At 72.0% G+C, this 57,671-nt stretch carries 47 protein-coding genes and 1 tRNA gene (2 of these 48 running past the window's edge); 19 read left to right on the forward strand and 29 right to left on the reverse strand.

Features of this window, described 5'->3' with window-relative positions; all coding sequences use genetic code 11:
• Window positions 1–2,173, reverse strand: partial view of a PKD domain-containing protein gene (locus C4U03_RS14940; RefSeq protein ID WP_235017872.1) — the 5' portion only. It extends 581 nt beyond the left edge of the window; 2,173 of the gene's 2,754 nt are visible here — the first part of the coding sequence; it begins with the start codon at window positions 2,171–2,173; the stop codon falls past the left edge of the window.
• A gap of 376 nt (window positions 2,174–2,549) precedes the next feature.
• On the opposite strand from C4U03_RS14940, the gene C4U03_RS14945 reads away from it, so the two are divergent.
• From C4U03_RS14945 to C4U03_RS14980, 8 genes are all read left to right on the forward strand, one after another.
• The gene (locus C4U03_RS14945; RefSeq protein WP_200827243.1) at window positions 2,550–4,094 is read left to right on the forward strand and encodes an O-antigen ligase family protein; all 1,545 of its coding nucleotides are present in this window, start codon (window positions 2,550–2,552) and stop codon (window positions 4,092–4,094) included.
• Window positions 4,091–5,281 carry a phosphotransferase gene (locus C4U03_RS14950; protein ID WP_103938537.1) on the forward strand — a complete coding sequence of 397 codons (1,191 nt, stop codon included), beginning with the start codon at window positions 4,091–4,093 and terminating at the stop codon, window positions 5,279–5,281. Before C4U03_RS14945 ends, C4U03_RS14950 begins: the two co-directional genes overlap by 4 nt.
• Window positions 5,278–6,147, forward strand: coding sequence for a sulfotransferase domain-containing protein (locus C4U03_RS14955; protein WP_103938339.1), 870 nt, complete (start codon window positions 5,278–5,280; stop codon window positions 6,145–6,147). Before C4U03_RS14950 ends, C4U03_RS14955 begins: the two co-directional genes overlap by 4 nt.
• A gap of 1 nt (window position 6,148) precedes the next feature.
• Window positions 6,149–7,672, forward strand: coding sequence for a Wzz/FepE/Etk N-terminal domain-containing protein (locus C4U03_RS14960; RefSeq protein WP_160146990.1), 1,524 nt, complete (start codon window positions 6,149–6,151; stop codon window positions 7,670–7,672).
• Window positions 7,673–7,777: 105 nt separating this feature from the next.
• On the forward strand, window positions 7,778–9,727 hold the full coding sequence (locus C4U03_RS14965) for a Wzz/FepE/Etk N-terminal domain-containing protein (protein WP_103938341.1): 1,950 nt from the start codon (window positions 7,778–7,780) through the stop codon (window positions 9,725–9,727).
• 36 nt (window positions 9,728–9,763) lie between these two features.
• A complete protein-coding gene (locus C4U03_RS14970; protein WP_103938342.1) occupies window positions 9,764–11,347 on the forward strand; it encodes a lipopolysaccharide biosynthesis protein in 1,584 nt (527 codons plus the stop codon).
• Window positions 11,331–12,650, forward strand: coding sequence for a ParB N-terminal domain-containing protein (locus C4U03_RS14975; protein ID WP_103938343.1), 1,320 nt, complete (start codon window positions 11,331–11,333; stop codon window positions 12,648–12,650). Before C4U03_RS14970 ends, C4U03_RS14975 begins: the two co-directional genes overlap by 17 nt.
• 18 nt (window positions 12,651–12,668) lie before the next feature.
• Window positions 12,669–13,997 carry an RCC1 domain-containing protein gene (locus tag C4U03_RS14980; RefSeq protein WP_160146991.1) on the forward strand — a complete coding sequence of 443 codons (1,329 nt, stop codon included), beginning with the start codon at window positions 12,669–12,671 and terminating at the stop codon, window positions 13,995–13,997.
• An 87-nt stretch (window positions 13,998–14,084) separates the two neighbouring features.
• Here C4U03_RS14980 and C4U03_RS14985 read toward each other — a convergent pair whose 3' ends face one another.
• The 12 genes from C4U03_RS14985 to C4U03_RS15040 form a co-directional block, all read right to left on the reverse strand.
• A complete protein-coding gene (locus C4U03_RS14985) occupies window positions 14,085–14,993 on the reverse strand; it encodes a hypothetical protein (protein WP_103938345.1) in 909 nt (302 codons plus the stop codon).
• Window positions 14,994–15,062: 69 nt separating this feature from the next.
• Window positions 15,063–15,848, reverse strand: a complete 786-nt coding sequence (locus C4U03_RS14990) for a WecB/TagA/CpsF family glycosyltransferase (protein WP_103938346.1) — start codon at window positions 15,846–15,848, stop codon at window positions 15,063–15,065.
• A gap of 121 nt (window positions 15,849–15,969) precedes the next feature.
• Window positions 15,970–16,875 (reverse strand): glycosyltransferase family 2 protein, encoded by a 906-nt coding sequence (locus tag C4U03_RS14995; protein WP_235017873.1) that lies wholly within the window; start codon window positions 16,873–16,875, stop codon window positions 15,970–15,972.
• A 91-nt stretch (window positions 16,876–16,966) separates the two neighbouring features.
• Window positions 16,967–18,235, reverse strand: coding sequence for a sulfate adenylyltransferase subunit 1 (locus tag C4U03_RS15000; protein WP_103938348.1), 1,269 nt, complete (start codon window positions 18,233–18,235; stop codon window positions 16,967–16,969).
• 2 nt (window positions 18,236–18,237) lie between these two features.
• On the reverse strand, window positions 18,238–19,152 hold the full coding sequence (gene cysD / locus C4U03_RS15005) for a sulfate adenylyltransferase subunit CysD (protein WP_103938349.1): 915 nt from the start codon (window positions 19,150–19,152) through the stop codon (window positions 18,238–18,240).
• 24 nt (window positions 19,153–19,176) lie between these two features.
• Complete coding sequence (locus C4U03_RS15010; protein WP_103938350.1) at window positions 19,177–20,004, reverse strand: 3'(2'),5'-bisphosphate nucleotidase CysQ; 828 nt, start codon at window positions 20,002–20,004, stop codon at window positions 19,177–19,179.
• 147 nt (window positions 20,005–20,151) lie between these two features.
• Entirely contained in the window at window positions 20,152–21,627 is a 1,476-nt protein-coding gene (locus C4U03_RS15015; protein ID WP_103938351.1) for a sugar transferase, read from the reverse strand.
• Between the two features lie 241 nt (window positions 21,628–21,868).
• Window positions 21,869–22,453, reverse strand: a complete 585-nt coding sequence (pth, locus tag C4U03_RS15020) for an aminoacyl-tRNA hydrolase (protein WP_103938352.1) — start codon at window positions 22,451–22,453, stop codon at window positions 21,869–21,871.
• Window positions 22,454–22,550: 97 nt separating this feature from the next.
• Window positions 22,551–23,183 (reverse strand): 50S ribosomal protein L25/general stress protein Ctc, encoded by a 633-nt coding sequence (locus C4U03_RS15025; RefSeq protein ID WP_103938353.1) that lies wholly within the window; start codon window positions 23,181–23,183, stop codon window positions 22,551–22,553.
• A 340-nt stretch (window positions 23,184–23,523) separates the two neighbouring features.
• Complete coding sequence (locus C4U03_RS15030) at window positions 23,524–24,501, reverse strand: ribose-phosphate diphosphokinase (protein WP_103938354.1); 978 nt, start codon at window positions 24,499–24,501, stop codon at window positions 23,524–23,526.
• A 28-nt stretch (window positions 24,502–24,529) separates the two neighbouring features.
• A complete protein-coding gene (gene glmU / locus C4U03_RS15035) occupies window positions 24,530–25,984 on the reverse strand; it encodes a bifunctional UDP-N-acetylglucosamine diphosphorylase/glucosamine-1-phosphate N-acetyltransferase GlmU (protein WP_103938355.1) in 1,455 nt (484 codons plus the stop codon).
• 222 nt (window positions 25,985–26,206) lie between these two features.
• A tRNA-Gln gene (locus tag C4U03_RS15040) sits at window positions 26,207–26,277 on the reverse strand.
• Between the two features lie 942 nt (window positions 26,278–27,219).
• Between C4U03_RS15040 and C4U03_RS15045 the strand changes: the two genes are divergently transcribed.
• A complete protein-coding gene (locus tag C4U03_RS15045) occupies window positions 27,220–28,164 on the forward strand; it encodes an acyl-CoA desaturase (protein WP_103938356.1) in 945 nt (314 codons plus the stop codon).
• 26 nt (window positions 28,165–28,190) lie between these two features.
• Window positions 28,191–29,150, forward strand: coding sequence for a TetR/AcrR family transcriptional regulator (locus tag C4U03_RS41835; protein WP_235017874.1), 960 nt, complete (start codon window positions 28,191–28,193; stop codon window positions 29,148–29,150).
• A gap of 244 nt (window positions 29,151–29,394) precedes the next feature.
• Here C4U03_RS41835 and C4U03_RS15055 read toward each other — a convergent pair whose 3' ends face one another.
• Window positions 29,395–30,336, reverse strand: a complete 942-nt coding sequence (locus C4U03_RS15055) for a trans-aconitate 2-methyltransferase (RefSeq protein WP_103938357.1) — start codon at window positions 30,334–30,336, stop codon at window positions 29,395–29,397.
• A 125-nt stretch (window positions 30,337–30,461) separates the two neighbouring features.
• Window positions 30,462–31,973 (reverse strand): MFS transporter, encoded by a 1,512-nt coding sequence (locus C4U03_RS15060; protein WP_103938358.1) that lies wholly within the window; start codon window positions 31,971–31,973, stop codon window positions 30,462–30,464.
• A 134-nt stretch (window positions 31,974–32,107) separates the two neighbouring features.
• On the opposite strand from C4U03_RS15060, the gene C4U03_RS15065 reads away from it, so the two are divergent.
• Complete coding sequence (locus C4U03_RS15065; protein ID WP_103938359.1) at window positions 32,108–32,608, forward strand: MarR family winged helix-turn-helix transcriptional regulator; 501 nt, start codon at window positions 32,108–32,110, stop codon at window positions 32,606–32,608.
• A gap of 103 nt (window positions 32,609–32,711) precedes the next feature.
• Here C4U03_RS15065 and C4U03_RS15070 read toward each other — a convergent pair whose 3' ends face one another.
• From C4U03_RS15070 to C4U03_RS15095, 6 genes are all read right to left on the reverse strand, one after another.
• Window positions 32,712–34,472: an ABC-F family ATP-binding cassette domain-containing protein gene (locus tag C4U03_RS15070; RefSeq protein ID WP_103938360.1), complete on the reverse strand. Its 1,761-nt coding sequence runs from the start codon at window positions 34,470–34,472 to the stop codon at window positions 32,712–32,714.
• A gap of 48 nt (window positions 34,473–34,520) precedes the next feature.
• Window positions 34,521–34,943 carry a hypothetical protein gene (locus tag C4U03_RS15075; RefSeq protein ID WP_103938361.1) on the reverse strand — a complete coding sequence of 141 codons (423 nt, stop codon included), beginning with the start codon at window positions 34,941–34,943 and terminating at the stop codon, window positions 34,521–34,523.
• A 175-nt stretch (window positions 34,944–35,118) separates the two neighbouring features.
• Window positions 35,119–36,012: a 4-(cytidine 5'-diphospho)-2-C-methyl-D-erythritol kinase gene (locus tag C4U03_RS15080; protein ID WP_200827260.1), complete on the reverse strand. Its 894-nt coding sequence runs from the start codon at window positions 36,010–36,012 to the stop codon at window positions 35,119–35,121.
• Window positions 36,013–36,067: 55 nt separating this feature from the next.
• Window positions 36,068–37,138: a glycoside hydrolase family 26 protein gene (locus tag C4U03_RS15085; protein WP_235017875.1), complete on the reverse strand. Its 1,071-nt coding sequence runs from the start codon at window positions 37,136–37,138 to the stop codon at window positions 36,068–36,070.
• On the reverse strand, window positions 37,068–38,018 hold the full coding sequence (gene rsmA, locus C4U03_RS15090; RefSeq protein WP_103938363.1) for a 16S rRNA (adenine(1518)-N(6)/adenine(1519)-N(6))-dimethyltransferase RsmA: 951 nt from the start codon (window positions 38,016–38,018) through the stop codon (window positions 37,068–37,070). The genes C4U03_RS15085 and rsmA overlap by 71 nt, the downstream gene beginning before the upstream one ends.
• Before the next feature lie 92 nt (window positions 38,019–38,110).
• Window positions 38,111–38,431 carry a hypothetical protein gene (locus C4U03_RS15095; protein WP_146087385.1) on the reverse strand — a complete coding sequence of 107 codons (321 nt, stop codon included), beginning with the start codon at window positions 38,429–38,431 and terminating at the stop codon, window positions 38,111–38,113.
• A gap of 226 nt (window positions 38,432–38,657) precedes the next feature.
• Here C4U03_RS15095 and C4U03_RS15100 point away from each other — a divergent pair, with 226 nt between their 5' ends.
• The 4 genes from C4U03_RS15100 to C4U03_RS15120 all read left to right on the forward strand — a co-directional run bounded on the left by C4U03_RS15100 (window position 38,658) and on the right by C4U03_RS15120 (window position 41,862).
• The gene (locus C4U03_RS15100) at window positions 38,658–39,518 is read left to right on the forward strand and encodes a helix-turn-helix domain-containing protein (protein ID WP_103938365.1); all 861 of its coding nucleotides are present in this window, start codon (window positions 38,658–38,660) and stop codon (window positions 39,516–39,518) included.
• Between the two features lie 16 nt (window positions 39,519–39,534).
• Window positions 39,535–39,762, forward strand: coding sequence for a DUF397 domain-containing protein (locus C4U03_RS15105; RefSeq protein WP_103938366.1), 228 nt, complete (start codon window positions 39,535–39,537; stop codon window positions 39,760–39,762).
• Window positions 39,763–39,997: 235 nt separating this feature from the next.
• On the forward strand, window positions 39,998–40,519 hold the full coding sequence (locus C4U03_RS15115; RefSeq protein ID WP_103938367.1) for a SigE family RNA polymerase sigma factor: 522 nt from the start codon (window positions 39,998–40,000) through the stop codon (window positions 40,517–40,519).
• The gene (locus C4U03_RS15120) at window positions 40,516–41,862 is read left to right on the forward strand and encodes a hypothetical protein (protein WP_103938368.1); all 1,347 of its coding nucleotides are present in this window, start codon (window positions 40,516–40,518) and stop codon (window positions 41,860–41,862) included. Before C4U03_RS15115 ends, C4U03_RS15120 begins: the two co-directional genes overlap by 4 nt.
• On the opposite strand, the gene C4U03_RS15125 is transcribed toward C4U03_RS15120, so the two are convergent.
• From C4U03_RS15125 to metG, 3 genes are all read right to left on the reverse strand, one after another.
• Window positions 41,855–42,649, reverse strand: a complete 795-nt coding sequence (locus C4U03_RS15125; protein ID WP_103938369.1) for a resuscitation-promoting factor — start codon at window positions 42,647–42,649, stop codon at window positions 41,855–41,857. The two genes, C4U03_RS15120 and C4U03_RS15125, sit on opposite strands and share 8 nt — an antisense overlap.
• 138 nt (window positions 42,650–42,787) lie before the next feature.
• Complete coding sequence (locus C4U03_RS15130) at window positions 42,788–43,618, reverse strand: TatD family hydrolase (RefSeq protein ID WP_103938370.1); 831 nt, start codon at window positions 43,616–43,618, stop codon at window positions 42,788–42,790.
• Window positions 43,619–43,692: 74 nt separating this feature from the next.
• On the reverse strand, window positions 43,693–45,495 hold the full coding sequence (metG, locus tag C4U03_RS15135) for a methionine--tRNA ligase (protein WP_103938371.1): 1,803 nt from the start codon (window positions 45,493–45,495) through the stop codon (window positions 43,693–43,695).
• A 146-nt stretch (window positions 45,496–45,641) separates the two neighbouring features.
• On the opposite strand from metG, the gene C4U03_RS15140 reads away from it, so the two are divergent.
• Entirely contained in the window at window positions 45,642–47,192 is a 1,551-nt protein-coding gene (locus C4U03_RS15140; RefSeq protein WP_103938372.1) for a glycosyltransferase family 39 protein, read from the forward strand.
• Between the two features lie 55 nt (window positions 47,193–47,247).
• On the opposite strand, the gene C4U03_RS15145 is transcribed toward C4U03_RS15140, so the two are convergent.
• The gene (locus tag C4U03_RS15145; RefSeq protein ID WP_103938373.1) at window positions 47,248–49,038 is read right to left on the reverse strand and encodes a hypothetical protein; all 1,791 of its coding nucleotides are present in this window, start codon (window positions 49,036–49,038) and stop codon (window positions 47,248–47,250) included.
• Window positions 49,039–49,142: 104 nt separating this feature from the next.
• Window positions 49,143–50,438 (reverse strand): glycosyltransferase family 2 protein, encoded by a 1,296-nt coding sequence (locus C4U03_RS15150; RefSeq protein WP_103938374.1) that lies wholly within the window; start codon window positions 50,436–50,438, stop codon window positions 49,143–49,145.
• A gap of 372 nt (window positions 50,439–50,810) precedes the next feature.
• On the opposite strand from C4U03_RS15150, the gene C4U03_RS15155 reads away from it, so the two are divergent.
• Window positions 50,811–52,283 (forward strand): hypothetical protein, encoded by a 1,473-nt coding sequence (locus C4U03_RS15155; protein WP_146087386.1) that lies wholly within the window; start codon window positions 50,811–50,813, stop codon window positions 52,281–52,283.
• A 22-nt stretch (window positions 52,284–52,305) separates the two neighbouring features.
• Here the strand turns inward: C4U03_RS15155 and C4U03_RS15160 are convergent, their stop codons facing one another.
• Both C4U03_RS15160 and rsmI read right to left on the reverse strand, forming a co-directional pair.
• Window positions 52,306–52,608 (reverse strand): hypothetical protein, encoded by a 303-nt coding sequence (locus C4U03_RS15160; protein WP_103938376.1) that lies wholly within the window; start codon window positions 52,606–52,608, stop codon window positions 52,306–52,308.
• Window positions 52,609–52,701: 93 nt separating this feature from the next.
• Complete coding sequence (gene rsmI, locus C4U03_RS15165) at window positions 52,702–53,526, reverse strand: 16S rRNA (cytidine(1402)-2'-O)-methyltransferase (protein ID WP_103938377.1); 825 nt, start codon at window positions 53,524–53,526, stop codon at window positions 52,702–52,704.
• A 240-nt stretch (window positions 53,527–53,766) separates the two neighbouring features.
• Here rsmI and C4U03_RS15170 point away from each other — a divergent pair, with 240 nt between their 5' ends.
• Window positions 53,767–55,365 carry a dolichyl-phosphate-mannose--protein mannosyltransferase gene (locus C4U03_RS15170; RefSeq protein WP_235017876.1) on the forward strand — a complete coding sequence of 533 codons (1,599 nt, stop codon included), beginning with the start codon at window positions 53,767–53,769 and terminating at the stop codon, window positions 55,363–55,365.
• A 186-nt stretch (window positions 55,366–55,551) separates the two neighbouring features.
• Here C4U03_RS15170 and C4U03_RS15175 read toward each other — a convergent pair whose 3' ends face one another.
• Entirely contained in the window at window positions 55,552–56,781 is a 1,230-nt protein-coding gene (locus C4U03_RS15175; protein WP_103938378.1) for an MFS transporter, read from the reverse strand.
• 118 nt (window positions 56,782–56,899) lie between these two features.
• On the opposite strand from C4U03_RS15175, the gene C4U03_RS15180 reads away from it, so the two are divergent.
• Window positions 56,900–57,671, forward strand: the 5' portion of a protein-coding gene (locus C4U03_RS15180; protein ID WP_235017877.1) for a LacI family DNA-binding transcriptional regulator. It continues 323 nt past the right edge of the window; only the first 772 of its 1,095 coding nucleotides appear in the window; its start codon is at window positions 56,900–56,902; the stop codon falls past the right edge of the window.

Consider the following 57,671-nt stretch of genomic DNA (forward strand, 5'->3'; position numbering starts at 1 on the left):
CGGTGTTGGCGTTGTACCCATCGGTGCCGCGGAACCCGATGTTGACCTGGGTGGGCGACACCGTGATCTGCTGCGTCGCGGTGCCGGTGTCACCTCGGTTGTCGGTCACGGTGAGCTTGACCGTGTAGGTGCCCGCCTCGGTGTAGGTGTGGGACGCCGTCTGCCCGGTGCCGGTGGACCCGTCGCCGAAGTCCCACTCGTAGCCGGTGATGGTCCCGTCCGAGTCGGTGGAGCCCGAGGCGTTGAAGCCGCACTCCAGTTGGTCGCAGTTGCGCGTGAACGAGGCGGTGGGCGGCTCGTTCGGGGTGGGGGCGTTGAGGAACAGCACCCGGCCCCGCCAGTCGCCCTGATCCACCACCACGGGGCTGCCGGAGATCACCCCGCCCTGGAAGGCGATCTTCCGGAGCCGCCCGTCGGAGCTGCTGACGTAGTACAGCTGGCCGGCGTGCACGAACATGCCGTACACGCTGGACCAGTTGCCGCCGGGCAGGCTGGTGCTGGCGGTCCACTCCTGCGGGCCGACCACGCCGCTCTGCGGGGTGAAGTAGCGGTAGTACAGCGCGTTGCTGCCGCGGGTGTAGTAGATCCGGCCTCCGGCGAAGAACATGCCCTGGATGCTCTTGACCTGGTTGTGCCAGGTGGACATGTACGTGAGCTGGTCGGAGCCGTCGATCGCCGTCGGCTGCCCGAAGGTCGTGCCGTCGAAGTCACGGACGTAGAAGTTGCCGTCCGAGGAGCCGTGGTACAGCTTGCCGCTGATCATGAAGGCGCCGCGCTGGTTGCGCCAGTCGATCCCGCCGGTGGCGTCGTTGACCGGCGACTGCGCGGTGGTGCCGTCGAAGGAACGGTGCCGCAGGTAGTTCTGGGCCCCGAAGCCGACGCCGCCGCCGTAGTAGACGTTGCCGGGCAGCTTGCCGAGGTTCTTCTTGGGCACCTCGGTGCCGCCGGCCAGCGGGAACATGGCCAGCTTCATGTGGACCTCGCCGCCGGCGATGTCGGTGTCGCTGCCCATCCACAGGCCCTGGTCGGTGGCCAGCAGGTCGAACACGCCGATGCCGCGGGTACGCCCGGGGTTCCAGGAGAACGGCATGCCGTTGTCGGGGTCGAGCGCGGCGATGCCCTCCCGGGAGACGGCGCCCTGACCGGCGGTGTCGCTGCCGAACGGGTTGCTGGACCAGCGGAAGTGGCCGCCCACGTACACGGCGGTCTCGGTGATCTCCACTGCGTAGGTGGTGTCGCCGCCGGTCTGGTTCACCCAGGTCGGCTGGAGGTTACTGCCGGTCGCGGCGGTCTCCCAGCGGGCCTGGGTGTCGCACAGCTTGGTGGTGCCGCCGGCGGCGCCGGTGGTGGTGATCACGAAGAACTCGCCGTCCGGCGAGAAGTCCACGTCCCGCATGTAGCTGTCGTAGGCGCTGACGCAGGCGGCCTCGTAGCGGTGGGTGTGCCAGTCGGCCAGTTGCGCGGTGGACCCGCTGAGGTCGATCATCACGGCCTGCTGGCGGCGCTGGCCGGCCACGTGGGTGAAGTTGCCCACGACCACCAGCTTGGACTCGTCGGGGCTGACGTCCATCTTGTAGGCGAGCGTGCTGCCGCCGTTCTGGGTGCCGGTGAACTGCAGGTCCAGGAAGTCGTCACGCGCGCCGGTGGCCGGGTCGACAGTGGCCAGCGCGGGCCGGGCGACACCCGAGACGGTGGCGAAGTTGCCGCCGACGTACAGTCGGTCGCCGGCCAGCCGCAGGTCCTTGATTCGCGCGTCGAACTGCGGCCGGAAGGCGGTGTCCAGGGCGCCGGTGGTGGCATTGATCTTGCCGAGCACGAAGCGGCTGGTACCGCCGATGGTCTTGAACGCTCCGCCCACGTACAGCGACTTGCCGTCCTTGGACGGCAGCACCACGCTGACCTCGCCGCCCTGCACGTCCGGGTCGAAGTCGGGGATGATCTCGCCGGTGGTGGCCTTGACCGCGAACAGACCGTTGCGGGTGATGGTCGGCTTGTTGGACCCGGCCTCCTTGACCTGGGTGAACGAGCCGCCGATGTAGACCCGGTCACCGATCTGCACGATCGACTTGACGGCGCCGTCCTGGACGTGCGGCGTGAAGTCGACCGGATCGGCGCTGACCACCTTGCCATGGACGGCCGCGGTGGCCGGCGGGCTCGTCACGATCGCGGCCACGGAGCCGGTGATCAGAGTCAGCCCGATTGCAGAGGCCCATATTCTGCGCAGGGACAATTCTTGCGCCCTCCCCTATCGCTGTACGGCCTCGCCGAGGCCGCGGCCCGAGCGGGCCCTACGGAGCGGGGTGCACGCCGCTGGTTGTTTCGTGGTCCCCGCTCCATGCCCCCGTGGAGCGGGCAGGTTCCGCACGCCCGTCCGCCGGGCCACAGTACAGCTCACATGTCGGGCGCGCCGGGACCATGTTTAACTTTTTGGTCTCATCGCCGCCTCCTGCGCCGCACGGCCGGACCAGCCCGTCGAGGGGAATGTCCCCGACGCGTCCCGGCTCCGGGGGCGACGGGTTAATCTGCGGATGCGGCGAGGTGGGGGAAATGTGAACGGATCGAGCGCTGACGGTGTGCGGCCGGCTCCGTTCGTGCGCCGGCGGGCCCTGCCGCCCTGGCGCCGGCGCGGGCTGCGGACCCGTCCGATGCCGGGAGCCGTCCCCCACTTCGGGCGGACCGGGCGCCGGCCCGGTCCGATCGGCGCGCTGCGGGCGCGGCTGGGGCCCGGCTGGCCGCTGACAGTGATCTTCATCGGCTTCCCGGTGTGGTGGCTGCTGGGCCTGGGCGCGATCATCTTCCTGCTGATGACGGTGCCGATGGCGCTGCACCTGTGGCGGCACCGGGACAGGGTGGTGGTGCCCCGCGGGTTCGGCTGGTGGCTGTTCTTCCTGGCCTGGGTGATGCTGGGGGTCGGGACGCTGTGGGCCGACGCGCCCGGCGCGGTGCTGGGCGGCGGCGCGGGGCGGCTGTTCGTGTTCCTGTGGCGGATGTCGTGGTACCTGGCCGCCACCGTCGTGCTGCTGTTCATCGGCAATCTCAGCGAGCGGGACCTGCCGACCCGGCGGGTGGCGGACCTGCTGGCGCTGATGTTCATCTTCACCACCGCCGGAGGGCTCGTCGGCTCGTTCCTGCCCAACCTGGAACTCACCTCGCCGATGGAGCTGGTGCTGCCGAACGCGCTGGCCAAGAACGCCTTCGTCTACGACTGGATCCATCCCAAGGTCGCCTCCATCGAGACGATCCTGGGCTTCGAGCAGGCCAGGCCCCAGGCGCCGTTCGGCTATGCCAACGTGTGGGGCTCGGCCTACGCCTTCTTCCTGCCGTTCTTCATCATCACGTGGCTGATCCAGGGCGGCCGGTGGCGGCGGGTGACGGGCACGCTGATCTTGGCGATCTCGCTGTGGCCGGTGGTCTACTCGCTGAACCGGGGGCTGTGGCTGTCGCTGGGCCTGATGTCGGCGTTCGTGATCGGCAAGATCCTGATGAGCGGCAACGTCCGCGCGGTGCGCCGGACGCTGGCGGCGCTGACCGTGGGCGCACTGCTGTTCGCCGCCTCGCCGCTGCCGGGCCTGATCCAGGCCCGGCTGGACAATCCGCACAGCAACAACCGGCGGGGGCTGCTGGCCGAGCAGACCGTGCGCAGCGCGCTGACCGGCTCCCCGATCGTCGGGTTCGGCTCGACCAGGGACGTGCAGGGCAACTTCGCCTCGGTGGCCGGCGGCGACCGGCCGGGCTGCCGCGCCTGCGGGGTGCCGCCGATGGGCACCCAGGGGCACATCTGGCTGCTGGTCTTCGCCACCGGAGTGGGCGGTACGGTCTCCTTCATCGCGTTCTTCGTGGTGCGCTTCGCCCGCCATTGGCGTGAACGCTCGCACTACGGCATCGCCGGATGCGCCATTCTGCTGTGCTTCGGGCAGTTCCTTTTCACCTACGACCTCGTGGAGATTCCGCTGTTCACGGTGATGGTTTCGACAGCGCTGACATGGCGTGCGCGCCGCACGGCCGACGCCGCACCGGGCGGAAGGCCCGGATCGGACGCGGAGGCGACGGCCGCCATCGCGCTCGGGCCGGCCGCCGCGGAGCCGGCCCGATGACCGCGACGGCCTGGGTGGAGACGGTCGCGGCGCTGTGGCCGGGCGCCCGCGTGGAACCGTCCGGGGCGCGGGATGGCGGGCCGGCGCGCCGTGAGTTCGTCTTCCTGCCCGACGCGGACCGGCCCCGGCTGCTGCTGCCGGCCGGGTTGCCCGGCGCGGCCGCGGCGGCGCTGCGTCGCTACAGCCACGACCTGGGGCCGGCCCAGCGGATCTCGCGCAGCCTGACCGCCACGGCGGTGCGCACCGGGCTGCCGGAGCGGGCGCTCCGGGACCGGCTGCGCGTGGTCGGCGGGGACGGCGAGTCGGTGGAGGAACGGCTGGGCGGGCTGCTGGGGCGCCAGGTGGTGGTCAGCGTCGGGCTCGGCACCGTCCGGGCCAACCGCAAACCGATCCTGCACGTCCTGACGCCCGCCGGTGAACCCGTCGCGTTCGTCAAGGTCGGGGACAATCCGACGGCACGGGGGCTGATCGCCGCGGAGGCGGCGGCGCTGGAACGGCTGGCGGGGCTGTCGCCGCCCGGCCTCAGCGTGCCGCGGGTGCTGCACCACGGCGACTGGCAGGGTCTGGGGCTGCTGGTGCTGTCGCCGCTGCCGACCAGCGCGCTCGGCTGGCGGCCCCGCCGCAACCCGCCGGTCGCCGCGATGCGCGCCCTGGCCGGGGCCGCCGGCATCGAACGGGCGGCGCTGGAGGACAGCCCCTACTGGACGGGAATGCGACAGGTGCCCGCCCGGCTGGCGGACACTGCCGTCGCCGAACGGCTGGCCGGGGTCATCGAGCGGATCGGCGCCCGTCACGGCGCCCGGAAGCTGGACTTCGGCGCATGGCACGGCGACTGGACGCCCTGGAACATGGCCTGGCATCGGGGCGTCCTACAGCTATGGGACTGGGAGCGGTTCGCCGTCGGCGTGCCGTTCGGTTTCGACCTGCTGCACTACCGGCTGCAGGAGGCCGCCCGACTGTCGGCCCGGTCGCCGTACGAGGCATGGCCGGACGGGGCGCCGGCCTTGCTGGAGCCGCTGGGCGCGTCGGTCTCCGGAGGCGCCGGCCGGGCCACCGTGGAGCTGTACTACCTGGAGCTGTGCGCGCGCTACCTGCTGGCCGCCCAGGAGCCGATCGGCGACCCGCTGCGGGAACAGTCCCGCCGGCTGCTCGACCTGCTGCACGACCATGCGGGGAGGAACCGATGATCTCAAGGCGCGACGCGCCGCTGTGGGTGAAGCAGACGGGCCGGGCGGTGTCCCGCGGCGCCGGGCGGCTCACCGCCGGGACGCGGATGCTGCCCGGTTTCCTGATGGTGGGCACCCAGCGCGGCGGCACCACCTCGCTGTTCCGGTCGCTGGCCGAGCATCCAGGGATCGTTCAGCCCAACTTCCACAAGGGCGTGCACTACTTCGACGTCAACTACCACCGGGGCCCCACCTGGTACCAGGGGCACTTCCCGACGCGGGCGGCGGCCCGCAAACGGGCCGCCGGGACCACCGACCGGCCGCTGGCGTTCGAGTCCGCCGGCTACTACATGCACCACCCGCTGGCCCCCGGCAGGATCGCCGCCGACCTTCCCGGGGTGAAGCTGATCGTGCTGCTGCGCGATCCGGTGGAGCGGGCGTACTCGGCGCACAAGCACGAACTGGCCCGGGGGTTCGAGACCGAGCCGTTCGAGCGGGCGCTGGAACTGGAGCCCGAGCGGCTGGCCGGGGAGGTGGAGAAGATGCGCGCCGACGACGCCTATCTGAGCCACAGCCACCGCCACCACTCGTACGTGAACCGCGGGCAGTACGCCGACCAGTTGGAGGTGCTGTTCGAGCTGTTCGGCCAGGATCGGGTGCTGGTGCTGTTCGCCGAGGACTTCTTCGCCGAGCCCGAGCCCCACTACGACCGCGTCATCGACTTCCTGGGGCTGCCCCACTGGCGTCCGGCCTCCTTCGAACGCCACAACGCCCGGCCCAGTTCGCCCATGCCGGCGACGGTGCGGGCCCGGCTGTCGGCGCACTTCGAGCCGTACGACGAGAAACTCGCCGCGCTGCTCGGTGAGGTTCCCGCCTGGCGGCGATGACGTGAGCACGCGGTCTGAGGCCCCGGCCGCCGGCGGCCGTACGGCGGCCACGGACGCGACGTCCGCGTTGCCCCAGGTCTCGGTGGCGCCCCCACGGCCCGCCGCGATCGGCCGTCCCTCCCGCGTCCCGGTGCCGGACGCCGTCTCCCTGACGTGGTACACCGGGCTGGTCCGCCGGCAGTGGTGGGTCCTGGTGGCCGCCGTCCTGGTGGGTGCGCTGCTGGGCACGCTGCGCACGATGCTGCTGGTGGAGCCGACCTACACCGCGACGGTGGCGGTGCTGGCGCCGCCGGTGTCGCTGCACTCCGGCCTGCAGGCGTCCACACCGCTGGCCGGCAGCGCGGACTCGGCGGCCAAGCGCCGCCCGCGCGACTCGACCATGGACACCGAGACCCAGCTCGTGCTCTCCAACGAGGTGCTCAGCAGGCTGTCCACCTTCCCGGGGTTCCGGGTCGAGCGCCAGGAACTGGTGGAACGGATCTCCATGCGGGTGCCGCCCAACACCCGGGTGTTGACGATCATGGTGCGGGCCGACAGCCCGGCCGCCGCCCGCGACGGCGCCGACGTCCTCGCCGAGGCGTACCTGACCCTGCGCGAGGAGATCCTGGGCGGCATCCAGCAGCGCAACCGGGAGAGTCTGCAGCGCCGCCAGAAGCTGTTGCAGGAGGAGCTGGAGGCGCTGCCGGGCGACCCGGCCGAGCTGACCCGGCTGACCGTGCGCACCCGCCGGCAGGCCATCAACCGCGAAATCAGCGAGGTGCAGCGGCAACTGTCGGCGCTGGACGGCACCGCCGTCCAGCCCGGTGAGGTGGTGCGCGGTGCGGGCCTGCCGGCCGCACCCGACAACCCCGGCCGCCAGGTGTCCCGCACCGGCGGCGCGGCCCTGGGGCTGCTGGCCGGGGTGGCGCTGGCACTGCGGCGTGACCGCCGTCCGCGGCGGCTGCGCTCCACCGGCGACGTGCGCGACTCACTGGCGCTGCCGGTGCTGGCCGAGGTGACCGGGCGGCGGGCGTCCCGCCTGCACGCCTACCGGCGGCTGCGCAACCTGATCAACGAGCGGCGGGCCCGGACCCTGCTGCTGGCCGGCGCGCCGACCCGAGACGTGGTGGAACTGGCGCACGGGGTCGCCGCCGCCTGCAAGGAGGGCGGGATGGACGTCGCCGTGCTGGAGATCGGCGCCCGGGCCGCCGCCCGCTCGACGCCCTACCGGGTGGTGGCGGTCGGCGTCGACGAGGAGGAGCGGGTGATCACCGCCGCGCTGGCCAGAGCCCGCCCGGACACCGACGTGGTGATCGTGACGGGCATGTCGCTGGGCGAGGCGGACTCGGTCGGCGGCGCGGTCGGCTGTGATCTGACCGTGCTGGCCGCCGACGTCGAGCACGTGCTGGACCGGGAACTGATCGCCGGCGTCGAGGCTCTGGAGAAGGTGACGGCGGCGCCGTACGGGCTGGTGCTGATCGTCCCCGACGGCTCGCGCACACGCCGCGGCCCGGGGCTCTCCCGGCTGCGCGGACGGCGGCCGTGACGGGCCAACGGCACCGACGATCGGATGAATGGACGGTAATGTCGAGGCAATCAGACGGCCAGGAGCCGGTCTGCACGTCGGGGCCTCGCTCATCAGGGAGACGAAGTGGCGACTGACCAGTTCGGGACGACCCAGGCCCAGGCCATCGCCGCGCTACGGCGGCACCGGATGCTGATCATCGTCATTACGGTGCTGGCCGCCGCGGCCGGCCTGGGGTTCGGCGTGCTCACCTCCAACACCTACACCGCGTCCGCCGCGGTGCTGGTGAACCCGTTGGAGGGCAATCCGTACTCCCCCCAGGGCCGTGGCGACGACCTGCTGAACCTGGAGACCGAGGCACAACTGGTCAAGACCGACGGGGTGGCGCAGCTGGCGCGCACCCGGATGCGGTCCACCTCCTACCCCGGTGAGCTGCGTGCCCGCGTCTCGGTGCAGGTGCCGCCCAACACCCAGGTCCTCAACATCGCGTTCACCGCCGGCGACCCCCGGCGGGCCCGCGACGGGGCGCAGGCGTTCGCCGAGTCCTACCTGGAATACCGCAGACAGCGCACGCAGAGCCTGCTGGACGGCAAGCTGAAGAAGCTGGCCGACAGCTCCCACCGGGTGGAGCTGTCGCTCCAGGCCGCCACCAGGAAGGCCCAGGTCTCCAGCGGGGCGACCCGCTCGTTCTGGGAGACCCGCATCCAGGCCTACACCAACCAGCTCGGCGTGATCGAGGAGCAGTCCAACGACGTGCGCAGCACGCCGATCAACCCCGGCCAGGTGATCACCCCGGCCGTGCTGCCGAGCGGGCCGGGCGTCAAACAGCCGCTGACCTTCGGCGGTGTGGGCCTGCTGGCGGGGCTGGCGCTGGCGGTGGCCATCGTGCTGATCCGCCAGCGCACCGAGCGCAGGCTCTACAGCGCGGAGGAGGTGGAGCAGCTCGGCGTGCCCGTGCTGAGCACGCTGCAGCGCCCGCGGTCGGGCGAGAGCCAGTTGCCGCTGGTGGACCTGCCGAAGGGCGGCGCCGGTGACGCCTACCGCAAGCTGCGCGCGGCGGTGGTGGCCACCGCGCCCAAGGCACCGGTGACGCTGCTGGTGACCAGCGCCACCCCGAACCGGTCGGCCACGCTGGTCAGCGCGAACCTGGCGGTGGCCCTGGCCTTCGCCGGCTCCGCCACGATCCTGGTGGACGCGGCCACCTGTGACGTGGATCCCGCTCCGCTGTTCCGCCTGCGCCAGGCCAAGGGACTGTCGGACTCCCTGCTGCACGGGGTGGACCCCGCCGAGCTGCTGGTGCACGTGGACTCCCAGCTTCGGCTGCTGCCACGGGGCGGACAGGCCCGGGAGGCCGCGCACCGGTTCAGCGGGCCGCGGATGCGCGAGGCCATCAAGGTGCTGCGGCGCCGGGCGGGGTTCCTGGTGGTCAACGCCGACAGCGTCAGCGACGCCGACGCCCAGGCCCTGTGCGTGATGGCCGACGCGGTACTGCTGATCATCACCCCGGGGGTGACCACCCGCGACGAGCTGGAGCAGGCGTACGCGGAGGCGCAGCGGGCCAACACCATGGTGATCGGAACAGTGCTGGACACGCCGCCGCCCAAGAAGGGGCTCAGGGGCCGCAAGGACTCCACGGGCCAGCACCCCCTTCCTCCCGAGGAAGACCGGGCCGACGCCGCGGAGCCCGCGGACGGGGCCGCGTCGGAAGCCCAGGGCAGAACGGCCCAGCCGCGCAGGAAGGCCATCGCCGCCTTGGCCCCGGCCGAGCACGACGGCCCGGCCCCGCGCTCGCAGCCGACGCCCACCAGGTCCTCGCAGGAGGTGCTGGGAGAGGCGGATATATCGGGCTCCTGGGGCGACACGTCGGTGGCCGGCGGCTCGTCCCCGCGGGGCGAGACGTCCTCGCAGCGGGCCGCCCAGCCGGGTAACCACATCACGCCCGCCAAGGCGATCCGGGGCGCCCAGTCCACGGGCAAGCGGGCCAGGCAGTCCGCTCCCGCCGGGCACGCCGACGCGACCCTGCTCGGCGGCGAGGAGCGGATGGCCGAGGGCTCCACGAGCGAGCCGGCCGGCTGAGCCGATGGACCTTCTCCCTTCCCCGGCCCGTCACGCATGAGCGCACAACCCGCTACAGGCCCCAACCTGGGACGCCTGGCGAGAGGAGGCGCGCTCAACCTGGCCGGCGCCATGTCGGCCGGCGTCCTCGGCCTGGCGTTGATCTTCATCGTCGCGCACGGCCACGACCAGGCCACCGCGGGCGCGTTCTTCGCCGCCACCTCGCTGTTCATCATCCTCGGCGCCGCCGCCGGGCTGGGCTCGGACGCCGGGCTGCTGCGCTGGCTGCCGCGCCATCTGGCGCTGGGCGACCATGTCGCGGCCCGCCGCGTCCTGCCGATCGCGCTCATCCCGGTGACCGTGCTGGCCGTCGTGGCGGCGGCCGGGCTGGCGCTGGCCGCCCCGACCCTGGCCGCCGTGCTCGGCGCCGACGACCCCGGCCAGGTCACCGTGATGCTGCGGGTGCTGGCGGCGTTCCTGCCGCTGGCCGTGGTGCAGGACACGCTGCTGGCCGCCACCCGCGGTCACGGCACGATGCGCCCCACCGTGCTCATCGACAAGATGTTCCGCCAGATCGCCCAGGTCGGCGGTGTCCTGGTGGTGCCGCTGGCGTCCGGCCATCCGGCGGCGCTGGCGTTCGCCTGGGCACTGCCGTACCTGCCCGGTCTGCTCGCCGCCGCCCTGTGGTATCGGCGGCTGGCCGCCGCCGGCCCGGCCGGCGGCGGGGACTCCGCCTCCGTCAGAGGGCTGGCCGGGGACTTCTGGCGGTACACCGCCCCCCGGGCGGTCGGCTACATCTGCCAGCAGGCCCTGCAACGGGCCGACATCGTGCTGATGGCCGCCCTCAGCTCCCCTCGGGACGCCGCCGTCTACACCGCCGCCACCCGCTTCATCGTGATCGGGCAGCTCGGCACGCAGGCCGTCCAGAACGTCATGCAGCCCGCGGTGAGCCGGCTGCTGGCGCTGGAGGACCGCGCCGGGGCGCAGCGGATCTTCGCGGTCGCCACCACCTGGACGGTCGTGCTCACCTGGCCGGTGCACCTGACCGTCGCGGTCGGTGCTCCCGTCTACATGTCCACGTTCGGGTCCGAGTACGCCGACGCCGGCCAGTGGCCCACCGTCATCCTGGCGACGGCCATGCTGCTGGCCACCGCGACCGGGCCGCTGGACGTGATGCTGCTGATGGCCGGCCACAGCGGCCTGAGCCTGGCCAACAACGCCGCCGCGCTGGCCGTGAACATCGCGCTCAACCTGGTGCTGATACCCGAGCTGGGACCCACCGGGGCGGCCACCGCCTGGGCCGCCGCCATCGTGACCCGCAACCTGCTGGGCATGGTGCAGGTGCGGCGGCTGCTGGCCATGAGCCCGCGAGGGGCCGGGATGCCCCTCGCCGTACTGGCGGCGGTCCTGGCCTTCGGTATCGTGCCGCTGGCCGCACGGGCGGTCTTCGGCGCGAATCCGGCAGGGCTTGCAATCGGGCTGATTCCCGGCGTCTGCGGCTACCTTGTCCTACTGTGGGTCGGCCGGGACCGCCTGGCGCTCACCGCGTTCGCCGCGCTGCTTCCGGGCCGCCGTGGCGGCGGGCGGACGGTCCCGTCCGATGACGACTCCCCGAGGAGAGTGCATGTCCCCGATGCTTGACCAGGTGCGACGCCGCTCCCGAACGGTTCTGCGCAAGGCGGGCGTGGCGCCGAACGGGCCGGTGTACGGACGCCTCGTCGACGCGGGTCGTTCGGTGCCGATCCCACCGCGTGCCAGGGTCGCGCTGTCCACCGCGGTGCTGCGCCGCCCCTGGCCGATCACGGTCCCGCTGGACCGGCTGCTGCTCGGCGCGCAGGGCGGCTGGACCGCCCGGGAGTTCGCCGAGCGCACCGGGGACCTGCTGTGGCCGTCCACGCCGCTGCTGGAGGGCCCGCACGTGGCGCTGCTGCGGCTGGCCGACGAACGCGGCGAGCCGTCCGACGACGAGCTGTCCGACACCGCCTACTGCCGGCTGGGGATGCGGTGCGTGGCGGCGGGCGGCAACTACTTCGGCGCGACCGACGAGGAGGGCGTGATCCGGGCCGCGCGGGCCTTCATCGCCCGTTACCGGGGGAAGACCCCGGCCTCGGACGCCCTGCGGCCCGCGCAGAGCGGCCCGCGGGACCCGGTGCTGGTCGCTCCGGTGCGCGGGTCGGGTTACTACCAGGTACTCGACGGCCACCACAGGCTCGCCGTGGCCGCCGTGCGCGGCCGCACCACGGTTCCGGTGGTCGCCAAGTGGATGCCGGTGACGACCCCGCTGCAGGACCACCTGCTGCGGATGAGCTGGCTGGACGGCACCAAACAGCTCTACCAGCCGATCGACTCCCCGGAACTGCGGTCGGGCTGGGTGACGGTGCGCCGCTGCACCGACCGACTCGACAAGATGACGGACTTCCTGGCCGAGCGCGGCATCGCCGCCCCGGCAAGCTATCTGGACGTGGCCAGTTGCTACGGCTGGTTCGTCGCCGAGATGGGGCGCCGCGGTTTCGACGCCACCGGAATGGAGCGCGACCCGCTGGCGGTGCCGCTGGGCCAGGCCGTGTACGGGCTCACCGACGGCGCGGTGACCACCGGTGACGCTGTCGAGCTGCTGCGCGGCGCCGACCGCTCCTGGGACGTGGTGTCCTGCTTCAGCCTGCTGCACCACTTCGTCCTCGGCCGTGGCTCCGTCGGCCCCGAGGAGCTGATCAGACTGCTGGACGGCGTCACCGGCCGGGTACTGTTCTTCGAAACCGGGCAGGGGCACGAGACGTGGTTCCGCGACAGCCTGCGGGGCTGGGACACCGCCCGCGTCGAGGCGTTCCTGCGCGCCCACACCACCTTCGACGAGATCGTCGACCTCGGCCCCGACGACGACGCCCGGCCGCCGTTCGCCGACAACTACGGGCGCACGCTGTTCGCGTGTGTGCGCACGAGGTGAGCGCCTTCTGCCATGGACATGCATCGGCGACGGACCCTGCCGGCCGCGCTCCCGCCCGCGCTGGCCGCGCTCTGCCTGCTCAGCGGCTGTAGCGACGCCGGACCGGCCGCGGGCGACAAGCCCCGGGTCGTGTCTCCCCCGCCGGCGGGCACGGCTGGCAAGGTCTCCGGCGAGGTGTGGACGGCGGGGTACAACACCGACGGGCAGCTCGGCCGTCGTACCGCCAAGGACATGGACGTCGCGCTGGGCCCGGCGATGGGCCTGCAGGGGCAGGGCAGGTTGCGCGGCGTATTGGCCATGGCGGGGGGCGGACGTCACTCCCTGGCGATCCTGGCCGACCATCGGGTCGTCGCGTGGGGCGCCAACGACAAGAGCCAGCTCGGCGACGGCACCAAGACCGCGCGTGCCTTCCCCACCCCGGTCCGGGCCCCTGACGGCAAGCCGGGGAATCTCTCCGATGTGGCCGCGGTGGCCGCCGACGCCGATTTCTCCATGGCCTTGCTGGGGAACGGGACGGTGGTGACCTGGGGGACCGGAGAGTCGGGTCAGCGCGGTATCGGGCGCAAGGCGGCCCCCGCCTTCCCCACCACACTCCGGCGGCCGGACGGGCGCGGCCCGCTCACCGGGGTGACCGCCATCGCGGTCAACGGCCGTACCGGGCTGGCCCTCACGAAGAGCGGGACGGTGTTCGGCTGGGGCGCCAATCGCTACGGCATGGTCGGTGATGGCACCGCGACCGACCGCCCCCTGCCCCGCCCCGTGCGCGGCCCGAACGGTGCGCCCAAGCTCACCGGTGTCCGGCAGATCTCCCTCGGCGGCCGGCACGCGCTGGCGCGGCTGGCCAACGGCACCGTCGTGGCGTGGGGCGCCAACAACGCCGGGCAGCTCGGCGACGGCACCCGCCGCAACCATGCCGCCCCGACGACGGTGGCCGGCCCGCACGGGCTGCCGATCCTGCGCAACGTCACCTCGGTCAGCGCGGGCGCGAACCACAACTACGCGCTGCGCGGCGACGGCACCGTGGTCGCCTGGGGCGAGAACGTGTCCGGCCAGCTCGGCAACGGCTCGGTGGAGGACTCCCTGCGCCCCGTCCCGGTCCTCGGGGTCCGCAGCTCTCATCTCCGCGGTGTCGCGCAGATCCATGCCAGCGGGACCTACGGGGTCGCCGTCCTCACCGACGGCACGGCGCTCACCTGGGGCTCCGGCGGCAAGGGCCAGCTCGGCTCCGGGAACCTGATGCCCCGCAGCCGGCCGGGAACGGTCGTGCTCACCGGCGGACGCCCCGCTGGACGGGTCATCGGCGTCGGCACGGGCCAGCGCCACCTTCAGCTTCTCATGCGCTGGTAGAGGTCGTCCCGTACCAGCCCGGTCCCATGACGGCGGGGCCGTCCGGCGCGGTCGCGCGCGCCGGACGGCCCCGCCGTCATTGTGCGGCTATCGCCCGTTGTTCGGCCCCTGGCCCGGGTCGCCGGCCTGGCCGGTTCCGGGGCCGCCGAACGGACTCTGGCCGGCGCCGCCGGGGTAGGGGCCGTCGCCGGTGGGGCCGGGGGCCGGGGCGGTGCCGCCCGGAGTGGAGCCGGGCGCACCAGGAGCGGGCGTGTTCGCGGGCTGCGTGGAGGCGTTCGCAGAGGCCGGTGCCGGACGGGTGCGGCGGCGGCGCAGCAGGAGGAAGCCTCCCGCCGCGACGGCCGCCAGGACCACCGCGGCGCCGGCCAGGATCGGCAGCATGCCGGGCCCGTCGGACTTGTCGGCGTTCTTGCGGGCCTGCTCGGCGGCCGCTCCGGGCAGCGGGGCGCCCTGCTGGGGGGCCGGCTGTTCACCTGCCTTGTTCTTCGGCAGCGGCTGGGGCCGCTCGGTACGGCCGGGGATCTGGTTGCCGACCTTCTCCTCGTCCAGTTCGCGGACGAAGGCCACCAGCGACTGGGCGGGCTTGCCCTTGTAGGTGCCCACCGCCTTCTTGTAGGCCCGCTGTACCGTCGGACTGGACAGGGCGGTCGAGGTGGCCTGGAGTCGGTTCCCTGCCAGCACGACGTACGTGCCCTTGCGCTTCAGGTTCGACTGGATGCGGGACAGGGCGGTGGCGGGCGGCACGGAGGCCGGCAGCACCGCGATGAAGACCGGGGTGGACCTGTCCTGGGCGTTGCGCAGCAGATCCAGCGCCTTGTCGCTCTTGAAGTACTTGGCCTCGGAGTCGACGTAGTAGCCGGCCTCACCGATGGACTCGGCGACCATGTTCCAGTCGAGGTCGGCCGCCCTGGCCGGGGTGGCCGTCCAGCCGCACACGATCAGCAGGACCAGCGCGACGAGGCCCGGCAGCGTCGCCGGACGCGGTTTGGTGTCCAAGGGGGGCGCTCCTTAGGCGAATCGGTGCGGCTTCGACCGTACCGGGACGTGCGGTCGTGCGAGGGGCGGTCAGCGCTGTTTGCCGTGGCGGATGCGGTACGCCAGCACTCGCAGCACGTACGAGCCCAGTTCGATGGTGTAGCGGCGCCACATGGCCCGGGGGTCGCGGAACAGCCGGTACAGCCAGCCGAGCCGCAGCCTGAGGATCCACGCCGGGTAGTACTCCCGCCGCTCGGCCAGATGCTCGAAATAGGCGCCGCAGGTGACGATGACCGGTGCGGTCAGCCGGCCCAGGTGCTCGTTCACGAAGATCTGCTGGAGCGGGGTGCCCAGACCCACGTGCAGGATGTCGGGCCTGGCCTCGTTGATCTCCCGGACGAGGCGGTCGGCCGTCTCGTCGGGGATCCGTCCGGAGGCGTCGGCCCAGTGGCCGTGCTGCGTGCCGACGATCTGGACGCCGGGGTACCACCGGCGCAGGTTCTCCGCCGCCGCCTGCGCGACTCCCGGGGCGTTGCCGAACAGGAAGACCCGCCAGCCCCGCTCGGCCGACAGCCCGAAGAACTCGTCGGTGAGGTCGTCGTTGGCCATCCGGCTCGGCACCGGCTTGCCGAAGATCCTGGCCGCCATCACGACCCCCCAGCCGTCGGCCAGGTTCAGGTCGAAGGAGTTCATCAGCTCGCGCAGCGTCGGGTCCTTGCGCGCGGCCATCACGTAGTTGGGGTTTGCGAACGTGATCGTCAACTGGTCGCGGCGTTCGATCGCCTCACACAGCCGGCGCCGCAGCAGCGGAACATCGACCACGCTGACCCGGACGCCCAGTACGTCCACGGAGTCGTGGGTCCGGGCCGTGACCATACGCCCCCTTTATCCAGAGCTGACATGAGCGCCACCTGATCGGAAGGGAAATCCTATCGGCGGGTGACGCGCCGGTTATCGCCTTTGCCGCAGATCGGCGGGGGCGATCCGCGGCCCACGACTAGATCCCGCGTCCCCTGGTGTGCAGGGCCAGCAGCACTCGTTCGCCCGAGACCAGTCCGGACGCCACCGCCAGGGCGAACGGCACCCGGCGTTCCCTCCAGTTGGCCCGCAGCGCCCGGCCCGACCAGCGCAGCGCCTCCCCGCGCCGCCCGTTGCAAGCGTGGCCGAACGCGATCTGCCCGTACACCCGCGCCGCCGCGGCCGGCTCCCGCGCGATCTCCGGATACCGGTCCAGGAACCATCGCATCGCCGCGACCTTGGTCTCCCAGGCGTGTGCGTAGTGCGAGGTCAGGCCCCACAGGACGCGCACGTACGGGCGGTCGACGTGCACGATGGGATGGCGGCGGGCGGCCCGCAGCGCCAGATCCCAGTCCTCGCCCTGACTGCCGGGTATCTCCTCGTCCACCATGCCGATCTCGACGAGCTCGGCGCGGCGGGCCAGATAGGTCGAGGAGTGCACCATCATCAGCCGGTCGCGGATCAGCTCGTCGTAGGTGACCCGGGCGCGGCCGGCCACCCGGGGCAGCTCGCGGCCGTCGAAGTCGATGACTATCGCCGAACTGGCCAGCACCGCCCGCGGCTCGGCGCGCAGCGCGGCGACCTGGGCGGCCAGCTTGCCGGGCAGCCAGACGTCGTCGTCGTCGCAGAACGCCACCAGGTCGGTGTCCAGAGCCAGGATGCCGGTGTTGCGCGCCCCGGCGAGCCCGGGCGTGCGGTCGTTGGCCAGCACCCGCACCCGGTCGCCGGCGAGGCTCTCGTCGGGCGTCGCCCTGTCGTAGACGACGACCGCGTGGACCTCGCCCCCGTAGTCCTGCGCCAGCACCGACTCCAGGGCCCGCCGCAGCATCTCGGGCCGGTCGTGGGTGGGCAGCACGACGCCCACGGAGGGGTACGCGTCACTCACGGGCTCACCTTCACCCTCGTTCGGCCGGGAACGGCCCATTGTGCCCTGCTCGTCGCGTCGCCGTCCGCGCGATCGCGGATCCGGCGGCCGGTCAGCCGGTGCCGGTGATCATCCCGGCCCCGACGGTGCCGTTGGTGGCCTCGTCGATGAGGATGAAGCCCCCGGTCAGCCGGTTGCGGCCGTAGTCGTCGACGAACAGCGGCTGGGTGACCCGCAGGCTGATCCGGCCGATCTCGTTGAGGCCGAGGCCGTCGGCCTGCTCGTCGCGGTGCAGGGTGTTGACGTCCAGCCGGTAGTGCACGTCCTTGACCATGGTGCGGGCGGTCCGGGTGGTGTGCTTGATCACCAGCTTCATCCGGGGATTCAGCCGCCGCTCGTCGGACATCCAGCACACCAGCGCGTCGAGGTCCTGGGCGACCTCCGGCCGGTTGTGGGGCCGGGCGATCATGTCGCCCCGGGAGATGTCGATCTCGTCGGCCAGCCGCAGCGTCACCGACATCGGCGGGAACGCCTCGGCGACCGGCCCGTTCGGCCCGTCGATGTGGGTGATCGTGGTGGTCAGCCCGGACGGCAGGTGCACCACCTCGTCGCCCGGCTTGAGCACGCCCCCGGCGACCTGCCCGGCGTAGCCGCGGTAGTCGTGCAGCTCCGGGTCGGTGGACTTGTAGGGCCGGATCACGTACTGCACCGGGAAGCGCACGTCGATCAGGTTGCGGTCGGAGGCGATGTGCACGTGCTCCAGGTGGTGCAGCAGCGACGGCCCGTCGTACCAGGGCATGTTGACCGAGCGGTCCACCACGTTGTCGCCGTGCAGCGCCGAGATCGGGATGAACGTCAGGTCGCCGATGTCCAGCTTGGCGGCGAACGCGGTGAACTCGTCCTGGATCGCCTGGTAGACCGACTCCTCGTAGTCGACCAGGTCCATCTTGTTGATCGCCACGACCAGGTGCGGGACGCGCAGCAGCGTGGTCAGGAAGGCGTGCCGCCGCGACTGCTCCACGATGCCCTTGCGCGCGTCCACCAGGATGATCGCCAGGTCGGCGGTGGACGCCCCGGTCACCATGTTCCGGGTGTACTGGATGTGCCCCGGGGTGTCGGCGATGATGAACTTGCGCCGCGGGGTGGCGAAGTAGCGGTAGGCGACGTCGATGGTGATGCCCTGCTCCCGTTCGGCCCGCAGGCCGTCGGTCAGCAGCGCCAGGTTGGTGTACTCCTCGCCGCGGTCGGCGCTGGTGCGTTCCACCGCCTCCAGCTGGTCCTCGAAGATGGACTTGGAGTCGTACAGCAGTCGGCCGATCAGCGTGGACTTGCCGTCGTCGACCGAGCCGGCGGTGGCGAACCGCAGGATGTCCATGGCCATGGCTAGAAGTACCCTTCCTTCTTGCGGTCCTCCATGGCGGCCTCGCTGGTGCGGTCGTCGGCGCGGGTCTGGCCGCGTTCGGTGATCCGCGTGGCCATGATCTCCTCGATCACCGCGTCCAGCGTGGTGGCCGTGGACTTGACCGCCCCGGTGCAGCTGGCGTCGCCGACCGTGCGGTAGCGCACCATCGCCTCGAAGGTCGGCTCGTCCTCGTCGCGGTGCGCGTACGGGTTGTCGTCCAGCAGCATCCCGTCGCGCTCGAACACCGTCCGGGTGTGCGCGAAGTAGATGGAGGGGATCTCCAGCTCCTCACGCCGGATGTAGTCCCACACGTCCAGCTCGGTCCAGTTCGACAGCGGGAACACCCGTACGTGCTCGCCCTGGCGGATCTTGGTGTTGTACAGGTTCCACAGCTCGGGGCGCTGGTTCTTGGGGTCCCACTGCCCGAAGTCGTCGCGGAAGGACACCACCCGCTCCTTGGCGCGGGCCTTCTCCTCGTCACGGCGGGCCCCGCCGAAGGCGGCGTCGAAGCGGTGCTCCTCGATGGCGTCCAGCAGCGTGGTGGTCTGCAGCCGGTTGCGGCTGGCCCGCTTACCGGTCTCCTCCACCACCCGGCCGGAGTCGATCGACTCCTGCACCGAGGCGATGATCAGCCGCACCCCCAGCTCGGCGACCCGCCGGTCCCGGAACTCGATGACCTCGGGGAAGTTGTGGCCGGTGTCCACGTGCATCACCGGGAACGGGATCGGCGCGGGCCGGAAAGCCTTCTGCGCGAGCCGGAGCATCACGATGCTGTCCTTGCCCCCGGAGAAGAGCAGGACGGGCCGCTCGAACTCGGCGGCCACCTCGCGGATGATGTGGATCGACTCGGCCTCGAGCACATCGAGCTGGGACAGCAGGTAGTCACTGCGCTGCATTATCAAGGGCTTTCTCTCGGCTCGTCAGCCTGGCAGGTCTTGCTTGACGTCCCGGATGCCGGCCAGCAGCATCGGCGCCGACCCAGGATGGCAGACAAGGATATCCGGGAGCAGGGGGTCGGTCTGGTTGTAGGTGGGCTCGGCGCCATCGATCCGGCTGGCGTGCGCCCCGGCGGCCACGGCCACCGCGACCGGGGCGGCGTTGTCCCACTCGTACTGCCCGCCGGCGTGCACGTAGGCGTCGACGTCGCCGAGCAGCACCGCGGAGATCTTGGCCCCGGCCGATCCGATCGGCACCAGCTCCACCTTCACCTCCAGCAGCTCGGCGAGCCGCTGGACGAACTGCGGCGGGCGGGTCCGGCTCACCGCGATCCGCAGCCGGCCGGGCTCGGGGGCCGGCGCCCGCAGCGGGGAGTCGCCGTCCCCGGTCGTCACCACCGCGCGGGCACCCGCCGGGTCCGCGGCGGTGTGCAGGGTCCGGCCCTGCGCGGGCAGCGCGACCGCACCGGCGGCCAGCCTGCCCCGCTCCCACAGGGCGACGTGGACGGCCCAGTCGCTACGGCCCTCCTCGGAGAACTCCCGGGTGCCGTCGAGCGGGTCGACGATCCACACCCGGTCGGAGCCCAGCCGGACGGGGTCGTCCTTGCCCTCCTCCGACAGCACCGCGTCACCCGGACGGCGCGCGGCCAGCTCGGCCATCAGGAACTCGTGCGAGCCCTGGTCGCCGGCGTCCTTGAGCGCCTTGCCGTCGGCGTGCCCCACCCGTGCGCGGATGCCCAGCAGCACCTCGCCCGCGGCGGTCGCCAGCTCGGCCGCCAGCGCATGGTCATCGGACTCGGAGATGGGCGCCATGTAGTCGACTTCCAGACTCGGTTAAGTGGGATGCCCGTCCATTGTCCCCCATGATCTGGACGTCTCGTCCGGGAGTCCCGCTCTTCGAACGCTACGGTCCCGCCCGGTCACCCGGCCCGGTGCGCCCGGTCCGGCCCGGTGCCCGCCTCAGTAGGCCCCGGCCCCCCGCAGCACCGCCGACCAGGTCTTCCAGATGATCTGGAAGTCCAGCACCAGCGACCAGTTCTCCACATAGCGCAGGTCGATCCGGACCGACTCCTCCCAGCTCAGGTCGGAGCGGCCGCTGACCTGCCACAGCCCGGTCATGCCCGGCTTGACCACCAGCCTGCGGCGCACGTCGTCACCGTACCGCTCGACCTCCTCGGGCAGCGGCGGGCGCGGTCCCACCAGCGACATGTCCCCGCGCAGCACGTTGAGCAGCTGCGGTAGCTCGTCCAGGGAGTAGCGGCGCAGCACCCGCCCGACCCGGGTGACCCGCGGGTCCTGCCGCATCTTGAACAGCACCCCGTCGTGCTCGTTGTGCGCGGCCAGCTCCGCCTTGCGGGCCTCGGCGTCGCTGACCATCGTGCGGAACTTCACCATGGTGAACTCGCGGCCGTCGCGGCCCACCCGGGTCTGCCGGAACAGCACCGGACCGCCGTCGAAGATCCTGATCGCCAGGGTGACCGCCAGCAGCAGCGGGGACAGCGCCAGCAGCGCGGCCAGGGCGCCCACCTTGTCCGACAGGCTCTTGACCAGCCGTCGGCCGCCGCTCAGCTCCGGGTGCTCCACGTGCAGCAGCGGCAGCCCCGCCACCGGGCGGATGGAGATGCGGGGGCCGACCACGTCCATCAGCGCCGGCGCCACCACCAGTTCCACGTCGTCGGCCTCGAGCTGCCAGGCGAGCCGGCGCAGCGCCGCCCCGTCCATCTCCGGGCAGGCCAGCACCGCCACCGAGTCGGCGTCCACCGTCGCGACCACCTCGGCGATCCGGCCGAAGTCGCCCAGCACCGGCACGCCCTCCACGTGGTCGACCGCGTTCTCGCCCCAGCTCAGGGCCGGTGGCAGGCAGACCGCGACGATGTCCATACCGTGGTAGCGGTGCTTCTCCAGCAGCTTGACCAGGTCGGAGACGGCACCGCGGTGCCCGGCCACCACCACCCGGCGCATGCACTCGCCGTGCCAGCGCCGCCGGTGCAGCCGCTTGCGCAGCCGGTACCGCAGCACCCAGGTCAGCAGCGTGCCCAGCGGCAGCGCGAGCACCACATAGCCGCGGGCGATCTCGGTCTTGGTGGCGTAGGCGACCGTCGCCACGATGGCGATCATCACCACCCCGGACCGCAGGACGCGGTGGAACTCCTCCCAGCCCACGCCGATGAAACGGGGCTCGTAGGCCCGTCCGATCGACAGCGTCGCCACCCACAGCAGCGGCAGCGCCGCCGCCAGCCCGACATAGGGGATGGTGTACTCGGCCGGGACCAGGCTGAACCGCATCACGAAGGCGACCGCCCCCGCCACCAGCATCGCGAGGAAGTCCAGCGCGAGGGCCTGGTAGAGGTAGCGGGGAATCCACGCGGTGGGATCGTCACGATGCCGGGCAGCGTCCTGTGATCTCTCCACCCCGACTTCGTCAACGATGGCCATGAGCGCCCTCACAAGACTGGGCGGCGAAGCACCCCTCAACTCACCTACGTCTCAAGGACGCGCATCCGCCGCTACTGGTTCACACGCCGCGTGAGCCTCTGGACATGTCCAGATCTTAGAGTTCACCACGGAGCGACAGGGCAAGATCACGTGGCCACAATGCGACAGCCCGGATTATTGTCACAAGTTGCCGATAACCAACCCGGCCGACCGGCAAGCGTCAGAGGCCGGGCACCCTCCGTCAGGACCCGGTACGGGCGTGGTAGGCGTTCTGGGCCGCCTGCAGACCCTCCGCCAGCACCATCTCGACCGCGTCGGCGGCCACCTCGACGTGCAGGTCCAGTTCCTTGCGCTCGGTCGCCGAGAAGTCCCGCAGCACGAACGCGGCCGGGTCCATCCGGCCGGGCGGCCGGCCCACCCCGAACCGGACCCGCAGGTAGTCCGGCGTGCCCAGCGACCTGCTGATCGACCGCAGCCCGTTGTGGCCGCCCGCGCCGCCGCCCTGCTTCAGCCGCACCGCCCCGTAGGGGATGTCCAGCTCGTCGTGGACCACCACGACCCGCTCGGCCGGCACCTTGAAGAAGTCCCGCAGCCCGGCCACCGGGCCGCCCGACTCGTTCATGAACGAGCGCGGCTTGGCCAGCACCACCCGCCGGCCCGCCAGCCGTCCCTCGACGACGTCGGCGCGGGACTTGTGCGCCCTGAACCGGCTCGCGGCCCGCCCGGCCAGCACGTCGAGCACCATGAACCCGGCGTTGTGCCGGTTTCCGGCGTAGCCCGGCCCGGGGTTGCCCAGCCCGATGACCAGCCACAGATCCGTTTCCATCACGCCCGTCCGACTCGTTCGCGTCCCCGGCCCCCATGCGAACGGCCCCCGTGCCGGAGGATCCGCACACGGGGGCCGATGCGACAGCCTGTGATCCCTACTCGGCGGAGGTGCCCTCGCCGGCCTCGGCGGCGGGCTCGGCGCCCTCGGCCGCCTCGGCCGTCTCGGCCTCCGCCACCTCGCCGGTGGCCACGGTCGCGTCCACGATCTGCAGGATGAGCGTGTCGGCGTCGGCGGCCAGGTCGGCGCCCGACGGCAGCTTCAGGTCCCCGGCCAGCAGCGAGGCGCCGACCTCCAGGCCGGTGATGTCCACCTCGACGGCCTCGGGGATGTGGGTGGCCTCGGCCTCCACCGCGAGCTGGATGACCGGCTGCTCCAGCCGGCCGCCCGCCACCACGTCGCCGACGGCGTTGACCGGGATCTCGACGGTGACCTTCTCCCCGCGCTTGACCAGCAGCAGGTCCACGTGCTCCAGGAAGCCCTTGATCGGGTCCCGCTGCACGTCCTTGGGCAGGGCGAGCGCGTCGCCGTCGGCCAGGCCCTGCACCCGCAGCAGCACGTTGGGCGTCTTGAGGGCCAGCATCAGGTCATGGCCCGGCAGCGTGATGTGCTGCGGAGCGGTGCCGTGACCATAGAGGACGGCGGGCACCTTGCCGGCCCGGCGGGTGCGTCGAGCGGCACCCTTACCGAACTCGGTGCGCGGCTCGGCGGCAATACGTACCTCGGACACGGCGAGAACTCCTCATGTTGCGATCCACGGCCGTCCCCCGCGGGACGTCCGTTACGGACAGTGCGTATCAAGGCGAAGGCTCGATGCGGTGAGCGCCTCGTTAAGATCCTCTGCGGTCCCCGGGGAGTGCGAGTCCTCCGTCGGAGCCGTACTGAACGACCCGGGGCACACACGGATCACCAAGTTTAGCCGATCGCGGACGGCCCGGATGCCACGGACCGCGTCATCGGGGCCCGCCGGACCCCGCGTCCCGCCCTCACCAGGCCGGCGTCCGGGCGGCGGGGCCGACGAAAAAAGCCGGGCCCCGCCGTGACGGCGGGGCCCGGCGTGCCGTGGTCGGTCAGCTATGGCCGCCGAACAGGCTGGTCACCGAGCCGTCGCTGAACACCTCGTGGATCGCCTGGGCGATCAGCGGCGCGATCGACAGCACCGTCAGCTTGTCGAACTGCTTGTCCTCGGGGATCGGCAGCGTGTTGGTCAGGATCACCTCGGAGATCCGGGAGTTCTTCAGCCGGTCCACCGCCGGGCCCGACAGCACCCCGTGCGTGGCGGTGGCCACCACCCGGGCGGCGCCCTGCTCGAACAGCGCGTCGGCGGCCTTGACGATGGTGCCGCCGGTGTCGATCATGTCGTCCACGATCACGCAGGTGCGGCCCTCGACCTCGCCGACCACCTCGAACACCTTGACCTCGTTGGCCACCTCGGGGTCGCGGCGCTTGTGGATGATCGCCAGCGGGCAGCCCAGCCGGTCGGTCCACCGCTCGGCCACCCGCACCCGGCCCGCGTCCGGGGCCACCACGGTCACCTGCGAGGTGTCCAGCTTGGACTCCACGTGGTCGGCCAGCAGTTCCAGCGCGAACAGATGGTCCACCGGCCCGTCGAAGAAGCCCTGGATCTGCGCGGTGTGCAGGTCCACGGTGATCAGCCGGTCCGCGCCCGCGGTCTTGAACAGGTCCGCCATCAGCCGGGCCGAGATCGGCTCCCGGCCCCGGTGCTTCTTGTCCTGCCGGGCGTAGCCGAAGAACGGGGCGACCACAGTGATCCGGTTGGCCGAGGCGCGCTTGAGCGCGTCGACCATGATCAGCTGCTCCATGATCCACTGGTTGATCGGCGCGGTGTGCGACTGGATCACGAACGCGTCCGAACCGCGCACCGACTCCAGGAAGCGCACGAAGGTCTCGCCGTTGGCGAAGTCATAGGCCGCGGTCGGCGTCAGTTCTACGCGGAGGTTGTCGGCGACCTCCTTGGCCAGGTCCGGGTGCGCCCGGCCAGAGAAGAGCATCAGCTTCTTCTCACCGCTCGCCTTGATCCCACTCACCTGAGACAACTCCCCCTCGCTGGAAAGATCATTCGCCGGACACGGCCTCTTCTTCGGCCTGTGCTGTGGCCCGGCGCGCCGCCTGTGCGGCGGGGGTCCCGGGCCGCTTGCGCTCGACCCACCCCTCGATGTTGCGCTGCCGACCCCGCGCGACCGCCATGGCCCCGGGCGGGACGTCGTTGACGATCACCGAACCGGCCGCCGTGTAGGCCCCATCGCCTATGGTCACCGGCGCGACCAGCATGTTGTCGCTGCCGATCTTGACATGGTCGCCCACCACACTGCGGTGCTTGGCCACCCCGTCGTAGTTGACGAACACCGAGCTCGCGCCGATGTTCGAGCCCTCACCTATGTCGGCGTCGCCGACATAGGTGAGGTGGGGCACCTTCGACCCCTCCCCCACGACGGCGTTCTTCATCTCCACGTACGTGCCCGCCTTGGCCTTGCGGGCCAGCCTGGTGCCCGGCCGCAGGTACGCGTACGGGCCCACCGTGGCCTCCGGGCCGATTTCGGCGCCCTCGGCCACCGCGTTGGTGACCACGGCTCCGGCGCCCACCGAGGTGTCGGTCAGCGTGACGTTCGGGCCGACCTCCGCTCCCTCCTGGAGGCTGGTGCGGCCGTGGAGCTGGGTGTTGGGGTGGATCACCACGTCGGGCTCGGCGGTGACGTCCACGTCGACCCACGTGCTGGCCGGGTCGACGACGGTCACCCCGGCGCGCATGTGCCCCTCCAGGAGCCGGGCGTTCAGCAGCCGGCGCGCCTGGGCCAGCTGCACGCGGTCGTTGACGCCCTGCGTCTCCACCCAGTCGGGCGCGGTGAACGCCCCGACCCGGTGGCCCTGCGCGCGCAGGATCGCCGGCACGTCCGTCAGGTACTCCTCGCCGCCGGCGTTGTCCGTCGTCACCTGCTTGAGCGCGGCCTCCAGCAGGGCGCCGTCGAAGGCGTACATGCCCACGTTGATCTCACGGACCGCGCGCTGCGCCTCGTCGGCGTCCTTGTGCTCGACGATCGCGGTCACCGCGCCGTCCGGGCCGCGCAGGATCCGGCCGTACCCGGTGGGGTCGGGCACCTCGGTGGTCAGGACGGTGGTGGCGTTGCCCTCGCGCTCGTGGGTGCGCACCAGTTCGGCGAGCGTCTCGCCGCGCAGCAGCGGATGGTCGCCGTTGGTGACGACCACGGTCCCGGTCAGCGTCCCCACCCGCTCCAGGACGGTCCGGACCGCGTGCCCGGTACCGCCCTGCCGCTCCTGCACGACCGGCTCGGCCTGCGGGGCATGCTCGGCGAGATGCTCGATCACCTGCTCGCGGCGGTGCCCGACCACCACGATCAGCCGTTCGGGCCGCAGCTCGCGGGCGGCGGCCAGGACGTGCCCGACCATGCTCCGACCGCACAGCTCGTGCAGCACCTTCGACTTTCGGGACTTCATCCTGGTGCCCTCACCTGCGGCGAGGACGATGACGGCAGCCGGGCGGCGCGCACTCACGGGAGGCTCCTCGGCATCGCGGACTGGGTCTGATCGGGTTGCGGCAGACGGTATGGAACTGTCCAGGACGCCCACGACCTGCACCGTTAGTGGGCAGGCGGCCATCACTCACCCGACAGGTGCAGGATACCGTCCCGCTCCGTCCTGTCACCCCACGAGCCGCCCGTACCCGGCGGTGTGGTCACGGCGCCCATAGGGCACCACATGGGGAGGTCGATCCGGCTCCCGGGGAAGGAATCGAACCCTCATTAGAGCAACCAAAATGCCCTGTCCTGCCGTTAGACGACCCGGGAAGGTCAGGCCCCGAGGGGCCTGGCCCTCAGGATACCGGCTGCCGCTCGGCGGAACCTCCCCTTAACCGCCGTGATCACGGCGGTCGGCCCGTCCCCGCCGACGGCGCGGCCGGTCGCGCAGACCCGTCGTACAAGGCCGTCCCGCACAGTGGAGGTGCGCGGCGGCCACCGCGTCCGCGCCCGGCGAATGGGAGGGTGGACGGCCGATCGCCGGCCCAATGCCACGTGCTTCAGGAACGGGGAAGAAACCGGCCTGCATCAGGTCAGGGTTGCGGAACGCGGCCCGCCCGCCGCTCCGATACGGCGTGTTCTCCGCCTGCTGCGCATAGGCGGGCAGGGCGCCCGTCATTCGCGATTCCGGGCGTTGTCGTGCGGATACGTGACGTCGTGGTTTTGTGCCCGATGTCATACCGTCCGGCGCTGGGCGGAGAGGGTCGAGGGGGTCGGGGAGGACTTCGCGGGGCCCGGTGCCAGGGGGCACCGTGCTGGAGCCGGTCCAGCGCTCCCAGTGCTCCGGCGCCGCGGCGGCGCCTGGCGCCGCACCGCTCCGCGAAAGTATCGGACCAGGTCGGCGCGGTCGATCCGGTGGCGCCGGTTTAGGACGTCGATTATCGAGCACGCCGTCTGAGTACCGTCCGACCACTTCCACGGCGCGGGCGGCAAACCGGACGTAGCAGAGACGGCACGGTTGTGGAGCAGGAAGAACTGATCCCCGAAGGCGTCGCCGACCGGCAGGCCGGTCAGCGGCACCCGGGCCGGTGCCATGCGTCGGTCATGGGCGAGCGCCATCACCCCCCTCCCTGGGGTGCACCGGCGGACCGCGCCGACCATATGTGACCTCTGCGACAGGCTCCGCCTGATTTTACCGAAGAGCACTGTCCAACCTACGCAACCGTAGGTTACGGTGGCGTAGGTAAGACACCCGAACCTGGAGCGTTTCGTATGACTACAGCCCCCGTACTCGACCCGCCCGGCGCGCCGCCCCGCTCCGATATGGAGCCGGACCGCTCGAGCACCGCCGAACGGGTCCTCGTAGGGGTCTTCACCGGCGTGCCCTTCCTGGCCCTGTTCGCGGCGATCCCGCTGGCCTGGGGGCACTTCCTCGGCTGGACCGACGTGGCGCTGATGGTGGTCTTCTACCTGGTGTCGGCGGGCGGCATCACGGTGGGCTACCACCGGTACTTCACGCACGGCTCGTTCAAGGCCAAGCGGCCGCTGCGCATCGCGCTGGCCATCGCGGGCAGCCTCGCCATGGAGGGCCCGGTCATCACCTGGGTCGCCGACCACCGACGGCACCACAAGTACTCCGACAAGGAGGAGGACCCGCACTCGCCCTGGCGGTTCGGCAACGACTGGAAGGCGCTGGCCAAGGGCCTGGGATGGGCCCACTACGGCTGGCTGTTCGACGGGTCCCGCACCTCCAAGCGCCGGTTCACGCCCGACCTGCTGGACGACAAGGACATCGTCCGCATCCACCGGTGGTTCCCGGGCCTGGTGGCCGTGTCGTTCCTGCTGCCGGCCGCGCTGGGCGGGCTGCTGACCATGTCCTGGCAGGGCGCGCTGACCGCGCTGTTCTGGGCCGGGTTCCTGCGGATCACCCTCGTCCACCACGTGACCTGGTCGATCAACTCCATCTGCCACACCTTCGGTAAGGAGCACTTCGACGTGCGCGACAAGTCCCGCAACGTGTGGTGGCTGGCCATCCCGTCGCTGGGCGAGTCGTGGCACAACCTGCACCACTCCGACCCCACCTGCGCGCGGCACGGTGTGCTCAAGGGCCAGGTGGACATCTCCGCCCGCATCATCTGGGCGTTCGAGAAGCTCGGCTGGGCCCACGCGGTCCGCTGGCCCAACCCGGAGCGGCTGGCCGCCAAGCGGGTCGGATGAGGGCGCGTTCGCGGGACAATTGACCCGTGACTGAACCCGCCCCACGTTCCCGGCGTAAGCGCATGACCGGTAAGGAACGACGAGAGCAGCTTCTCGGGATAGGCCGGACCCTGTTCGCCGAGCGCGGGCTCGACGGCACCTCGGTGGAGGAGATCGCCGCCGCGGCGGGGGTCTCCAAGCCCGTGGTGTACGAGCACTTCGGCGGCAAGGAGGGCCTGTACGCGGTCGTGGTGGACCGCGAGTTCGAGAGGCTGCTCGGGCTGGTCACCGACGCCCTGCTGGCGGGGACCCACTACCGGCAGAAACTGGAGAAGGCCGCGCTGGCGCTGCTGGAGTACATCGAGGAGAGCAGCGACGGGTTCCGCATCCTGGTGCGCGACTCGCACGGCGGTACGGGCACCGGGAGCTTCGCCAGTCTGCTGAGCGAGATCGCCGGCCATGTGGAGCATCTGCTGGCCCGCGAGTTCGACCGGCACGGCTACGACGACAAGCACGCCCCGATGTACGCGCAGATGCTCGTCGGCATGGTGGCACTCACCGGCCAGTGGTGGCTGGACGTGCGCAAGCCCGGGCGCGAGGAGGTCGCCGCGCACGTGGTGAACCTCGCCTGGAACGGTCTTTCCGGCCTGGAGCCCAAGCCCACTCTCGATCCCAAGCGCCGCCGCAAGGAGCGGGAACGGCTGCGGCGGGTGCGGGAGAAGGAGGCCGCCAAGCAGGAGAAGGCCGAGGAGAAGGCGGCGGCCAAGGCTGAGAAGGCCCAGCGCAAGGCCCGCCGTGACGAGCCCGCCAAGCCCGACCAGTTCGAGCAGCTCCACGAGCATGACCAGTTCGACGAGCATGACCGGCCCGATGAGCCGGGCCCGGCCGCCGGGCTCGGCGAAGCCGACGAACTCGACAGAGCCGACGAGCCGGGTACGCCCGGCCCGCAGCCGGCCGAGGAGACCGAGCACGGCCTGGACACACCGGCGCCCGGCCGGTCCTACTGATCCCAGAGCCTGCGGGCCCGGCCATGTCCGGGTGCCGCAACACTTCCAACGACCGCTGGTGCGGTGAGAGGATGCATCTCCCCGGCCACAGCGGTGACCGCCCGGAGTTCGTCCGGACGGCCACCGGCCAGGGGTCACCGGGCTCGGATCGCGAGACCGGAGTCTTACGGATGCCGCCCGCCGCGTGGAGGGCACACCGCAGGGGAACGAGACGCCCTCGTCCGCGCGGTGGGCGGCACCCCGTTCAAGGTGGCGGCCCCACGCCCGCCTCGGGCCGCCGAGCCACCACGAAGATCCGTCGGAACGGGAAGACGGTGCCGTACGGGCGCGGCGGATACGCCTCCCGCAACCGCGCCCCGTACTCGGCGAGGAACTCCTCCGCTTTCCGCTCGTCAAGCGCGGACAGGACAGGGCGCAGCGCGGTGCCCTTGACCCATTCCAGCACCGCGTCCTCGCCCTGAAGGACCTGGACGTAGGTGGTCTCCCAGGCGTCCACGGCGCAGCCGAGCCCGGCGAGCAGTTCCAGGTAGCCGGCCGCGTCCCGCACCGGGCGCCAGTGCAGCGCGTCCGCGAGCCGGTCCCGCCACCGTGCGGACCGGCAGACCTCCCGCAGCAGCATGTGGCTGGGGGCCTCGTAGTTCCCCGGGACCTGGAACGCCAGGCATCCTCCGGGCGCCAGGTCGCCCGCCCAGCGCACCAGGAGCTCTTCGTGCTCGGGCACCCACTGCAGCACGGCGTTCGAGACGATCACGTCCACCGGTCGCCCCGGACGCCAGGTCCGTACGTCCCCCACCGCGAACCGCACCCGCTCCGCGGCGGCGCCGCTCCCGGCTGTGGTCGGCTCCTGTCCGCCGGCAGCGGATTCGCGCCCAGGAGCGTCGGCGGCGTCCTCGCGTGCGGGCAACCCGATGACCGCCTCGCGTCCGGCGGTCCCGGATGCGGTCGCGCGGGCGATCATCTCGGGGGAACCGTCGAGGGCGTCGATCCGCGCGCCGGGCCAGCGATCGGCCAGCAACATGGTGAGCTCGCCCGATCCACAGCCCAGGTCGACGACGTGGGCGGGGTCCCGCAGCGGTATCCGGCCGACAAGCTCGGCGAACGCACGGCCGCGCTCCGCACCGAAAACGGCGTACTGAGCGGGGTCCCAGACGGGTCCACGCCCTGCGGCCACCGTTTCTCTCGACATCAAGACAGATGATGTCCGGCAAATATCTTGATGTCAAGTATCTTCGCGACAAGAAACCGGGAGGCCCCGGCCCTCCGGGCCGCCGACGCGCTGGAGCCGGGCTGCGCGCGGATGGCCGGGGTCGGTCAGTCGTCCGGGTCGCGCAGGAAGGCGATGACCGCGACGGCGATGACGATCATCAGGGCGGCGCTGATGGCGGCGGTCAGCTGGAAACCCTGGGTGAAGGCGGCGCGGGCCGTCTCCAGCAGCCGCGCCCCGGCCGGGGCGGGCAGGTCGGCGGTGGCCGCGACCGCGGCCGTGAGGTTGTCGCGGGCGGCCGGCACCGCCGCGGCCATCCGGTCCCGGTAGACGGCGGTGATGACGCTGCCCAGGACGGCGATGCCGAGCGCCCCGCCGAGCTGCGGAGCGGTCGAGGAGATCGCCGAGGCGGCGCCGGCGCGTTCCGGCGGAGCGGAGCCGACGACGATGTCGGTGGCCAGGGCCATCATGGGACCGAGCCCGGCGGAGACGACGACCGACCCGGCGACCAACACGACGAGCCCGCCCGCGACCTCCACCCCGGCCAGGACGCCGTAGCCGATCGCGGAGATCACCAGGCCGGCGCCGATGACCCGGCCGGGGCCGACCCTGCGGACGATCCTGGGGGCCAGCATCGACCCGGCGATGACACCGACGGCGGACGGGGCCGTCCACAGCCCCGCCTCCAGCGGTGACAGTCCGCGAACGAGCTGGAGGTACTGCGCGATGGCGTAGTTCGAGCCCCACAGCACGAAGATCCCGAGGAACAACGTGACCACTGCCACGGCGAAGGCCCGGTCCGCGAACAGCCGCAGGTCGACCAGTGGGTCGGCCAGGCGACGCTGTCGCCGCACGAAGATCCCCGCCATGACGAGGCCGACGAGCACCGCCGCCGCGGAGCCGGGGGCCGCCCCCTCGGCGGCGATCCGCTTGAGCCCGTACACCACCGGCAGCACCGCGGCCAGCGACAACAGGACGCCGGTGAGGTCGAGACGGCCCGGCCCGGGCGCACGGCGTTCGGGCAGCAGGATCGGCCCGATCACCAGCAGCAGGGCCATGACCGGCACGCCCAGCAGGAAGGCCGAGCCCCACCACAGGCGCTCCAGTAGCCAGCCGCCGGCCAGCGGGCCGATCGCCGTCCCGCCCGAGACCGCGGCGACGACGATCCCGATGGCGGTCGTCCGCTGGCGGGGGTCGGTGAACATGACGGCGACCAGGGCGAGGATCGACGGCATCAGCGTCGCCCCTGCCACGCCCATCAGCGCGCGGGCGGCGATCAACATGGTGGCGCTCGGAGCGTACGCGGCCAGCACCGAGGCCACCCCGTACCCCGCCGCGCCGAGCAGCAGCAGCCTGCGGCGGCCGATCCGGTCGCCCAGCGCCCCCATGGTGAGCAGCGATCCGGCGAGCAGGAACGCGTAGATGTCCACGATCCACAGCAGTTGGGTGCTGTTGGCGCCCAGATCCCGGCCGATGGACGGCAGCGCCAGGTGGGTGACGGTCAGTTCCAGGGAGGCCAGCAGCGCGGGCAGGGCCAGGACGCCGAGGCCGGCCCACTCCCGGCGCCCCGCCCTCGTCTCACCGGGAGCCCTCGCCCCGGTCCTCGTCGATGTGGTCATGCCGCCATCCTTGAACCTCAATTAATATTGAGGTCAATCCCGCGGGCCGGGGCGGTGACCGGCTCGTCGGCGGCGGGCCGGAAGACGACGGAAGACATCAGACATCTTGATGTCGAGACATGTAGGCTCCTGCCATGGAGGATGAGGTCGACCGGCTGGTCACGGCCTGGCAGGCCGAGCGGCCGGATCTGGACGTTCGGCCGCTGCACGTCCTCAGCCGGGTGTCCAGGCTGGCCCGGCATCTGGATCGTGCCCGGCGGGCGGTGTTCGCGGCGCATGACCTGGAGCCCTGGGAGTTCGACGTGCTGACCGCGCTGCGCCGCGCGGGCAGCCCCTACCAGCTGAGCCCGGGCCGGCTGCTGCGGGCCACGCTGGTGACCTCCGGGACGATGACCAACCGGATCGACCGGCTGGAGGCCGCCGGGCTGGTGCGGCGGCATCCCGACCCGGCCGACAAGCGGGGCGTCCAGGTCCGGCTGACCGACAAGGGCCGTACCCGGGTGGACGCCGCGTTCGCCGACCTGCTCAACCGCGAGCACGACATCCTGGCCGGGCTCAGCGCGTCCGAACGCGCCACCCTGGCGGACCTGCTACGCACCCTGCTGGCCCCCTTCGACGCTCCACCCGGCTCCTGACGACCGCCCCGAAGTACCGTCACGCTGTTCGCGGTCACCATCCGGCTCATGCTCGAACCGGGCGTCCCGGGTCAGGCACCCCCGCCAGAGGTGCGGGTGGGACTCAGCCGACGTCCTCGGCGAGGAGGAGCCACTGCTCCTCCACCTCGGCGGCCTCGGCCTGGACGGCCTTGAGGCGGTCGCCGAGTTCGGTGAGCTTCTCGTAGTCGGTGGCGTGGGCGGCCAGTTGCTCGTGCAGCTCCGACTCCTGTTGGGCGAGCTTGTCCAGGCGGCGTTCGAGGCGGTCGAGTTCCTTCCTGGCCTTCCAGCTCCGCTCGGCCGACCTGGCCTTGGCGGGTGCGGCGGCCGGGGCCGGGGCCGAGGCGGGGGCCTGGGCGCGGGCCGACCGGCGGCGGGACAGGTAGTCGTCGACGCCGCCGGGCAGCAGATGGACCCGGCCGTCGCCGAGGAGGGCGACGACATGGTCGGTGACGCGCTCCAGGAAGTAGCGGTCGTGGCTGACCACGACCAGGGTGCCCGGCCAGCCGTCGAGCAGGTCCTCCAGCTCGGTCAGGGTCTCGATGTCCAGGTCGTTGGTGGGCTCGTCCAGCAGCAGCACGTTCGGCTCGTCCATCAGCAGCCGCAGCAACTGCAGCCGGCGGCGCTCACCGCCGGACAGGTCGCCGACCGGGGTCCACTGGGCGTCGCCGCGGAAGCCGAGGCGCTCCAGCAGCTGGCTCGCGGTCCACTCGCGCTTGCCGACGGTGATGCGGCGCCGGATCTCCTCCACCGACTCCAGGACACGGCGGGTCGGGTCGAGTTCCTCAAGGTTCTGCGACAGGTGGGCGAGCTGGACGGTCTTACCGCGGACGATCCGACCCGCCGACGCGGCCAGGCTGCCATCGAGCAGGCGCAGCAGGGTGCTCTTACCACTGCCGTTCACGCCCACCAGACCGACCCGGTCGCCGGGGCCGAGCCGCCAGGTCAGGTGCTGGAAGAGGTCCCGGTGGCCCAGCCGAACGGACACGTCCTCCAGGTCCAGGACGGTCTTGCCGAGGCGGGCGGTGGCGAAGCTGGTCAGCTCGACGGTGTCGCGCGCCGGCGGCTCATCGGCGATCAGCGCCTGGGCGGCGTCCACCCGGAACTTGGGCTTGGAGGTGCGGGCCTGCGGGCCGCGGCGCAGCCAGGCCAGCTCCTTGCGCAGCAGGTTCTGCCGCTTCTCCTCGGTGGCGGCGGCGATGCGGGCGCGTTCCGCCTTGGCCAGGACGTACGCGGAGTAGCCGCCCTCATAGCGTTCGACCCGGCCGTCCACGACCTCCCAGGTACGGTCGGTGACCTCGTCCAGGAACCAGCGGTCGTGGGTGACGACGACCAGCGCCCCGCGCCGCTCCCGCAGGTGGCGGGCCAGCCAGTCGATCGCCTCGATGTCGAGGTGGTTGGTGGGCTCGTCCAGGACGATCAGGTCGGACTCGGGAACCAGCAGCCGGGCCAGGGCGACCCGCCGCCGCTCGCCGCCGGACATCCCGGCCAGCGGGGCGTCCAGCGCCAGGTCGGCCAGCAGGCCGGACAGGATCTCGCGGACGCGGGTGTCCCCGGCCCACTCGTGCTCGGCACGGTCGCCGAGGACCGCGGAACGGACGGTGGTGCCCTCGGCGAACTCGTCGCGCTGGGCCAGATGGCCCAGCCGCAGCCCGCGGGCATGGGTCACCCGCCCCTCGTCGGGCTCGACGCGCTTGGCCAGCAGGGCGACCAGCGTGCTCTTGCCGCCCCCGTTGCGGCCGACGACACCGATCCGGTCGCCGTCGTCGACTCCGAGGGACACGGCGTCCAGCAGAGGCTTGGGCCCGTAGGACTTGGTGACGGTCTCAAGATTGATCAGGTTCACGGCACTGTCCAGGCTAGTGGCTCCCGCCGGGTCGCCTGGCCGCCCTTGTCAGAAGGACGAGGAACCGCTGTCCGACGAACCCGACGAACCGCTGTCGGAGCCGGAGGAGCCTGACGAGCCGCTGTCGTACGAGGACCCGCCGTCGTACGAACCGCCGTGAGAGTGACCGTCGTGGAACGACCCGCCGGAGTGCCCGTGGTGATGGTCGTGGTGGTAGTACCCGCCGTCGTAGGAGAAGGGGCCGGGGTCGAAGCCGGAGCCCCCCACGTCATCGTGGCCATGGTGCCAGGACGGCGACGAGTGGCTCCCCGGGGCCGGCCCGTACCCCGGACGTCCCGGCCAGGGCGGGACGGGAGGCGTGACGCGCTGCGCCCTGCGGATCAGCAGGATGATGACACCGATGAGCACGGCCATCGGGACCAGCGCGGCAACGACGATCATGATCATGATGAGCAACCCCGCAGCCGTCATCGGCCCTCCCTGCGCTCGTCCCGGCGGCGCCGGGTACGGATCGTATGACGGCGGGCGGCGACGGCCGGTTCACCGGAACGCTGCCGAGAGTGGACTCGGCACGGCCTCCAGGACCTTCCGGCCGAGCGGCATGGTGTCCCTCCAGTGGCGTCGAGGCCGTACGCCGAAGGGCCGCCTACACGATGGTGGCGCCCGGGACGGGGCCGTACGCCTGCACGGCGGAACGGGCGACACCGGCCTTGGACAGCGCCGCCGTGAGCTCCCCCGCGTGGTCGGCCGACTCGGCGAGGAAGGCGCAGGTCGGGCCGGAGCCGGAGACCAGTGCGCCCAGCGCGCCGTGCTCCCGGCCCGCCGCCAGGGTGTCGCGCAGCGCCGGGCGCAGCGACAGCGCGGCGGGCTGCAGGTCGTTGCCGAGGGCGGCGCCGAGGGCATGGGCGTCCCCGGCGGCCAGCGCGGCCATCAGGTCCTGCGACGCCTGCGGCGGGGCGGGCCGCCACCCTTCGGCCTCGCGCAGCCGGTCACACTCGGCGTACACGGCAGGGGTCGACAGCCCGCCGTCGGCGAGGGCGAACACCCAGTGGAAGCGCCCGGCCGTCTGCACCGGGGTGAGCACCTCGCCGCGTCCGGTGCCCAGCGCGGTGCCGCCCAGCAGGGCGAACGGGACGTCGCTGCCCAGGATCGCGGCCGGCTCCCACAGGTCCGCGTCGGCGTCGCCGGCGCCCCACAGCCGGGCGCAGGCGACCAGCGCGGCGGCCGCGTCGGCGCTGCCGCCGGCCATGCCCCCGGCGACCGGGATCGTCTTGCGGATGGTCAGCGCCACGTTCGGCGCGACGCCCAGCCGCTCGGCCAGCAGCAGGGCGGCGCGGGCGGCGAGGTTGTCGGCGTTCACCGGCACGCCCTCGATCGACCCGCCCTCGACCGTGACGCTCAGCGCGTCGGCGGGCGCGGCGGTCACCTCGTCGAACAGGGAGACGGCGTGGAAGACGTTGACCAGATCGTGGTAGCCGTCGTCACGCAGCGGCCCCACCGCCAGCTGCAGGTTCACCTTGGCGGGCACGCGGACGGTCACGGAGGTCACGGCCGAGATCGTAGCGGGCGCGGACCGGCCCCCGGGCCCGCCGCGGTCACTCCCCCGCGGTGACCGGCAGGTTGCGGGGGTTGAAGTACGGGGTGGTGGCCAGCTCCCGCAGCGCCGACAGCGCCGTACGGTCGCCGGCCGTGGAGTACTCGTAGCGGCGCTCGCCGGACTCGTCGGCGCCGCCCTCGTCGGAGTCGTAGTAGACGACCGCCTTGACCTGCGGGTCCTGCAGGTAGGTGGCGGTCTTGCGGAGCCATTCGGCGCGGCGCTCGCCATAGGAGCGCGGCACCCCGAACTCGGGGATCATGATCGGCTTGGGGCGTTCGTCGGCCCAGTCCATGAAGAACCGGGCCGCCTCGGAGAAGTCCCGGTAGTCGTAGGTGCCGCCGGGGTAGACCTCCGCCGCGATCCAGTCCACCTGGTCGTCGCCGGGGTAGAAGGCCTCGGCCTCGCCGCCGCGGAAGCCGCCGGCGGTGGGCGACCACACCCAGGCCACGTTGTCGGCCTTCTCCCGCCGGAAGATCTCGCGCAGATGCCGCCAGGCGGCCGTGAAGTCCCCGGCGGAGTGGACCCTGTCCCGGACCTTGTCGGCGTCCATACCGGACTGCCAGCGCAGGAAGACCGGCTTTCCCAGGGACTTGACGGCACGGGCCTGCTGCCGGATGTGGTCGTCGTGCTCGCCGGCGACGATCTCCCGGGTGTCGGTGCCGGACCAGGTCACCAGCAGGTAGCGGCCCTCGGACAGCAGCTCGGCGTCGGAGTCCTGGGGCAGGCGCTGCTTCCAGCTGCGGTAGGCGGCGACGATGTCGAGCCGCCGCCCCATGTCGCGCTCGAACCCGGTGACCGCGTCCACCCGCGCCCGCTCGGACGGGGACGCCGTCTTCGAGGGCGAGGCGGACGCCGACGGCGAACCGGACGGCGCGGGCGAACCTGAGCCGTCGCGCGCCGGGTCCACCCAGGCCCCGAAGTAGGCGCCCTTCGTCGGCGGGGTGGGCGCGACCCCGGGACGGACCGTGGTCTGGATCTTCGGGGTCTTGGAGCCCCCGTCACAGCCCGGCAGGGTCAGCACCGCCGCGAGCACCATCGCCCCTACGGCCCGCGACCGCCCCTTCACCATGATCCTCCGTACGTTCGTCCACCGCGACGAGAGGACGATACTGGGCGATGCGGGCGAAGGCGGCCACATCCAAGGCCTCACCCCGGGCGCGCGGGTCCACCTCGGCGGCGCGCAGGGCCCGTTCGGCCGCGTCCGCCGACCCCGCCCAGCCCGTCAGCGCCGCCCGCAGCGTCTTGCGGCGCTGCGCGAACGCGGCGTCGACCGCCGCGAACACCTCCTCGCGCAGGGACGCGTCCACGGGCGGTTCACGCCGGGTGAACGCCACCAGCCCGGAGTCGACGTTGGGCACCGGCCAGAACACCGCGCGTCCCACCGGCCCGGCCCGCCGGGCTTCGGCGTACCAGGCCAGCTTCACCGACGGCACCCCGTACACCTTGCTGCCCGGAGGGGCCACCAGCCGGTCGGCTACCTCGGCCTGCACCATCACCAGCCCGCGCCGCAGCGAGGGGAAGGTCGCCAGTAGATGCAGTACGACGGGGACGGCGACGTTGTAGGGGAGGTTGGCGACCAGCGCGGTCGGCGCGGGGCCGGGCAGGTCGGTGATGCGCAGCGCGTCGGCGTGCACCACCTCCAGCCTTTCGGCCAGTTCCGGCGCCCGGTCTCGTACGGTGTGCGGGAGCTGCTCGGCCAACACCGGGTCGATCTCGACGGCGACCACGCGGCGCGCCCGTTCCAGCAGCGCCAGGGTGAGCGAGCCCAGCCCCGGCCCCACCTCGATCACCACGTCGTCGGCGTCCAGTTCGGCGGCCCGGACGATGCGCCGCACCGTGTTGGCGTCGATGACGAAGTTCTGCCCGAGCGTCTTGGTCGGCCGTACGCCCAGCCGCGCGGCCAGTTCGCGCACCTCGGCCGGCCCCAGCAGCACCTGTGAGTCCCCCACCGGCCCAGTGTCCCAGCCCCGCCGGGGTGCCGATGCAACGGTCGTCCCGGTGCCGGTGAGAAGGGATGGCCTACGAGGAATTCCCGGCTCCCTCAGGAGAGAGATCCGCTCTCGGGAAGCTCGTCCCGCCACCACAGATCCAGCCCGAGCCGGTCGGCGGCCCTGCCCGCGCTGACCCAGTGCCCCTGCTGCATACCGCCGGGCCCCACCGTCACGGCGCCCCCGCCGGGCATCGCCAGGCCGTAGAGGACCACCTCACCGGGGTCGTCGCCGATGCCCTCCGCCTCCTCCGGAACGTACGTCAGGACGAAAAGCCTGGGCCAGACGATCCCGCGCTGCGCAGCGGCGTCGGTGGCTCCCTCACCCATGTCGTGGTACACAGGCGGGAAGCCGGACTCAGGTCGATGTTCCATGGGACATCCCTTCCGGCTCCCGGCCGGGGCGGGTCTCAGCCTCGCACGCGAACCCCGCCCCGGCCCTTGTCGTCCACGCAGACGAATCTCGTGATCATCTCCGTGTAATCGAACGGTCACGGACAGGTTGACATCAATCCAACACACAGACAAGCTTGCACTTAGAAAAGCTTGAAAAGTGTCAGCATTGTCGCCTTTGTCGCATTCTCCGTGATCGGGAGGCACCATGCCGCCGTCCAAGAAAGGCCCGACGCTCCGCTCACAATGGCTGGGCAAGCACCTACGGGAGCTTCGCGAGAGCGCCGGGCTCACCCTCCGCGATGCGGGCGACTACGTCCAGCGCGACCAGGGTGCGATCAGCCGCTGGGAGACGGGCATAGTCCCGGCCCGCGTCCCCGACGTCCTCGCCCTGCTCAACCTGTACGGCGTCCACGACCCGGCCATCCGGAACGCCTTGGAGCAACTCAGCCGCGACATCTGGCAGAAAGGCTGGTGGGACGACTACGCCCGGGAGACCAAGACCCGCGTCATCGACCTGGCCTGGCTGGAATCACGGGCCAGGAGGACGAAAATGTACAAGGCGGTGGTCCTCGATGGGCTCCTCCAAACCCGTGACTACGCCCGGGAGATCATGACAGCCAACCGTCCGGACTACTCCCCCGCCAAGCTCGAACGCTGGCTTGAGTTTCGTGCATCCCGCCAGCGGAAGCTCACCGATGACGACCCGCTACTGCTGGACGTCGTTCTCGACGAGGCCACACTGCGCCGGATGGTCGGCGGAGCCAAGGTCATGCGCGCCCAGTTCGCTCATCTGGAAGATCTGGCCGAACGCCCCAACATCACCATCCGCGTGCTGCCGTTCGACGCTGGAGCACACGCCAGCCCTCTGGGAGCGTTCACCATCTTCGAGATGCCCGAACCCTACCCGGATGCATCCCACATCGAGACGGAGGCGGGTTCGATCTACTTGGAAGCCGAGAGTGTCGAACGTTTCGCCCTCACCTACGATTGTCTACTGAACAGTGCGCTCCCACCCGAGCAGTCATTGGCGTTCATCCGGGCGCTCGCGGAGCGTCTGAGTCGGTGACAAGGAGAGTCGCAGCATGAGCACCCCCCGCAAGCCGAGCAACGTCTCCTGGCACATCAGCACCTACAGCGGCAGCGGTGGACCCGAGTGCGTTGAGGCGGGGCCGCTGAACGACGGAAGCGAGCAAGTGGCCGTCCGGCACAGCCGCCGACCCGACGCCGAGACCATCCTCTACACCCGCGCCGAATGGGAAGCCTTCGTCAAGGGCGTCAAAGACGGAGAGTTCGACTTCTTCACCAGCTGAACCCGATCAGCCGAGCAAGAGCCCACCACAATCGGGCCACTGGCCCTGCCAACGGTCTCCCGCCTTGTCGTAGAGAAACTGAGCGCGGTACGTCTGCCCGGCTGTGCGGCGAGTTCGTGCGCCTCGGTCGGGCTCGGCGGCGTCTGAGCCCCCGTTCGTCCAGTCCCTCAGCATCCGTGTGCCGTGGATGCAACAGTTGCCCCGCCCTGCGCGTCCCGGGGGTGACGAAGAAGGGATGCCTGTGGACGACGACGGTGTGACGTACGAGGAGTTCGTGACCACCCGTGCCCAGACGCTCCTTCGCTACGGCTACGTGCTGACCGGCAATCCCCATGACGCCGCCGATCTGCTCCAGGAGAGCCTGGTGCGGCTGCGCGCCGCCTGGCCCCGGGTGGTCAACAAACGCGACCCCGAGGGCTACACGCGGACGATCATGGCACGCCAGCACATCAGCATCTGGCGGCGGCGAAGACGCGAGAGCCTGGTCGGCGAGGTCCCCGACGGCCAGTACATCGAGCCGGGCCTGGACCGGGCCGAGCACGACCCGAGGCTGTGGGAACTGCTGTCGGCGCTCCCCCGCCGCCAGCGGGCGGTGCTGGTGCTGCGCTACTACGAGGACATGTCGGACGCGGAGATCTCCGCGACGCTCGGCATCTCGCGCGGCACCGTGCGCAGTCAGGCCGCCCGTGCCCTGGACAAGCTGCGCACCGGTTGGCATCCGGCCGCCGAGCGCGCCGAGAGCAGGAGCTCACGATGAACGACGAACTCACCGAAGCACTGAAGGGGACGCTGAAGACGGCCGCCCGGCAGGCGCCGGCCCCGGCGCCGGACCTGCTCCACCAAGTGCACGGACGGCACCGCCGCAGGCGCCGCGCCCAGGCGGGAATGGCCGCGGCGGCGGTACTGGTGACGCTCGGCGGATCCGGCGCGCTCACCTCCGTCCTCGGCTCCGCCGAGGACCCGGCGCGGCCCGCCGCCCAGAGCAAGCCCGGCCCGTTGAAGGCCGTCACCGTCGGCAAGCCGGTCCCGGTGGAACGGCTGTGGCCGCAGGCGGTCCGGCCCCTTCCGGAGAGACTGCCCGGCGGCCGCGCCTACCGGGCCATCACCCTCCTGGACGACGACACACTGCTGGTCACCACCGAGTCGAGCTTCGAGAAGACCGATCAGATCCTGACCTACGACCTCAGGACACGGCGGACCACCCAGATCACCCGGACACCGGTGCCGTCCGGCTCCGACCTGTTCCCCTCGGGATTCTCCGTGGGTGACGGCCGGATCGCCTGGTGGGTCAGGTACAAGCAGGGCGGCCGGCACACCGTCGAGATCTGGGCGGCACCGCTGTCCGGCGGTGACGCGTACCGGGTCGCCGCCACACAGCATGATCTCTCCGAGGATGCGTCCGTACGGCGGCTGACCATCGGCGGTGGAAAGGTCTACTGGTCCATGGCGGGCCGGAACACCTCGTCCCAGGGGGTGTACGAGTCCCAGGGGGTGTACGAGGCGCCCGTGTCCGGGGGCGGCACGGCCCGCCAGGTCCCCGGCACCACCGGATTCCAAGTGCTGGCCTGGCCCTGGATCGGCGGGCCGGGCCTGACCGGGCCGATGGACGCCGAGCGGGCCAAGCCGGGCGAGGTCTTCCATCGGACCCTGCGCGACCTGCGCAACGGGCGGACGACGAAGGCCGGCCTGGCAACGATCAAGGGCTCCTGGAACTGCGGCATCACCTGGTGCGTGGCTCACAAGAGCCTCCCAAAGCAATGGAGCGGGGGGCATGGGCCCGTGCCGGAGACCTACCTGCAGCGCCGGGACGGCACCGGAGGTCGCATGTTCCGGATGCTCGGGGGCCGCAGGCACCTTATGCAGCGCCTCGATGGTTTCCTGGCCTATGACCGCTTCCTGCCCTACATGGCGGAGCCGGCCGGCGGATCGGTCCAGTGGCTGCTCTACGACACGCAGACCGGCGACGTGGCCTCGGTGGCCGTCCCGCAGGACGGGGGCGGCTACAGCGCGATCGGCCTCTTCCGGGATCCCGCCGAACGGATCGTCGAGGTCGACAGCGTGAACGGCCGCCTGCTGATCGATCTGGCGAAGGTCAGCTGAACAGGAACCTGCCGCAGTTGGGCCACTGCCCCTGCCAGCGGCCCTGGACCTTGTTGTAGAGGAGTTGGGCGCGGTAGGTCTGCTCGGCCGGGGAGGCATTGGACGGCAGTCCGGTGCCTCCGACCGAGCCCCAGGTCTGCAGGGAGAACTGGTACAGGCCGTAGTAGCCGGCGGGGTTGACCGCGTTGGGCCGTCCGCCCGACTCGCACTTGGCCAGCCCCGCCCAGTTCAGGCCGGCGGCGGTGCCCCCGACGCTGGCGGGCTGCGGGCCGACCTCCAGGATCTGGGTCACCGGCTTGCGGGTGATCTTCTCGGCCACCACCGCCTTGACCTTCTTGCCCTTCTTGTCCCGGACATAGGCGGTCATGACGACCTTGAGGCCGTCCCGGCCCTTGCGGGCGGTCCGCTGGCTCCAGGGGCCCAGCTTGGAGTTCGTCTTCCGCTTGACCGGCGCCTGGATCTTCAGCGTCCTGGTCACCGGCTTGGACAGCAGCAGCCGCACCTTGACCGCGTTCCCGGCGGGCTCGTCGATCTTCGGTTTGACCAGGTAGTACCGGCCGAGCTGGACGCCCGCCTGGGTCAGCACCTCGCGGACGGTGGTGCCGGTGGTCATGGCGGTGGTCGTCCTGCCGTCCACGGTGATGGTCACCTGCCGGGCGGGGGGCGTGGTGACCTTGGGGGCGTCCGCCGCGGCGGGCCGGGAGCCGCCGCCGTCGTCACCGCCGCAGGCGGACGTGGACGCCGCGAGCAGCACGGCCGTGAGCGCGAGGGCGGGGGTCCGGCGCACCAAGGGTTCCTCCTGGCCAAAACGGCATCAACCGCGCCAGACGATAAGGGCACCCAGCACCACATCGCCACCGAAACCGGGACACTTCAGCATCGTGATGTCCCGATCAGTGGCCGTGGCAGGCTTACCGGAGGGCCGTCACCAGGGGCCGAACAGGCGGCGGCCGGTGTCGGCGATGGCCTCGCACAGGGCCGCGACCTCGACGTCCTTCACCTCGGCCATGAACCGGACCGTCCACGGGATCAGGTAGGAGGCGTTGGGCTTGCCCCGGTGCGGGACGGGGGTGAGGAACGGGGCGTCGGTCTCCACCAGGATCAGGTCGAGGGGGGCGACGCGCAGCGCCTCGCGCAGCGGCTCGGCGTTCTTGAACGTGACGTTGCCGGCGAAGCTCATCACGTAGCCGCGGTCGGCGCACACCTTGGCCATCTCGGCGTCGCCGGAGAAGCAGTGGAAGACCACCTGCTCGGGGGAGCCCTCCTCGGCCAGGATGCGCAACACGTCGTCGTGGGCGTCCCGGTCGTGGATCATCAGCGGCTTGCCGGTGCGCTTGGCGATGTCGATGTGCGCGCGGAACGAGCGCTGCTGGTCCTCCTTCGGGGCCCAGTCGCGGTAGTAGTCCAGCCCGGTCTCGCCGACCGCCCGCACCTCGGGCCGCGTCGCCAGCTTGGCGATGTCGTCGAGCACGTCGTCGCCGATGCCGGTGGTCTCGTTGGGATGGACGGCGACCCCGGCGTACACGTCGCCGTTCTCGCGGGCGGTCTGCGCCGCCCAGCCCGAGGACTTCAGGTCGCAGCCGATCGTCATGATCTGCCGGATGCCGACCGCGCGCGCCGCGGCCACGGCGTGCGACACCGGCACCTCCAGCAGGTCGAGGTGGCAGTGGCTGTCGCAGATGCCGATCGGGAGCGCCTCGGGCAGCGCCGGGAAGCTCGCCCCGGCGAAGCCGTCACCGGCCTGTTCGCTGATCATGACCCGTACTCCGTGTGAGACCCGGCCGCCGGGAGAGCGGCCGGCCGTCCTCTATCCTTACAACAACGGGCCGGTCAGGACTCTTCCAGCCGGGCCAGTTCCTCGTCCACGATCGAGGCGTCCAGCTTGGCGAACAACGGCTTGGGCTTGGCCAGCGGGGTGCCGGGCCGGATCGGCCGGTGCTCCCAGCGGGCCCGCTCGACCGCGTAGTCGCCGGTGACCACCGGGTAGGACGGGCCGCCCTCCTCGTCAACCTCGCGGATCTCCGGCATGGCCGCCCACACGCCCTCGCCCCCGAGCATCGTGTGCACCTTGTCCGACGACTTGGGCAGGAACGGCGTCAGCAGCGTCTTGGCGTCGTCCACCACCTGGAGCGCGACGTGCAGGATGGTGCCCTTGCGGGTCTTGTCCTCGGTCTTCCACGGCTCCTGCGCCGACAGGTAGCCGTTGGCCTCCCGGACGACGTCGAACGCCTCGGTGACGGCGTTCTTGAACCGGGAGCGGCCCAGCTCGCCACCGACCCGGTCGAACGCGGCGCGACTGCGCTCCAGCAGCGCCCGGTCGGCGTCGGTCAGCTCCCCGGCCTCGGGGATCGCGCCGTACTCCTTGGCGGCCATGTTGAGCGAGCGGTTGACCAGGTTGCCCCACTGGGCGACCAGCTCGTTGTTGTTGCGCTCGCGGAAGTGCTGCCAGGTGAAGTCGGTGTCCTGGTTCTCCGGCCCGGCCACCGCGATGTAGTAGCGCAGCGCGTCCACGTCGTAGCGCTCCAGGAAGTCCCTGACGTAGATGACCACCTGGCGGGAGGAGGAGAACTTGCGGCCCTCCATGGTCAGGAACTCCGAGGACACCACCTCGGTCGGCAGGTTCAGCGCGCCCAGGGAGCCCGGCTCGCCGCCCTTGTCGCCCCGGCCGTTGTAGCCCAGCAGCATCGCGGGCCAGATCTCGGAGTGGAAGACGATGTTGTCCTTGCCCATGAAGTAGTACGACAGCGCCTGCGGGTCCTGCCACCAGGCCCGCCACGCGTCCGGGTCGCCCGAGCGCCTGGCCCACTCCACCGAGGCGGAGAAGTAGCCGACCACCGCGTCGAACCACACGTACAGCCGCTTGTTCGGCTGGTCGCGCCAGCCCTCCAGCGGCACCGGGACGCCCCAGTCGAGGTCACGGCTGATCGCCCGGGGCTGCAGGTCCTCCAGCAGGTTGAGGGAGAACTTCAGCACGTTGGGCCGCCACTCCCCCTGCTTGGCGCGCAGGTAGTCGCCGAGAGCGTCGGTGAAGGCGGGCAGGTCGAGCATGAAGTGCTCGGTCTCGACGAACCGGGGCACCTCCCCGTTGACCCGGCTGCGGGGGTTGATCAGGTCCACCGGGTCGAGCTGGTTGCCGCAGTTGTCGCACTGGTCGCCGCGCGCCCCGTCGTACCCGCAGATCGGGCAGGTGCCCTCGATGTAGCGGTCGGGCAGGGTGCGGCCGGTGGACGGCGAGATCGCGCCCAGCGTCGTCTTCGGGAAGATGTAGCCGTTGTCGTACAAGCCCTTGAAGATCTCCTGGACGACCGCGTAGTGGTTGCGGGTGGTCGTCCGGGTGAACAGGTCGTAGGACATGCCCAGCGCCTGCAGGTCCCCGGCGATGACCCGGTTGTAGCGGTCGGCGAGCTCACGGGGGCTGACGCCCTCGGAGTCCGCCTGCACCTGGATGGGAGTGCCGTGCTCGTCGGTGCCGCTGACCATCAGGACCTGGTTGCCCGCCATCCGCTGGTAGCGGCTGAACATGTCGCACGGCAACGCGAAACCGGAGACGTGCCCGATGTGGCGGGGCCCGTTGGCGTACGGCCAGGCGGGCGCGGTCAGGATGTGCCTGGACTGGCTACTCGACGAGGACATGGGCCAAGCCTATTTGGCCCGGCGGGCTGGGCCTAACAGGTTCGGCATCCCGGACGTCCCGGACGTGATCATGGAAGGGCGCCGATACGCTGACGGGCGATTCCCGCGACAGCTCCGACAGCTCAAGGCAGAGGTTGAGATCCGGCATGGCCCAGACCACGGTCCGCGAGTCCGCCACGGAACGTTCCGGTGAGGAGGGGCCGCGCCGCGGGCCGCTGCGCCGCCGGGTGGTGTGGTTCTCGGCGCTGGTGGCCGCGGTCACCGTGGCCGTCCAGTGGGTCGTCATGACGCCGCCGCTGTACTACGACCCGTACTACGTGTTCGAGGCGGCGCGGCGATGGCCGGACATCCCGCTGGACCAGTGGCCGTTTGACCAGGTGCCGCACCAGGTCAACCGGATCGGGCTGGTGCTGCCGACCCGGCTGATGCAGGAGCTGCTGGGGTCGGGGCAGGCGGCGTACTTCGCGATGGCGGCGCTCGGCGGGATCGTCTTCTACGTCGGCTGCTACCTGCTGGTCCGGTCGCTGTTCGGGGATCGGGTGGGGCTGCCGGCGACGTTGCTGCTGATGGCCCACCCGTTCTTCACGATGACCAACCCGTTCGCCGGCCAGGAGATCACCTGGTCGATGGGGGTGCTGCTGCCGGACATGCCGGGCGCGGGGTTGTTCGCCCTCGGTGTCGCCGGGCTGGTCGTGGCGAGCCGCCGGACCGGGCGCCGGCAGACGGTGCTGCTGGTGGCGGCGGGCCTGTGCCTGGGGTCGGCGTTCCTGGTCCGCGACTTCGTCGCGTTCATGTACCTGGGGATCCCGGTGTTCTTCCGGCTGCTGGGGATCTCCTGGCGGCGGCTGTGGGTGGTGGCGGCGCCGATGCTGGGGGTGCTGGCCGTCAGCATGATCCACAACCAGCTCGTGTGGGGCAACGCCATGTCGGCGATCCGGTCGGCGGCCGGGCACGGCGGGGAGCCGAACGAGCCGGTGACCCGGATGCTGGCGCTGCGCTCGTTCGAGCGGGCGATGACCGACTGGCATCCGCTCGGCTGGGTCTTCGTGGCGCTGCTGGCGCTGAACGTCGTCGGCTGGGCGGTCACCCGGGACCGGCGGCTGGCGCTGACGCTGGTGTGGTTCGTGACGCTGGCGGTGCCGCTGACGCTGCTGTCGGGGCTGACGGACCCGCACCACATCACGCTACGGGGCTGGCTGCTGCGGTACTGGTTCCCGGTGCTCCCGGCGTTCCTGGCCGGGGGGCTGGGCGCGCTGGTGCTGCTGCTCGGCCGGGTCTCCGCCGTGCGGGTGCGGACCGGGCTGGCGGTGGCGTGCTGCGCGCTGGCCGGCGCGTACCTGCCGGTGGCGGTCGCGCAGGTGCCGGACCTGCCGCGCGACAAGGCGTGGAACGAGCTGCGGGCCTGGCTGGACGGCCGTGACGACCTGCCGGTGATCTGGTCGGACTACCGGCTGGCGCAGACGCTGACCTTCTACACCAAGGACGTGTGGGGCCGGCCGCAGTGGCACGGGCGGATCCGCTCGTTCCCCCACGAGTACCGGGCGATCCCCGTCATCGCCGAGAACGGGCCGTTCCTGTTCACCCGGTGGCGCGGCCAGGAGCCCGCCATGGTCGCCAACACGCGGCTGGACGCCGAGGGCGGCTACCGGCGGCTGTGGCGGTCCTCCGACGGGCTGCTGGAGATCTGGGCGCGCTGATCCGGCCTCAGAGCCGACGTCAGGGCCGGCTCTGAGCCAACCGTCAGGGCCGACGTCAGGAGCGCCGCCAGGCGACCCAGTGGCCTTCGGCGGTGCGGCGGCTGCCGGCGACCCGCCAGCCGGCCGGCGGGTCCGCCCACGTCCGCTCAGCCGGGACCTTCCCGTCCCACACCATCAGCACCAGGTCGGCCCGCGTCGGGGGCCGCTCGTAGCGGCTGTCGAACCACAGCACCTGCGACCACGACACCTGGTAGAGCTGCATCACCCAGATCTTCCAGTCGACGTTGCCGTCGATGGCCACCCGCGGCTTCGCCGCCGGGTCGAGCAGGCCGCTCAGGTCGGAGGCGGCGGTCATCTCGCGGACGAACGGCCGCGACACCCGCGCGGCGGTCGCCACGCTCGCCGCCGCGTTGACCACCAGCAGCACCCCCACCAGCAGAACGGCCCCGCTCCGCCGGCCGGCCACGGCCATGGCCACCGTGAGCGCCAGCAGCCCCAGGCCCGCCAGCGTCGCCGTCCACAGCCGCAGCGAGTCCCAGTCCCAGGTGAGGAAACCGGTCTCGGGGAAGTCGAACGGGAAGAACACGTACTCGCCGAAACTGCCGCCGGCACGCAACTCGATCAGCGCGGCGGCGGCGGCCGTCACCACCGCGACGGCGGCGGCCGCCCGCAGCGCGGTGCGGCGGGAGGCGCGCAGCAGCACCGCCACCCCCACCGCGAACAGCAGCGGCGCCAGGCAGGCCAGATAACGGCCGTAGGCGTGGTTGCCGACGCGCTGCTCGTCCGGGAGGGCGGCGGCGGTGGCGAACGCGATGCCCGCGACGGTGGCGAGCACCCCCAGCGCCAGCGCGCGCAGCCGGGACGGGACGCCCCGGCCGAACGCGACCGCCGCCATGGCCAGCAGCCCGATCCCGGCCAGCCCCCAGGAGCCGACGATCAGATACCAGATCTGGCCGATCCCCACCGGGATCGTCCACCCGTAGCCCTCGGGGGTGGTGAGCCGGTCGACCAGCATCGACCCCATGTCGTAGGAGCCCCGGGGATACAACTGCGGCCAGATCCAGCCGTTCAGCAGGCTGCCGGCACCGGCCACGAGGGCGGCCGCCAGGGCGCCCAGGCCCGCCGACCACCACGGCCGCCACCGGCGCACCACCGCCAGCAGCAGCAGCCCGGCATGCACGGCGACGATCACCACGCCCCGCGAGTGCATGGTGTAGGCGTAGGCCGCCGCGAGGCTCGCCCCCGCCCCGTACAGCGCCATTCTCGCGGGGGAAACGTCACCGACCAGCCAGGAGTGCAGCAACAGCAGCCAGCCCAGCAGGACGACCGGGAGCACCGCGTCGGTCAGCGCGTACTGGGTGTAGAAGACGGCGGCGGGAAGTAGCGCTGTCACGTGCGCGACCGCGTACGCCCACCCCGGCGACAGCCCGAGCCGGCGCAGCAACTGGTACGCCAGCAGCAGGAGCGTGGCGCCCAGCAGCGCGTTGATGACGAGGGCGAGCCGGTAGACGGTCACCGGGTCCTCGCCGCCCAGCCAGACCGCGGGCAGGATCAGCAGCGAGTAGCCGCCCCGGTAGGGGGTGCTGTTGGAGATGTCGGCGGGCGGGCCGCCCGACAGCAGGCGCGCGGCGAACAGGTAACCCGTCTCGTCCGGGTTGGCCACCGGCATGGTCTGCCCCGCCGCCAGCCCTACCCGTACCCCGGCCTGCGCCAGCCAGCCCACCGCCAGCAGCAGCCACCAGGGCAGCCACCGGGGCGGCAGCCGCCGTGCCTCGGGGTCCTGCGGCCTGTCGGCCGAGGCGGGCTCCCGGCTCAGCCGGTGCGGATCCGGTAGGAGGACGTCCATCGTCACTGGCTCCGCAGGCCGGTCGGGGGCGGGGGATTCATGGCTGGACATGCTGCCATACGGAGGACGCCGTGGCGTTCCCGCGGCACGGCCGCCTCACCGCCTCAGCGGTCGCCCCCGGCCTCGCCCTCCGCGGCCACCGCGACCCTGGCCTCCTTGGCTTCCTTGGCCTCCCGCGCCTCCTCGGCGGCCACCCGGTCGGCGGCGGCGTCCACCACCACGGCGGCCTCGTCGGCCGGGTCGGGCAGCGCCGGGTGCTCGCGGCGGCGGATGTACAGGATGCTCACGAACATCGAGGCGAAGATCGCCTGGAAGCTCATCACCAGCGCGGTCGCGGCCGGGACCACCATGCGCAGCGACTGGCGCGGGTCCAGTTCGCCGAAGTTGTTGATCCGCCAGTGCAGCAGCGAGGCCGCCAGCCCCACCAGACCGGCCAGCGCCAGCAGTCCGCCCAGCACCAGCCCGCGCTCCATGGTCCACCAGGCGACCAGCCGGTCCACCCGGCGGTCCCGCGGCAGGAAGCCCTCCTCCATCGCGTAGACCTTGGTGAACAGCGCGAACAGCACCGCCTGGAAGCCGATCACCATCGCCGCCCCGGCGCCCACCAGGGTGTCGACGTCGAAGGCGATCTCGCCCACCCGCACCGGGCCGAACGACAGCGCGACCCCGGCCACCAGCCCGACCAGCATGAACAGCAGGCCGGGGATCAGGAACAGCCAGCGCGGGCTGTACAGCAGCAGAAAGCGCAGATGGCGCCAGCCGTCCCGCCAGGTGTTCAGGTGCGGGGGCCGCGACCGGCCGTCCTTGGACAGCGTGGTCGGCACCTCGCGGATGTCGTACCGGGCGAGGGTGGCCTTGACCACCATCTCGCTGGCGAACTCCATCCCGCCGGTCTGCAGCCCCAGCCGCATGATCGAGTCCTTGCGGAAGGCGCGCAGCCCACAGTGGAAGTCGCCGATCTTGCTGCCGAAGAACAGCCGGCCGACGAAGCTGAGCACCGGGTTGCCCAGATAGCGGTGCAGCGGCGGCATCGCCCCCGGCTCGATCCCGCCCTTGAAACGGTTGCCCATCACCAGGTCGGCGCCGTCCCGCAGCTCGTGCAGGAACGGCAGCAGCGTGGTGAAGTCGTAGGAGTCGTCCGCGTCGCCCATCGCGACGTACCGGCCGCGGGCGGCGCGGATGCCGCCCATCAGCGCGTTGCCGTAGCCCTTGTCGGCCACCGGCACCACCCGGGCACCGGCCGCGCGGGCGAGCTGCTGGCTGCCGTCGGTGCTGCCGTTGTCGGCGATGACGACCTCGCCGTCGATGCCGTTGTCCTCGAAGAAGCCGATCGTCTTGCGCACACAGGTCTCGATCGTCTCGGCCTCATTGAGACACGGCATCACCACGGAGAGTTCCACAGAGATCTCCTTCGTTACCGTGGGTGACCGTATTCGGTGCTGTCGCTTACTCTTTACAGGTTCCGGCAAGCGGGCGGCCGCACTACATGATGCACGGCCGGGGCCAATGACGCGGCCCGCTTCGTGCATGAGCGTCCGTATCGTGTTGCAAAGATGCAACGCGTTGGCCCTCTGGCGGAGGGGCTGGGGCGGCAGGCTAAGGGACAAGCATACGGGCACCACGGCCCGGAAAGGTTGGGGTCGGCCTTGACGGATGAAGCCGCCGGTACGGCCGAGCGCACGGACGGCGCCGACGCCGACGGCGGGCGCACGGGCCGTCCCGATGTCGTGCACATCGGACGTGACCTGGCAAAACGGTTTCGGGTAATGGCCATGAGGCATCCGGTGTTCGCCGTGGTCCTCACCCTGGGCGCATTGCTGCGGCTGTTGACGATGCTGGGCTATCGGCCGGCGATGTACTTCAACGACAGCTTCGACTATCTGCACGTGGCGATCGAGCCGTATCCGCATCCGCTGCGGCCCGGCGGTTACTCGTTCCTGCTGCTGGCGCTCAAACCACTGCACAGCTTCGCGCTGGTCACCGCGCTTCAGCACCTGATGGGCCTGGCCATGGGCCTGATGATCTACGCGGTGCTGCGGCACCGGTTCGGCCTGCCGGGCTGGGGCGCGGCGCTGGCCGCCGCCCCCGTGCTGCTGGACGCCTACCAGATCCAGCTGGAGCACCTCGTGCTGTCGGACACGCTGTTCGCCTTCCTGGTGGTCTGCGCGGTCACCCTGCTGCTGTGGCACGAGCGGCCGGGCTGGAAGGTCGCCGCGGCGATCGGGCTGCTGGCCGCGGCGGCCTGGCTGACCCGGTCGGTGGGCCTGCCGGTGCTGGTGGGCCTGTGCGTGTTCATGGTGCTGCGGCGGGCCGGCTGGCGGGCCCTGACGGTGATGCTGGTCACCTGTGCGATCCCGGTCACCGCCTACATGGGCTGGTTCGCCGGTGTGCACGGCAAGTTCGCGATGACCGAGAGCGACGGGGTGTTCCTGTTCGCGCGGGCCTACAAGTTCGCCGACTGCCACAAGATCCCCGACCTGACGGTCGACGAGCAGCAGTTGTGCGTGCTGCCCGGCAACAAGCTGCCCAACTCCCAGGACGGCATCTGGGACCGCAGGTCGCCGCTCAAGCGGGTGGTGGACCTGCGGTTCGGGCCCCGGCAGAACGAGATCGCCGGCGGGTTCTCCCGCAAGGCGATCATGGCTCAGCCGGGCGACTACCTGGGCGTGGTCGCCGGGGACTTCTTCCGCGCGTTCCGCTGGGACCGCGAGGTGTTCCCCGACCTGAAGACCTACCGGATGTACGAGTTCGAGAAGTCGGCGACGCCGCTGCCGGTGTGGCGGATGGACAACGACTCCACCGCCGCGGACGAGGCGGTCCGCTACGAGGCCGGTCCCGCGCAGCCCCGTGTGGTGGAGCCGTTCGCCGGGGTGATGCGCAGCTACCAGGACCACGTCTACGTGCGGGGCACGATGCTCGGCGGGCTGCTGCTGGTCGGCCTGGCGGGGCTGGTGCCGCTGTGGCGCCGGTTCGGGGGCGCGGCGTTCCTGCCGTGGACGCTGGCGACCGGCCTGCTGCTGACGCCCGCCGCGACGGCCGAGTTCGACTACCGGTACGTGCTGCCGGCCGTTCCGCTGGCGTCACTGGCCGCCGCGCTGGCGTTCGCCAGACCGCTGGGGGCCGCGCCGGCCCGGCGGCGATCCCGTCAGGCCCTGCCGGGCGACGACACCGAGGACGCCGAGGACACCACGGTCGTCCCGGACGACGCCGTCCGGGAACGTCCCGCCGTCGCGTCCCCCGCCTAGCCTCCCACCCGGCCGGGGCGCCTCAGTAGGCACCCATCCTGCGCAGGTGGAACAGCAGCGCCAGGTCGTCGGAGTTGTAGTGGGCCTGGCTGGGCACCGCCCTGTGCAGAGGCGCCGCGAGCGTCTTGACGTTCTGGCTGTTGCATCGGGGGCACAGATGGTCGCACCAGGGCGACATGCAGGGTTGCCCGTCGTGCTGGTAGACCACCGCCTCGCCGCCGTGCCCGTCGGCGACGTGCCGGGCGTCGTACTCCTCGTCCCAGGTGTGGAGGCACCTGTTGCATTCGTAGAGCCAGACCTCGTGGGCGGTCCACATGTCGCGCATCGCCCTCACCTCCTGGTGAGCCGCCGCATCGCGCTTTCACTTCAATTGTGACTCCGCAGCGGCGCCACCGACAGGTGTCATACGGGTGACACCTCACCCGCGTCCGGCCACCACGGCGTCGTAGACGACCCGCTTGGGCAGGCCGTTGCGCCGGGCCACCTCGGCGATGGCGGCCTTGCGGGGGGTGCCGCCGCTCTCCAGGGCGGTGACGGCGGCGGCCAGCTCGGCCGGGTCGGTGACCGCCTCCGTCTCTTCCGGGGCCCCGCCGACCACCACGGTGATCTCGCCCCTGACGCCCTCCTCGGCCCAGCGGGCCAGCTCGCCGAGCGGGCCGCGCCGGACCTCCTCGTAGGTCTTGGTGAGCTCCCGGCAGACGGCGGCCGGCCGGTCGGCGCCGAACGCCTCGGCCATCGCGGCCAGGGTGACGGCCAGCCGGTGCGGGGCCTCGAAGAAGACCATGGTGCGCGGCTCGCCGGCCAGCCGGTGCAGCGCGCGGCTCCGTTCGCCGGGCCGGCGCGGGGGAAAGCCCTCGAAGCAGAACCGGTCGGACGGCAGCCCGGAGATCACCAGCGCGGTGGTGACGGCCGACGGCCCGGGCAGCACGGTCACCGGCACCCCCTCGGCCACCGCGGCGGTGACGAGCCGGTAGCCGGGATCGGACACCCCCGGCAGCCCCGCGTCGGTCACCACCAGCACGTCGCGCCCGGCCAGCAGCTCCCCGACCAGCTCGGCGGCGCGCCCGCGCTCGTTCTGGTCGTAGTAGGACACCACCCTGGCGCCCAGCGTGACGCCCAGGTCGGCGGCCAGCCGGCGCAGCCTGCGGGTGTCCTCCGCGGCGATGATCTCAACCTCGGCCAGCGCGTCCCGCAGCCGCGCCGAGGCGTCCTCGACCCGCCCGATGGGCGCGGCGGCCAGCATCAGCGTCCCCGTCTCCACGTGCCCATTGTCGCGCGTGCTCACGGCCGCGCGTGCCCACGGCCACGGCTCCGCCGCGACGACGAGCGGGTCGCCTCGGTACCCGGGGTGCGGAGTCCCGGGAATGGTGGCGAGCGGTATCAGGGCTCGTCATCTGGGAAAAGGCCGGGCGGGCGGGGAGCGGATACGTCCGGGTTCGGTGACTTGCGCGGGGCTTATGGGGGACCCCCCTACGATGGCGGGATGGCGATGACGGAGATCGAGCCGGTGAAGGATCCGGCGGAGCGCCGCCGCCCGCCGTCGCTGCGGGACTGGCTGGCGCCGCCGATCCCGGGGAGCGCGCTGTGGGGCTGGATCGGCCCGCTGCTGGTCACGGCGCTCGCCGGATTCCTGCGGTTCGACCGCCTGGCGGTACCCCGGGCGGTGGTCTTCGACGAGACCTACTACGCCAAGGACGCGCTGGCCCTGCTGAGGTTCGGCTGGGAGCACAACGCGGTCAAGGACGCCGACAAGCTGCTGATCGCGAACAAGTCGGACGTCGATATCTGGACCGGCGGTGGATCGTTCGTCGCCCATCCCCCGGCCGGCAAGTGGATGATCGCGATCGGCGAGCAGCTGTTCAATGCCACCCCGTTCGGCTGGCGGTTCATGCCCGCGCTGATCGGGACGCTGTCGGTGCTGATCCTGTGCCGCGTGGCCCGCCGGATGACCGGCTCCACCCTGCTGGGCTGCGCGGCCGGGCTGCTGCTGGCGGTGGACGGGCTGGCGTTCGTCACCAGCCGGACCGCGCTGCTGGACGTGTTCGTGATGTTCTGGATCCTGGCCGCGTTCGCCTGCCTGGTCCTGGACCGGGACCTGTCGCGGCGGGAGCTGGCGCGCCGGGTGGAGGAGGGCGGCGGCGCCGGGCTGGGGCCGTTCGTCATGCACTGGTGGCGGATCCCGGCGGGCGTCTGCCTGGGCATGGCCTGCGCCACCAAGTGGACCGGGATCTTCTATGTCGCGGCGTTCGGGATCATGGTGGTGCTGTGGGACGCGGGCGCCCGCAAAGCCGCCCGGGTACAGAGTCCCTACTCCGGGGCGCTCATGCTGGAGGCGGGGCCGGCGTTCGTGTCGCTGGTCGTGGTGGGCGCGTTCACCTATCTGGCGTCCTGGTGGGGATGGATCTTCAAGCCGGGCGGCTGGGGCCGCGGCGAGGTGGCCGGCAACGTGCTGCTGCGCCCGCTGGAGGCGATGCCGGACCTGCTGAAGTACCACAAGGAGATCCTGGACTTCCACAGCGGGCTGTCGACCCACCACAACTACCAGTCGTGGCCGTGGGACTGGCCGATCCTGCGCCGCCCGGTCGCGTTCTGGTACAGCGAGCCGCCGGGGGCCTGCGACGCCGCGCGCTGCTCCCGGGAGATCCTGGGCATCGGGACCCCGGCCTTCTGGTGGGGGGCGCTGATCGCCCTGGTGGTGCTGGTGGGGGTCTGGCTGCTGCGGCGCGACTGGCGGGCCGGCGCGATCGTGCTGGGCTTCCTGGCGGGCTGGGTGCCGTGGTTCGTCCCGGCGTTCGGCGACCGCACGATGTTCCTGTTCTACGCCACGCCGATGCTGCCGTTCATGGCGCTGGCGGTGGCGCTGGCACTGGGCATGCTGATCGGCCCGGCGCGGTCACCGGACCCGGCCGGGCGTTCGGCCCTGCCGGTGCCGGGCAACCGCCGGGTGCTGGGCGCGGCCGTCGCAGGGGCCTACCTGCTGGTGGTGCTGGCCAACTTCGCCTACTTCTATCCGCTGCTGGCGGCCAAGGTGCTCCCGTACGACGACTGGCACGCCCGGATCTGGTTCGACTCCTGGGTCTGACCGGGTCCGGCGTTCCGGCGGCCACGGCAGGGGCGCCGTGCGTCCGCGCCGTGCGGACGTTCCGCGGATTCCGTCCGCATCCGCTCTCGGCCGGGTGCCGGTCCCTCGCCCGCGTCCGCCCCGGCCGGGTACGGCCCTTCGTCCGCGCCTGCCGGAGCGGTGCACGGATCGGCGGGCGGGGAGCGTTCAGCGGGTCTCGTCCGCGCCCACCTGGGGCCCCGGCATGGGCAGGATCGTGACGTCCGCCTTGGTGGGGCGGATGGTGTGGCGGGCCAGCAGGCATACCGCCAGGGCGAGGATGCCGCCCGCTCCGGCGCCCGCGAAGGCGCCCGGGACGCCGGCCAGGTCCTGGCCCAGCCCGGCGACCGCCGAGCCGAGGGCGGCGCCCGCGCCGATCGCGGCCACGATCCAGGCGAACGCCTCAGTGACCGTGCCGCGCGGGGCCAGCCGGTCGACCAGGGTGAAGCTGCAGGCCAGCACGGGGGCCAGGAAGACGCCGCTGAGGAAGGCCAGCACCAGCATGATCGGCAGGGCGGGGGCCAGCGCGAGCGGCAGGTAGCCCAGGGCCAGGCCACCGAGCAGGTAGGGCAGGCGCCGGTGGTCCTCGCCCGGCCAGGGCCGCGCCCCGTACACCAGGCCGCCGGTCAGCGCGCCCCCCGACATCACGGCCAGCAGCAGGCCCGAGGCCGCTTCGCTGCCGAGTCGCTCGGCGTAGGCGACCACCGCCACGCTGTAGACGCCCAGCGCGATGCCCGCGCAGGCCAGGGCGGCGACCAGGGTCCGCATGCCCGGGGAGCGCAGCGGCCCGGCCCAGTCGGCGGCCCGTGGCTCGCCGCGCCACTCGCGCGACGGCCGCGAGGAGGTGACGACCACCGTCCCGGCGATGCCGAGGGCCCCGGTGAGCCACAGCGCGGTCTCGGTGGACAGCGTGGCCGCGGCCACCACGACCAGCGGCCCGACGGTGAACAGGATCTCCTGCGAGGCCGCGTCCAGCGCGTAGGCGGCCCGGACATGGGCGGGGCCGGGCAGCACGACCGGCCACAGCGCGCGCAGGCCGGCCTCCAGCGGCGGGGTGGCGAACCCGGCCAGGACGACCGCCGCCACCGTGAGCGGCAGCGGATCGGTGCCCAGCACGGCCAGCAGGACGAACCCGGCCGCCGCCGCCCAGGCACTGGCCGTCAGCACCCGGGGCTGGCCGAGCCGGTCCATGACCCTGCCGAGGACGGGCTGGCCGGCCGCCGTGGCCAGCCCGTAGACCGCCGCCAGTGCCCCAGCCAGCGGATAGCCGCCGCCCTGGTCGCGTACGTGCAGCACGATCGCCAGCGCGCCCATGCCGTTGGGCAGCCGCCCGAGCAGAGTCCCGCCGAGCAGCCTGCCCGCGTACGGCAGCCGCAGGAACGCCACGTAGGCACGCACCGCCGTGCCTCCTTCACCTGGATCCGTCATACGTATTACTTGGTGCGTCATACGTATCACTGAACGGGCCGTCCGCTCTACCCTGTTTCCAACCATCCGCTCAGACAGGAGCCCGACGGTGCCCGGATCCGGCCGCCAGACCAGCCGTCCCGCCGCCGGCCCCGGCGGGCGTTCCGACGGGCGTTCCGACGGCGTGGACGGCGCGGCGACCGGCCCGTCCGGTCGCCCGGCGACCCGTCCGACCAGCAGGGACGTAGCCCAGCTCGCCGGGGTGTCGCAGTCCACCGTCTCGCTGGTGCTGGCCGGCAAGTGGACCGGCCGGGTCTCCCCCGGCACCGCCGAGGCCGTGCACGAGGCCGCCGCCCGGCTCGGCTACCGGCCCAACCAGGCCGCGCGCAGCCTGCGGCTCGGCCGCACCCGCACGGTGCTGCTGGTGCTGCCCACCCTGTCCAGCCCCTTCTTCGGCGCGCTCTACACCGGCGCCGCCCGGGTGGCCGCCGGGCACGGCTTCCGCATCGTCGTCTACCCGTGGCCGGACGGCGCCGGCCCCGCCGACAACCCGTTCGCCGCCCCGCACGAGGCCATCGACGGCATCCTGGCCTCGTCCATGGCGGTCGAGGCGCTCAGCGAGTTCCGCGGCACCCCCGTGGTGATGCTCGACAGCGACCCGGCCGGAGCGGCGCCTACCGTCGACTTCGACGTCGCCGACGGCATGCGCCGGGTCGCCGGCCACGTGCTGGGGCTGGGCCACCGCCATGTCGGGCATGTCGCGGCCGACGTGGACGAGTGGACGTTCCGTTCCCGGGGCCGGGCCCTGGCGGCCGCCGTGGAGGCGACGCCGGGCGGGCGGCTGTCGCGGGTCACCGCCGCCATCGACGTCGCCGCCGCCC

It is taken from the genome of Thermomonospora echinospora (assembly GCF_900108175.1).
GTDB lineage: Bacteria > Actinomycetota > Actinomycetes > Streptosporangiales > Streptosporangiaceae > Thermomonospora > Thermomonospora echinospora.

Excerpts from the sequence above, each read along its gene's own strand:
- C4U03_RS14980 (WP_160146991.1), top strand. The coding sequence starts at position 12,669 with ATGCATCGGCGACGGACCCTGCCGGCCGCGCTCCCGCCCGCGCTGGCC.
- C4U03_RS14990 (WP_103938346.1), bottom strand. The coding sequence starts at position 15,848 with ATGGTCACGGCCCGGACCCACGACTCCGTGGACGTACTGGGCGTCCGG.
- C4U03_RS14975 (WP_103938343.1), top strand. The coding sequence starts at position 11,331 with ATGTCCCCGATGCTTGACCAGGTGCGACGCCGCTCCCGAACGGTTCTG.
- C4U03_RS15130 (WP_103938370.1), bottom strand. The coding sequence starts at position 43,618 with ATGATCAGCGAACAGGCCGGTGACGGCTTCGCCGGGGCGAGCTTCCCG.
- C4U03_RS15170 (WP_235017876.1), top strand. The coding sequence starts at position 53,767 with ATGGCGATGACGGAGATCGAGCCGGTGAAGGATCCGGCGGAGCGCCGC.
- pth (WP_103938352.1), bottom strand. The coding sequence starts at position 22,453 with ATGGAAACGGATCTGTGGCTGGTCATCGGGCTGGGCAACCCCGGGCCG.
- C4U03_RS15160 (WP_103938376.1), bottom strand. The coding sequence starts at position 52,608 with ATGCGCGACATGTGGACCGCCCACGAGGTCTGGCTCTACGAATGCAAC.
- C4U03_RS14950 (WP_103938537.1), top strand. The coding sequence starts at position 4,091 with ATGACCGCGACGGCCTGGGTGGAGACGGTCGCGGCGCTGTGGCCGGGC.
- C4U03_RS15000 (WP_103938348.1), bottom strand. The coding sequence starts at position 18,235 with ATGGCCATGGACATCCTGCGGTTCGCCACCGCCGGCTCGGTCGACGAC.
- C4U03_RS15115 (WP_103938367.1), top strand. The coding sequence starts at position 39,998 with ATGCCTGTGGACGACGACGGTGTGACGTACGAGGAGTTCGTGACCACC.
- C4U03_RS15075 (WP_103938361.1), bottom strand. The coding sequence starts at position 34,943 with ATGACGGCTGCGGGGTTGCTCATCATGATCATGATCGTCGTTGCCGCG.
- C4U03_RS15065 (WP_103938359.1), top strand. The coding sequence starts at position 32,108 with ATGGAGGATGAGGTCGACCGGCTGGTCACGGCCTGGCAGGCCGAGCGG.
- C4U03_RS15015 (WP_103938351.1), bottom strand. The coding sequence starts at position 21,627 with ATGGCCATCGTTGACGAAGTCGGGGTGGAGAGATCACAGGACGCTGCC.
- C4U03_RS15145 (WP_103938373.1), bottom strand. The coding sequence starts at position 49,038 with ATGGACGTCCTCCTACCGGATCCGCACCGGCTGAGCCGGGAGCCCGCC.
- C4U03_RS15140 (WP_103938372.1), top strand. The coding sequence starts at position 45,642 with ATGGCCCAGACCACGGTCCGCGAGTCCGCCACGGAACGTTCCGGTGAG.
- metG (WP_103938371.1), bottom strand. The coding sequence starts at position 45,495 with ATGTCCTCGTCGAGTAGCCAGTCCAGGCACATCCTGACCGCGCCCGCC.
- C4U03_RS15045 (WP_103938356.1), top strand. The coding sequence starts at position 27,220 with ATGACTACAGCCCCCGTACTCGACCCGCCCGGCGCGCCGCCCCGCTCC.
- C4U03_RS14970 (WP_103938342.1), top strand. The coding sequence starts at position 9,764 with ATGAGCGCACAACCCGCTACAGGCCCCAACCTGGGACGCCTGGCGAGA.
- C4U03_RS15095 (WP_146087385.1), bottom strand. The coding sequence starts at position 38,431 with ATGGAACATCGACCTGAGTCCGGCTTCCCGCCTGTGTACCACGACATG.
- C4U03_RS15010 (WP_103938350.1), bottom strand. The coding sequence starts at position 20,004 with ATGGCGCCCATCTCCGAGTCCGATGACCATGCGCTGGCGGCCGAGCTG.
- C4U03_RS15105 (WP_103938366.1), top strand. The coding sequence starts at position 39,535 with ATGAGCACCCCCCGCAAGCCGAGCAACGTCTCCTGGCACATCAGCACC.
- C4U03_RS15055 (WP_103938357.1), bottom strand. The coding sequence starts at position 30,336 with ATGTCGAGAGAAACGGTGGCCGCAGGGCGTGGACCCGTCTGGGACCCC.
- rsmI (WP_103938377.1), bottom strand. The coding sequence starts at position 53,526 with ATGCTGGCCGCCGCGCCCATCGGGCGGGTCGAGGACGCCTCGGCGCGG.
- C4U03_RS15085 (WP_235017875.1), bottom strand. The coding sequence starts at position 37,138 with ATGGTGAAGGGGCGGTCGCGGGCCGTAGGGGCGATGGTGCTCGCGGCG.
- C4U03_RS15120 (WP_103938368.1), top strand. The coding sequence starts at position 40,516 with ATGAACGACGAACTCACCGAAGCACTGAAGGGGACGCTGAAGACGGCC.
- C4U03_RS14955 (WP_103938339.1), top strand. The coding sequence starts at position 5,278 with ATGATCTCAAGGCGCGACGCGCCGCTGTGGGTGAAGCAGACGGGCCGG.
- cysD (WP_103938349.1), bottom strand. The coding sequence starts at position 19,152 with ATGCAGCGCAGTGACTACCTGCTGTCCCAGCTCGATGTGCTCGAGGCC.
- C4U03_RS15155 (WP_146087386.1), top strand. The coding sequence starts at position 50,811 with ATGAGGCATCCGGTGTTCGCCGTGGTCCTCACCCTGGGCGCATTGCTG.
- C4U03_RS15060 (WP_103938358.1), bottom strand. The coding sequence starts at position 31,973 with ATGACCACATCGACGAGGACCGGGGCGAGGGCTCCCGGTGAGACGAGG.
- C4U03_RS15100 (WP_103938365.1), top strand. The coding sequence starts at position 38,658 with ATGCCGCCGTCCAAGAAAGGCCCGACGCTCCGCTCACAATGGCTGGGC.